This window comes from Arthrobacter sp. ISL-69, assembly GCF_018613775.1.
Lineage (GTDB): Bacteria > Actinomycetota > Actinomycetes > Actinomycetales > Micrococcaceae > Arthrobacter.
This window is the reverse complement of the sequence record NZ_JAGGPO010000018.1, coordinates 341,394-392,746: the sequence shown is the minus strand read 5'-3', so window position 1 is coordinate 392,746 and position 51,353 is coordinate 341,394. Positions and strand designations below refer to the sequence as shown.

General features: G+C 64.4%; 84 protein-coding genes and 1 tRNA gene (2 of these 85 cut by a window edge). 66 read left to right on the top strand and 19 right to left on the bottom strand.

Going from position 1 to position 51,353, the window contains the following annotated elements; translation table 11 throughout:
- The 6 genes from J7I79_RS14245 to rsgA all read right to left on the bottom strand — a co-directional run.
- Positions 1–7: the 5' end (the start) of a pyridoxal phosphate-dependent aminotransferase gene (locus tag J7I79_RS14245; RefSeq protein WP_104172138.1), read on the bottom strand. 1,214 nt of this gene lie to the left of the window's left edge; only the first 7 of its 1,221 coding nucleotides appear in the window; it begins with the start codon at positions 5–7; its stop codon lies beyond the left edge, outside the window.
- A 146-nt stretch (positions 8–153) separates the two neighbouring features.
- A complete protein-coding gene (locus tag J7I79_RS14240; protein WP_214954132.1) occupies positions 154–1,110 on the bottom strand; it encodes an ABC transporter substrate-binding protein in 957 nt (318 codons plus the stop codon).
- Positions 1,107–1,853: an ABC transporter permease gene (locus tag J7I79_RS14235; RefSeq protein WP_214954130.1), complete on the bottom strand. Its 747-nt coding sequence runs from the start codon at positions 1,851–1,853 to the stop codon at positions 1,107–1,109. The genes J7I79_RS14240 and J7I79_RS14235 overlap by 4 nt, the downstream gene beginning before the upstream one ends.
- Positions 1,850–2,560 (bottom strand): ABC transporter permease, encoded by a 711-nt coding sequence (locus J7I79_RS14230; RefSeq protein ID WP_214954128.1) that lies wholly within the window; start codon positions 2,558–2,560, stop codon positions 1,850–1,852. The genes J7I79_RS14235 and J7I79_RS14230 overlap by 4 nt, the downstream gene beginning before the upstream one ends.
- On the bottom strand, positions 2,560–3,660 hold the full coding sequence (locus tag J7I79_RS14225) for an ABC transporter ATP-binding protein (RefSeq protein ID WP_285291455.1): 1,101 nt from the start codon (positions 3,658–3,660) through the stop codon (positions 2,560–2,562). The genes J7I79_RS14230 and J7I79_RS14225 overlap by 1 nt, the downstream gene beginning before the upstream one ends.
- 235 nt (positions 3,661–3,895) lie before the next feature.
- Complete coding sequence (rsgA, locus tag J7I79_RS14220) at positions 3,896–5,098, bottom strand: ribosome small subunit-dependent GTPase A (protein WP_396020199.1); 1,203 nt, start codon at positions 5,096–5,098, stop codon at positions 3,896–3,898.
- Between the two features lie 347 nt (positions 5,099–5,445).
- On the opposite strand from rsgA, the gene J7I79_RS14215 reads away from it, so the two are divergent.
- Positions 5,446–6,486: a pirin family protein gene (locus tag J7I79_RS14215; protein WP_214954125.1), complete on the top strand. Its 1,041-nt coding sequence runs from the start codon at positions 5,446–5,448 to the stop codon at positions 6,484–6,486.
- A 3-nt stretch (positions 6,487–6,489) separates the two neighbouring features.
- Here J7I79_RS14215 and J7I79_RS14210 read toward each other — a convergent pair whose 3' ends face one another.
- Positions 6,490–7,464, bottom strand: a complete 975-nt coding sequence (locus J7I79_RS14210; RefSeq protein WP_396020198.1) for an N-acetylglucosamine kinase — start codon at positions 7,462–7,464, stop codon at positions 6,490–6,492.
- A gap of 36 nt (positions 7,465–7,500) precedes the next feature.
- Between J7I79_RS14210 and J7I79_RS14205 the strand changes: the two genes are divergently transcribed.
- Positions 7,501–8,550, top strand: coding sequence for a nitronate monooxygenase (locus tag J7I79_RS14205; RefSeq protein ID WP_214954123.1), 1,050 nt, complete (start codon positions 7,501–7,503; stop codon positions 8,548–8,550).
- A 14-nt stretch (positions 8,551–8,564) separates the two neighbouring features.
- Here J7I79_RS14205 and J7I79_RS14200 read toward each other — a convergent pair whose 3' ends face one another.
- Positions 8,565–9,548: a LysR family transcriptional regulator gene (locus J7I79_RS14200; protein ID WP_214954121.1), complete on the bottom strand. Its 984-nt coding sequence runs from the start codon at positions 9,546–9,548 to the stop codon at positions 8,565–8,567.
- Positions 9,549–9,638: 90 nt separating this feature from the next.
- On the opposite strand from J7I79_RS14200, the gene J7I79_RS14195 reads away from it, so the two are divergent.
- Entirely contained in the window at positions 9,639–10,916 is a 1,278-nt protein-coding gene (locus J7I79_RS14195; protein ID WP_214954119.1) for an MFS transporter, read from the top strand.
- Here J7I79_RS14195 and J7I79_RS14190 read toward each other — a convergent pair.
- Positions 10,913–12,076, bottom strand: a complete 1,164-nt coding sequence (locus J7I79_RS14190) for a PLP-dependent aspartate aminotransferase family protein (RefSeq protein WP_104172128.1) — start codon at positions 12,074–12,076, stop codon at positions 10,913–10,915. The genes J7I79_RS14195 and J7I79_RS14190 overlap by 4 nt on opposite strands.
- 132 nt (positions 12,077–12,208) lie before the next feature.
- On the opposite strand from J7I79_RS14190, the gene J7I79_RS14185 reads away from it, so the two are divergent.
- Complete coding sequence (locus J7I79_RS14185; RefSeq protein ID WP_104172127.1) at positions 12,209–12,712, top strand: Lrp/AsnC family transcriptional regulator; 504 nt, start codon at positions 12,209–12,211, stop codon at positions 12,710–12,712.
- Between the two features lie 41 nt (positions 12,713–12,753).
- Here J7I79_RS14185 and J7I79_RS14180 read toward each other — a convergent pair whose 3' ends face one another.
- The 3 genes from J7I79_RS14180 to J7I79_RS14170 form a co-directional block, all read right to left on the bottom strand.
- Positions 12,754–12,993 carry a 2-nitropropane dioxygenase gene (locus J7I79_RS14180; protein ID WP_104172126.1) on the bottom strand — a complete coding sequence of 80 codons (240 nt, stop codon included), beginning with the start codon at positions 12,991–12,993 and terminating at the stop codon, positions 12,754–12,756.
- Positions 12,990–13,784, bottom strand: coding sequence for a transcriptional regulator (locus J7I79_RS14175; RefSeq protein WP_251042771.1), 795 nt, complete (start codon positions 13,782–13,784; stop codon positions 12,990–12,992). Before J7I79_RS14175 ends, J7I79_RS14180 begins: the two co-directional genes overlap by 4 nt.
- A gap of 165 nt (positions 13,785–13,949) precedes the next feature.
- Positions 13,950–15,191: an MFS transporter gene (locus J7I79_RS14170; protein WP_214954118.1), complete on the bottom strand. Its 1,242-nt coding sequence runs from the start codon at positions 15,189–15,191 to the stop codon at positions 13,950–13,952.
- Positions 15,192–15,366: 175 nt separating this feature from the next.
- Between J7I79_RS14170 and J7I79_RS14165 the strand changes: the two genes are divergently transcribed.
- From J7I79_RS14165 to J7I79_RS14155, 3 genes are read left to right on the top strand one after another with little or no spacing between them, the layout of a single operon-like run.
- On the top strand, positions 15,367–15,861 hold the full coding sequence (locus tag J7I79_RS14165) for an Lrp/AsnC family transcriptional regulator (protein ID WP_396020197.1): 495 nt from the start codon (positions 15,367–15,369) through the stop codon (positions 15,859–15,861).
- A 15-nt stretch (positions 15,862–15,876) separates the two neighbouring features.
- On the top strand, positions 15,877–16,872 hold the full coding sequence (corA, locus tag J7I79_RS14160) for a magnesium/cobalt transporter CorA (RefSeq protein ID WP_214954115.1): 996 nt from the start codon (positions 15,877–15,879) through the stop codon (positions 16,870–16,872).
- An 11-nt stretch (positions 16,873–16,883) separates the two neighbouring features.
- A complete protein-coding gene (locus tag J7I79_RS14155) occupies positions 16,884–17,354 on the top strand; it encodes a cell division protein ZapE (protein ID WP_214954113.1) in 471 nt (156 codons plus the stop codon).
- Here the strand turns inward: J7I79_RS14155 and J7I79_RS14150 are convergent.
- From J7I79_RS14150 to J7I79_RS14120, 7 genes are all read right to left on the bottom strand, one after another.
- Positions 17,351–20,014, bottom strand: coding sequence for a PEP/pyruvate-binding domain-containing protein (locus J7I79_RS14150; protein WP_214954111.1), 2,664 nt, complete (start codon positions 20,012–20,014; stop codon positions 17,351–17,353). The genes J7I79_RS14155 and J7I79_RS14150 overlap by 4 nt on opposite strands.
- A gap of 486 nt (positions 20,015–20,500) precedes the next feature.
- Entirely contained in the window at positions 20,501–21,340 is an 840-nt protein-coding gene (locus J7I79_RS14145) for a trypsin-like serine protease (RefSeq protein WP_214954109.1), read from the bottom strand.
- 183 nt (positions 21,341–21,523) lie between these two features.
- Positions 21,524–23,116, bottom strand: coding sequence for an ABC-F family ATP-binding cassette domain-containing protein (locus tag J7I79_RS14140; RefSeq protein WP_214954107.1), 1,593 nt, complete (start codon positions 23,114–23,116; stop codon positions 21,524–21,526).
- A 268-nt stretch (positions 23,117–23,384) separates the two neighbouring features.
- Positions 23,385–23,726: a hypothetical protein gene (locus tag J7I79_RS14135; RefSeq protein ID WP_214954105.1), complete on the bottom strand. Its 342-nt coding sequence runs from the start codon at positions 23,724–23,726 to the stop codon at positions 23,385–23,387.
- Positions 23,727–23,746: 20 nt separating this feature from the next.
- Entirely contained in the window at positions 23,747–24,106 is a 360-nt protein-coding gene (locus J7I79_RS14130) for a hypothetical protein (RefSeq protein ID WP_214954103.1), read from the bottom strand.
- Positions 24,107–24,155: 49 nt separating this feature from the next.
- The gene (locus tag J7I79_RS14125; RefSeq protein ID WP_214954100.1) at positions 24,156–24,584 is read right to left on the bottom strand and encodes a hypothetical protein; all 429 of its coding nucleotides are present in this window, start codon (positions 24,582–24,584) and stop codon (positions 24,156–24,158) included.
- Positions 24,585–24,685: 101 nt separating this feature from the next.
- On the bottom strand, positions 24,686–25,213 hold the full coding sequence (locus J7I79_RS14120) for a helix-turn-helix transcriptional regulator (RefSeq protein WP_214954098.1): 528 nt from the start codon (positions 25,211–25,213) through the stop codon (positions 24,686–24,688).
- 208 nt (positions 25,214–25,421) lie between these two features.
- Between J7I79_RS14120 and J7I79_RS14115 the strand changes: the two genes are divergently transcribed.
- From J7I79_RS14115 to J7I79_RS24960, 59 genes are all read left to right on the top strand, one after another.
- The gene (locus J7I79_RS14115; protein WP_214954096.1) at positions 25,422–25,727 is read left to right on the top strand and encodes a hypothetical protein; all 306 of its coding nucleotides are present in this window, start codon (positions 25,422–25,424) and stop codon (positions 25,725–25,727) included.
- Positions 25,728–25,737: 10 nt separating this feature from the next.
- Positions 25,738–26,010, top strand: coding sequence for a hypothetical protein (locus J7I79_RS14110; protein ID WP_214954094.1), 273 nt, complete (start codon positions 25,738–25,740; stop codon positions 26,008–26,010).
- Positions 26,007–26,138, top strand: a complete 132-nt coding sequence (locus J7I79_RS24635; protein WP_285291454.1) for a hypothetical protein — start codon at positions 26,007–26,009, stop codon at positions 26,136–26,138. The genes J7I79_RS14110 and J7I79_RS24635 overlap by 4 nt, the downstream gene beginning before the upstream one ends.
- Entirely contained in the window at positions 26,116–26,334 is a 219-nt protein-coding gene (locus J7I79_RS14105) for a hypothetical protein (protein WP_214954092.1), read from the top strand. Before J7I79_RS24635 ends, J7I79_RS14105 begins: the two co-directional genes overlap by 23 nt.
- Before the next feature lie 226 nt (positions 26,335–26,560).
- Positions 26,561–26,917 (top strand): hypothetical protein, encoded by a 357-nt coding sequence (locus J7I79_RS14100; protein ID WP_214954090.1) that lies wholly within the window; start codon positions 26,561–26,563, stop codon positions 26,915–26,917.
- The gene (locus J7I79_RS14095; RefSeq protein ID WP_214954088.1) at positions 26,914–27,132 is read left to right on the top strand and encodes a hypothetical protein; all 219 of its coding nucleotides are present in this window, start codon (positions 26,914–26,916) and stop codon (positions 27,130–27,132) included. Before J7I79_RS14100 ends, J7I79_RS14095 begins: the two co-directional genes overlap by 4 nt.
- An 8-nt stretch (positions 27,133–27,140) precedes the next feature.
- Positions 27,141–27,524 (top strand): hypothetical protein, encoded by a 384-nt coding sequence (locus J7I79_RS14090; RefSeq protein ID WP_214954086.1) that lies wholly within the window; start codon positions 27,141–27,143, stop codon positions 27,522–27,524.
- Positions 27,521–27,826: a hypothetical protein gene (locus J7I79_RS14085; RefSeq protein WP_214954084.1), complete on the top strand. Its 306-nt coding sequence runs from the start codon at positions 27,521–27,523 to the stop codon at positions 27,824–27,826. Before J7I79_RS14090 ends, J7I79_RS14085 begins: the two co-directional genes overlap by 4 nt.
- Complete coding sequence (locus J7I79_RS14080) at positions 27,823–27,975, top strand: hypothetical protein (protein ID WP_214954083.1); 153 nt, start codon at positions 27,823–27,825, stop codon at positions 27,973–27,975. Before J7I79_RS14085 ends, J7I79_RS14080 begins: the two co-directional genes overlap by 4 nt.
- Positions 27,972–28,097 carry a hypothetical protein gene (locus J7I79_RS24630; protein ID WP_285291453.1) on the top strand — a complete coding sequence of 42 codons (126 nt, stop codon included), beginning with the start codon at positions 27,972–27,974 and terminating at the stop codon, positions 28,095–28,097. Before J7I79_RS14080 ends, J7I79_RS24630 begins: the two co-directional genes overlap by 4 nt.
- Positions 28,094–28,390: a hypothetical protein gene (locus J7I79_RS14075; RefSeq protein WP_214954081.1), complete on the top strand. Its 297-nt coding sequence runs from the start codon at positions 28,094–28,096 to the stop codon at positions 28,388–28,390. The genes J7I79_RS24630 and J7I79_RS14075 overlap by 4 nt, the downstream gene beginning before the upstream one ends.
- Positions 28,387–28,635: a hypothetical protein gene (locus tag J7I79_RS14070; protein ID WP_214954079.1), complete on the top strand. Its 249-nt coding sequence runs from the start codon at positions 28,387–28,389 to the stop codon at positions 28,633–28,635. The genes J7I79_RS14075 and J7I79_RS14070 overlap by 4 nt, the downstream gene beginning before the upstream one ends.
- Positions 28,636–28,784: 149 nt before the next feature.
- On the top strand, positions 28,785–29,018 hold the full coding sequence (locus J7I79_RS14065; RefSeq protein WP_214954077.1) for a hypothetical protein: 234 nt from the start codon (positions 28,785–28,787) through the stop codon (positions 29,016–29,018).
- Entirely contained in the window at positions 29,015–29,188 is a 174-nt protein-coding gene (locus J7I79_RS14060) for a hypothetical protein (RefSeq protein ID WP_214954075.1), read from the top strand. Before J7I79_RS14065 ends, J7I79_RS14060 begins: the two co-directional genes overlap by 4 nt.
- On the top strand, positions 29,185–30,090 hold the full coding sequence (locus J7I79_RS14055) for a lambda-exonuclease family protein (protein WP_214954074.1): 906 nt from the start codon (positions 29,185–29,187) through the stop codon (positions 30,088–30,090). Before J7I79_RS14060 ends, J7I79_RS14055 begins: the two co-directional genes overlap by 4 nt.
- Positions 30,087–30,938, top strand: coding sequence for a recombinase RecT (locus tag J7I79_RS14050; protein ID WP_214954072.1), 852 nt, complete (start codon positions 30,087–30,089; stop codon positions 30,936–30,938). The genes J7I79_RS14055 and J7I79_RS14050 overlap by 4 nt, the downstream gene beginning before the upstream one ends.
- On the top strand, positions 30,938–31,135 hold the full coding sequence (locus J7I79_RS14045) for a hypothetical protein (RefSeq protein WP_214954070.1): 198 nt from the start codon (positions 30,938–30,940) through the stop codon (positions 31,133–31,135). Before J7I79_RS14050 ends, J7I79_RS14045 begins: the two co-directional genes overlap by 1 nt.
- 1 nt (position 31,136) lies before the next feature.
- The gene (gene ssb / locus J7I79_RS14040; RefSeq protein WP_214954068.1) at positions 31,137–31,649 is read left to right on the top strand and encodes a single-stranded DNA-binding protein; all 513 of its coding nucleotides are present in this window, start codon (positions 31,137–31,139) and stop codon (positions 31,647–31,649) included.
- Positions 31,650–31,699: 50 nt separating this feature from the next.
- The gene (locus J7I79_RS14035; RefSeq protein WP_214954066.1) at positions 31,700–32,017 is read left to right on the top strand and encodes a hypothetical protein; all 318 of its coding nucleotides are present in this window, start codon (positions 31,700–31,702) and stop codon (positions 32,015–32,017) included.
- A complete protein-coding gene (locus J7I79_RS14030; protein ID WP_214954064.1) occupies positions 32,014–32,217 on the top strand; it encodes a hypothetical protein in 204 nt (67 codons plus the stop codon). The genes J7I79_RS14035 and J7I79_RS14030 overlap by 4 nt, the downstream gene beginning before the upstream one ends.
- Positions 32,214–32,498 carry a hypothetical protein gene (locus J7I79_RS14025; RefSeq protein WP_214954062.1) on the top strand — a complete coding sequence of 95 codons (285 nt, stop codon included), beginning with the start codon at positions 32,214–32,216 and terminating at the stop codon, positions 32,496–32,498. Before J7I79_RS14030 ends, J7I79_RS14025 begins: the two co-directional genes overlap by 4 nt.
- Positions 32,495–32,725, top strand: coding sequence for a hypothetical protein (locus J7I79_RS14020; protein WP_214954060.1), 231 nt, complete (start codon positions 32,495–32,497; stop codon positions 32,723–32,725). The genes J7I79_RS14025 and J7I79_RS14020 overlap by 4 nt, the downstream gene beginning before the upstream one ends.
- The gene (gene dnaN, locus J7I79_RS14015) at positions 32,722–33,804 is read left to right on the top strand and encodes a DNA polymerase III subunit beta (RefSeq protein WP_214954058.1); all 1,083 of its coding nucleotides are present in this window, start codon (positions 32,722–32,724) and stop codon (positions 33,802–33,804) included. Before J7I79_RS14020 ends, dnaN begins: the two co-directional genes overlap by 4 nt.
- Positions 33,801–34,070, top strand: a complete 270-nt coding sequence (locus tag J7I79_RS14010) for a hypothetical protein (protein WP_214954056.1) — start codon at positions 33,801–33,803, stop codon at positions 34,068–34,070. The genes dnaN and J7I79_RS14010 overlap by 4 nt, the downstream gene beginning before the upstream one ends.
- Positions 34,067–34,294, top strand: coding sequence for a hypothetical protein (locus J7I79_RS14005; protein WP_214954054.1), 228 nt, complete (start codon positions 34,067–34,069; stop codon positions 34,292–34,294). Before J7I79_RS14010 ends, J7I79_RS14005 begins: the two co-directional genes overlap by 4 nt.
- Positions 34,291–35,733: a DNA cytosine methyltransferase gene (locus J7I79_RS14000; RefSeq protein ID WP_251042770.1), complete on the top strand. Its 1,443-nt coding sequence runs from the start codon at positions 34,291–34,293 to the stop codon at positions 35,731–35,733. The genes J7I79_RS14005 and J7I79_RS14000 overlap by 4 nt, the downstream gene beginning before the upstream one ends.
- On the top strand, positions 35,730–38,243 hold the full coding sequence (locus J7I79_RS13995; RefSeq protein WP_214954052.1) for a DNA methyltransferase: 2,514 nt from the start codon (positions 35,730–35,732) through the stop codon (positions 38,241–38,243). The genes J7I79_RS14000 and J7I79_RS13995 overlap by 4 nt, the downstream gene beginning before the upstream one ends.
- Positions 38,243–38,650 (top strand): hypothetical protein, encoded by a 408-nt coding sequence (locus J7I79_RS13990; RefSeq protein ID WP_214954050.1) that lies wholly within the window; start codon positions 38,243–38,245, stop codon positions 38,648–38,650. The genes J7I79_RS13995 and J7I79_RS13990 overlap by 1 nt, the downstream gene beginning before the upstream one ends.
- A gap of 208 nt (positions 38,651–38,858) precedes the next feature.
- Entirely contained in the window at positions 38,859–39,197 is a 339-nt protein-coding gene (locus J7I79_RS13985) for a hypothetical protein (protein ID WP_214954048.1), read from the top strand.
- A gap of 134 nt (positions 39,198–39,331) precedes the next feature.
- Positions 39,332–39,760 carry a restriction endonuclease gene (locus tag J7I79_RS13980; RefSeq protein ID WP_214954046.1) on the top strand — a complete coding sequence of 143 codons (429 nt, stop codon included), beginning with the start codon at positions 39,332–39,334 and terminating at the stop codon, positions 39,758–39,760.
- 135 nt (positions 39,761–39,895) lie between these two features.
- Positions 39,896–40,048 carry a hypothetical protein gene (locus J7I79_RS13975; protein ID WP_214954044.1) on the top strand — a complete coding sequence of 51 codons (153 nt, stop codon included), beginning with the start codon at positions 39,896–39,898 and terminating at the stop codon, positions 40,046–40,048.
- 154 nt (positions 40,049–40,202) lie between these two features.
- Positions 40,203–40,598 carry a hypothetical protein gene (locus J7I79_RS13970; protein WP_214954042.1) on the top strand — a complete coding sequence of 132 codons (396 nt, stop codon included), beginning with the start codon at positions 40,203–40,205 and terminating at the stop codon, positions 40,596–40,598.
- Positions 40,595–40,795: a hypothetical protein gene (locus J7I79_RS13965; protein ID WP_214954040.1), complete on the top strand. Its 201-nt coding sequence runs from the start codon at positions 40,595–40,597 to the stop codon at positions 40,793–40,795. Before J7I79_RS13970 ends, J7I79_RS13965 begins: the two co-directional genes overlap by 4 nt.
- Positions 40,792–41,139, top strand: coding sequence for a hypothetical protein (locus J7I79_RS13960; protein WP_214954038.1), 348 nt, complete (start codon positions 40,792–40,794; stop codon positions 41,137–41,139). Before J7I79_RS13965 ends, J7I79_RS13960 begins: the two co-directional genes overlap by 4 nt.
- Entirely contained in the window at positions 41,136–41,474 is a 339-nt protein-coding gene (locus tag J7I79_RS13955; RefSeq protein ID WP_214954036.1) for a hypothetical protein, read from the top strand. The genes J7I79_RS13960 and J7I79_RS13955 overlap by 4 nt, the downstream gene beginning before the upstream one ends.
- Positions 41,471–41,695 (top strand): hypothetical protein, encoded by a 225-nt coding sequence (locus J7I79_RS13950; protein WP_214954034.1) that lies wholly within the window; start codon positions 41,471–41,473, stop codon positions 41,693–41,695. The genes J7I79_RS13955 and J7I79_RS13950 overlap by 4 nt, the downstream gene beginning before the upstream one ends.
- A complete protein-coding gene (locus tag J7I79_RS13945) occupies positions 41,695–42,066 on the top strand; it encodes a hypothetical protein (RefSeq protein ID WP_214954032.1) in 372 nt (123 codons plus the stop codon). Before J7I79_RS13950 ends, J7I79_RS13945 begins: the two co-directional genes overlap by 1 nt.
- On the top strand, positions 42,063–42,380 hold the full coding sequence (locus J7I79_RS13940; protein ID WP_214954030.1) for a hypothetical protein: 318 nt from the start codon (positions 42,063–42,065) through the stop codon (positions 42,378–42,380). The genes J7I79_RS13945 and J7I79_RS13940 overlap by 4 nt, the downstream gene beginning before the upstream one ends.
- Before the next feature lie 134 nt (positions 42,381–42,514).
- Positions 42,515–42,766, top strand: a complete 252-nt coding sequence (locus J7I79_RS13935; RefSeq protein WP_214954028.1) for a hypothetical protein — start codon at positions 42,515–42,517, stop codon at positions 42,764–42,766.
- Between the two features lie 20 nt (positions 42,767–42,786).
- Positions 42,787–42,915 carry a hypothetical protein gene (locus J7I79_RS24625; protein ID WP_285291452.1) on the top strand — a complete coding sequence of 43 codons (129 nt, stop codon included), beginning with the start codon at positions 42,787–42,789 and terminating at the stop codon, positions 42,913–42,915.
- A complete protein-coding gene (locus tag J7I79_RS13930) occupies positions 42,912–43,154 on the top strand; it encodes a hypothetical protein (protein ID WP_214954027.1) in 243 nt (80 codons plus the stop codon). The genes J7I79_RS24625 and J7I79_RS13930 overlap by 4 nt, the downstream gene beginning before the upstream one ends.
- A 210-nt stretch (positions 43,155–43,364) precedes the next feature.
- Complete coding sequence (locus J7I79_RS13925; RefSeq protein ID WP_214954025.1) at positions 43,365–43,532, top strand: hypothetical protein; 168 nt, start codon at positions 43,365–43,367, stop codon at positions 43,530–43,532.
- Positions 43,529–43,834: a hypothetical protein gene (locus J7I79_RS13920; RefSeq protein ID WP_214954023.1), complete on the top strand. Its 306-nt coding sequence runs from the start codon at positions 43,529–43,531 to the stop codon at positions 43,832–43,834. Before J7I79_RS13925 ends, J7I79_RS13920 begins: the two co-directional genes overlap by 4 nt.
- Positions 43,831–44,718, top strand: a complete 888-nt coding sequence (locus J7I79_RS13915; RefSeq protein ID WP_214954021.1) for a hypothetical protein — start codon at positions 43,831–43,833, stop codon at positions 44,716–44,718. The genes J7I79_RS13920 and J7I79_RS13915 overlap by 4 nt, the downstream gene beginning before the upstream one ends.
- Positions 44,715–45,248 (top strand): HAD domain-containing protein, encoded by a 534-nt coding sequence (locus J7I79_RS13910; RefSeq protein WP_214954019.1) that lies wholly within the window; start codon positions 44,715–44,717, stop codon positions 45,246–45,248. The genes J7I79_RS13915 and J7I79_RS13910 overlap by 4 nt, the downstream gene beginning before the upstream one ends.
- Positions 45,245–45,661 carry a hypothetical protein gene (locus J7I79_RS13905; RefSeq protein WP_214954017.1) on the top strand — a complete coding sequence of 139 codons (417 nt, stop codon included), beginning with the start codon at positions 45,245–45,247 and terminating at the stop codon, positions 45,659–45,661. Before J7I79_RS13910 ends, J7I79_RS13905 begins: the two co-directional genes overlap by 4 nt.
- Positions 45,661–45,846, top strand: a complete 186-nt coding sequence (locus J7I79_RS13900; protein ID WP_214954015.1) for a hypothetical protein — start codon at positions 45,661–45,663, stop codon at positions 45,844–45,846. The genes J7I79_RS13905 and J7I79_RS13900 overlap by 1 nt, the downstream gene beginning before the upstream one ends.
- The gene (locus J7I79_RS13895; protein ID WP_214954013.1) at positions 45,843–46,052 is read left to right on the top strand and encodes a hypothetical protein; all 210 of its coding nucleotides are present in this window, start codon (positions 45,843–45,845) and stop codon (positions 46,050–46,052) included. Before J7I79_RS13900 ends, J7I79_RS13895 begins: the two co-directional genes overlap by 4 nt.
- Before the next feature lie 112 nt (positions 46,053–46,164).
- Positions 46,165–46,668, top strand: coding sequence for an HNH endonuclease (locus J7I79_RS13890; RefSeq protein ID WP_214954011.1), 504 nt, complete (start codon positions 46,165–46,167; stop codon positions 46,666–46,668).
- Complete coding sequence (locus tag J7I79_RS13885) at positions 46,665–46,967, top strand: hypothetical protein (RefSeq protein WP_214954009.1); 303 nt, start codon at positions 46,665–46,667, stop codon at positions 46,965–46,967. Before J7I79_RS13890 ends, J7I79_RS13885 begins: the two co-directional genes overlap by 4 nt.
- Positions 46,964–47,398 carry a hypothetical protein gene (locus J7I79_RS13880; protein ID WP_214954007.1) on the top strand — a complete coding sequence of 145 codons (435 nt, stop codon included), beginning with the start codon at positions 46,964–46,966 and terminating at the stop codon, positions 47,396–47,398. Before J7I79_RS13885 ends, J7I79_RS13880 begins: the two co-directional genes overlap by 4 nt.
- A complete protein-coding gene (locus J7I79_RS13875) occupies positions 47,395–47,790 on the top strand; it encodes a DUF6221 family protein (RefSeq protein ID WP_214954005.1) in 396 nt (131 codons plus the stop codon). The genes J7I79_RS13880 and J7I79_RS13875 overlap by 4 nt, the downstream gene beginning before the upstream one ends.
- Complete coding sequence (locus J7I79_RS13870; protein ID WP_214954003.1) at positions 47,787–47,978, top strand: hypothetical protein; 192 nt, start codon at positions 47,787–47,789, stop codon at positions 47,976–47,978. The genes J7I79_RS13875 and J7I79_RS13870 overlap by 4 nt, the downstream gene beginning before the upstream one ends.
- On the top strand, positions 47,975–48,187 hold the full coding sequence (locus J7I79_RS13865) for a hypothetical protein (RefSeq protein ID WP_214954002.1): 213 nt from the start codon (positions 47,975–47,977) through the stop codon (positions 48,185–48,187). Before J7I79_RS13870 ends, J7I79_RS13865 begins: the two co-directional genes overlap by 4 nt.
- Positions 48,188–48,328: 141 nt before the next feature.
- Positions 48,329–48,928, top strand: coding sequence for a hypothetical protein (locus J7I79_RS13860; RefSeq protein ID WP_214954000.1), 600 nt, complete (start codon positions 48,329–48,331; stop codon positions 48,926–48,928).
- Positions 48,929–49,131: 203 nt separating this feature from the next.
- Positions 49,132–50,445: a hypothetical protein gene (locus tag J7I79_RS13855; protein WP_214953998.1), complete on the top strand. Its 1,314-nt coding sequence runs from the start codon at positions 49,132–49,134 to the stop codon at positions 50,443–50,445.
- Positions 50,446–50,477: 32 nt separating this feature from the next.
- Positions 50,478–50,696 (top strand): hypothetical protein, encoded by a 219-nt coding sequence (locus tag J7I79_RS13850; RefSeq protein WP_214953996.1) that lies wholly within the window; start codon positions 50,478–50,480, stop codon positions 50,694–50,696.
- A 167-nt stretch (positions 50,697–50,863) separates the two neighbouring features.
- Positions 50,864–50,936, top strand: a tRNA-Asn gene (locus J7I79_RS13845).
- A gap of 194 nt (positions 50,937–51,130) precedes the next feature.
- Positions 51,131–51,353: the beginning of an endonuclease VII domain-containing protein gene (locus tag J7I79_RS24960; protein WP_214953994.1), read on the top strand. The gene runs 278 nt beyond the window's last position; only the first 223 of its 501 coding nucleotides appear in the window; it begins with the start codon at positions 51,131–51,133; its stop codon lies beyond the right edge, outside the window.

Genomic DNA, 51,353 nt, shown 5'->3' with positions numbered 1-51,353 from the left:
CTGCCATCCATCAAATATGCCATATGGCGGATGTACTTCAGCTGAGACTTGACTCACACGGGAGCGGCGTGGTGCCGCTTCGGCCAGCAGCCCAGGAAAACGACGACGGCGCCCGCCGGACCGTGAAGTCCGGAAGGCGCCGTCGGGCTTCGGCTACTTAACCAGCCCCTTGTCCTTGAGCCAGGCCGCTGCTGCGTCCTTCGGGTTTTGCTTCTGCGTGCCGCTGACGGCGCGGTTGAGGTCGATCAGGTCTTCCGTGGTGAGGATCTTGGACACGGAGTTGAGCGCTTCCTTGGCCTTGTCCGTCATCTTGGCCTTGTTGTACAGCGGCAGGACCTGCTGGGCGATGAAGTTGTTCTTGGGGTCCTCCAGGACCACCAGGTCATTGTCGGCGATGGCGGGCGTCGTGGTGTAGATGTCCGCGACCTGCACCTGATCCTCGAGCAGCGCCTTCACGGTGATGGGGCCGCCGCCGTCGCTGAACGGTTCCAGCTTCTTGGGCTCGCAGCTGTAGTTCTTCTTCAGGCCGGGCAGGCCGTACGCGCGCTCGGCGAAGGTAGCCGGGGCGCCGACCACCAGCTCGTTGCAGACCTTGGCGAGGTCTTCGATGGACTTGAGCTGGTACTTCTCGGCCGTCGCCTTGGTCACCACCATGGCGTCCTTGTCCTCGGCCTTGGAAGCCTCCAGCACGGCCAGTCCCTCGGGCAGCTTGGCCGGGAGCGCCTTGTAGATGTCGTCCGCCGACACCTCGGTGGCTTCCTTGTCCACATGCAGCAGGAGGTTGCCGCTGTAGTCGGGGATGACGTCCACGGACCCGTCCTGTACAGCCTTGAAGTACACCTCGCGGGACCCGATGTTGGGCTTGGTGCTTGCAGTCACGCCGGCCGCGTTCAGGGCACCCGCGTAGACCTCTGCAATGATCTGGCTTTCCGGGAAGTCGGCGGAACCGATCACCAGCGCCGAACCTGATCCCGAGCCGCCCGTGGCGGGCGCGCTTCCCAGGGGGTCCGACCCTCCGCCGCACGCTGACAGCGTCAGGGCAAGCCCGACGCCGGCGGCCAGACCGCCGAATGCGCGCCGGCCCAGGACTCTAGAGTGGGTTTCCTTCATGACGTACCTCCTTGAAGAACAGGCTCCGCGGACACGGGGTCTGTGAGATCAACCGGTGCCTGCTGGCTCCGGTCTGGCGTGGCAGAAACTCTCCTGGACAGGAACAGCCTCTGGAAAACGGCGAGAATCAGGTCAACGGCAATGGCCAGGCCGGCTATCAGGAGCGAACCGCCCAGCATTTGCGGAAAATCGGACAACACCAGGCCGTCGAAAAGATACCGGCCCAGCCCGCCCAGATTGATATACGCAACTACCGAAACGGTGGCGATCACCTGCAGCACGCCGGTCCGGAATCCGCCGAACATCACCGTCAGGGCATTGGGGACTTCCGCCCGGAACAGCACCTGCAGTTCAGTCATGCCCATGGCGCGGGCGGCGTCCACCACGTTCCGGTCCACGCTGGCAATCCCCGCATAGGTGCCTGCGAGCAGCGGGGGCACCGTGAGAATCACGAGGGCCCAGATCGGAGGCATCAGTCCGATGCCGGCCAGGAGGACGAAGAGAGTCAGCAGGCCAAGGGTGGGCAATGCCCGCAGCGCTCCGGCCAACGCAACAACCGCCACCCGGCCGCGGCCGGTGTGGCCGACATAGAGGCCGATTGGGACGGCGATGGCCGTGGCGATCAGCATCACATGGCCTGTGTACTGGAGGTGCTCTGCCAGCCGGAAGGGAATTCCCGTGCTACCGGCCCAGTTCAGGGGGTCCCCCAGCCAGGCGAAGGTATCCGTAAAGACATTGCTCATGTGGAGGCACCGCCTGCCCGGACATCGGACAACCGCTCCGCCGCCGAGGCGAGACCGGCCTTGTCCGTTCTTGCTGCGGCCCTGGTCCACGGCGTCAGGAGCCGTTCCAGGAGCACGAGCACCGCATCCATCACCAGTGCCAGAACCAGAATGGCGATGATCCCGACCACCACCTCGGTAATGAAGCCCCGTTGGAGGCCGGAGGTGAACAGCATCCCCAGGTTCCCGATGCCCAGCAGGGCGGCCACGCTCACCAGCGAGATGTTGCTGACCGACACCACACGCAACCCGGCGAACAGCACCGGCAGGGACAGCGGAAGATCGATCTGGACGAAACGCGCACCGGGCTTGAAGCCCATGGCAACGGCGGCCTGGCGAAGGTCGTCATCCACCGAGTCGAAAGCGTCGAGGGCGGCCCGCACCAGGAGGGCCACCGCGTAAATCGTGAGTGCCACAATCACGTTGACCGGGTCCAGGACCCTGGTCCCCAGGATTGAGGGAAGGATGATGAACAAGGCGAGGGACGGCACCGTATATAGCAGGGACGTCGCCGTGACCACCACAGAGCGCAGGGTCCTGTTTCGCCGGGCGAACTGGGCGAGCGGAATCGAGAGCAGCAAACCAAAGACCATGGGCAGGATGGCCAGCACCAGGTGCTGGCCGGCGAGTTCGAACACCCGCCCGCTGTTGGCCAGGAACCATTCCATCAGAGGGCACCCTGCCGGACCAGCCGGGCCGATTCAATGACCGCCAGCACCTCATCCGCTTTGAGGACCCCGGCAAGCCGGCCGTCTGCGTCCACGGCAACGCCCAGCCCCGAGGGCGAGGAGAGCGCCGCGTCCAGGGCCCGGCGGAGGGTTTCCCCTTTCCGGAAGAGCGATCCGCCGGGGATGAGCGCTGGTCCCGCGCCCGGGCTGGTCCAGCCCAGCGGGCGGGAATCCGCGTCCACCACGAGCAGCCAGTCGTCCGTGGCAGAACCTGCCGCGACGGCCGCCAGGTCACTATGGCTGACGGTGGGGACCTCGTGGAGGGTGACGGCGTCGGACGGGCTGAACGCGAGGTGGCGGAACCCCCGGTCCTTGCCCACGAAGGACGCTACGAAGTCGTTGGCCGGTGCGCGCAGGATTTCCTCCGGCGTAGCGTACTGCGCCAGCTTGCCGCCGGTGGCGAAGACGGCGACCTTGTCCCCCAGGACCGTGGCTTCGTCGATGTCATGGGTGACGAAAACGATGGTCTTGGCCAGGTCCCGCTGCAGCCTGAGCAACTCCTGCTGCAGTTCGTCGCGAACGACCGGATCCACGGCGCTGAAGGGTTCGTCCATCAGCAGTACGGGCGGATCTGCGGCGAGGGCGCGCGCCACGCCCACGCGCTGCTGCTGGCCGCCGGACAGCTGGGAGGGGTAGCGCTTGCCGAGCACCGAAGCGAGCCCGACGACGTCGAGCAGTTCCTGGGCGCGCTGGCGTGCCTCCGCTTTGGAGACCCCGTTCAGCCGCGGGACGGTGGCGATGTTGTCCAGCACCGAACGGTGCGGCATCAGTCCCGAGGACTGCATGACATACCCCATGGACCGGCGCAGCTGCGCCGCGGGCACGGACGTCACGTCCTTGCCGTCCACAGTGATGGTGCCGGAAGTGGGCTCCACCATGCGGTTGATCATCCGCAGGGAAGTGGTCTTCCCGCATCCGGACGGACCAACAAAAACCGTGATGAAGCCTTTGTCGATGGACATGGTCAGGTTGTCAACGGCCGGCTGCCCGCCCTGGTACTGCTTGGTGACGCTCTGGAATTCGATCATGGCTTCAGCCATTTCCCGGCTTACCTTACTGTTGGCGGCAACATCGGACGGACAAGCCAGAAGATCATAAGCTCACTGATTTTCGGCTGTAAAGCAGGTATTACACAGCGTAACCAGCGGCCCCGCCAAAGTCAGCGGTGCCGCGGTCACCGTAAGCATTCGGTGACCTGCGCCTTTTGGATGGGTGGCGGTGCCGGACGTGTCATCCTGAGCAGTCCGGCACCGCTGCGCCCTCCCCGGTGGCACGTCACCTGCGCTTGCGTTTTCCCCGCTTTCCGTCCCCGCCGGCGCGGTCAGCGGCCGCTTCCTGGCCGTACCGCTCGGCCGCCCGCTGGCTCTTGCCGGCCACCACCACCTTTTGGTGCCATTCCCGCTGGTAGGCCCTCCGGGCTGCCGCGTCATGCCGGCGGTTCAGGGCCGCAAGCTCACGTTGGAGCTTGAGATAGCTCTCCCACCGGCGCATTTCCAGTGTCCCGTCGGCGAGCGCGCCCTGGATAGCGCAGCCGGGTTCCCGGTCGTGCGCACAGTCGGCGAAGCGGCACTGGCCGAACAGCTCCTCCTCCAGGAAGCCGAACATCTCCCCCATCCCGTCGTCCGCGTCGAAGAGCCCGAACCCGCGCACTCCGGGGGTGTCCATGAGCACGGCTCCCCCGGGCAGCGGAACGAGCTCCCGGGACGTGGTGGTGTGCCTGCCCTTGCCGTCGCCCGCCCGGACCGGCCCGACCTCCTGCACGCGGTGCCCCACGAGGGCGTTGATCAGCGTGGACTTCCCGGCGCCGGAGGGCCCCAGCAGGACAAGCGTCGCGCCGGCCGGGACGTGTCCGAGCAGTTCATCAAGGCCATCGCCATGTTCCGCCGACGTGGTGACCACATCCACGCCGGCGGCCTGCAGGATGACCTTTCCGACGACGTCGTCCGCGATATCGGCAAGATCGGCCTTGGTGATGATCACCAGCGGAGTGGCCCCCGAGTCCCACGCCGCCACGAGCGTCCGCTCCAGACGGTTGTGGGTCAGCGGGCGGTCCACCGGGACCACGACCCCGACTACATCCACGTTGGCGCCCAGGACCTGGGCTTCCGAGGACGCCTCAAAGGCCCGCTTGCGGCTCAGCGCCGATTGCCGGGGCAACACGCTGATGACTGCGGGTTCCCCTACGGCGTTGGCACCGAGCCAGACCCAGTCCCCGGTGGCGGGAACCTCGCCGTGGCTCGGATAGGGCAGATGCCAGTGCTCCTCCGCCCCCGCGACCAGGACCCTGTTCCGGTCGACGCGGACCACCCGACCGGGGCTACGGCCGCCCGGCACGGGATGGGCCTCAAACAGCGCTGCCGTTGAGGTGGTGAAGCCGAACTGCACGGGACCTGCCAACGCAGGATGCCCGTGAGGCGAAGTTGAATTGTTGGTTGCTGAAAAATCTGCGGTCATCACGTGACCGGATGTTGTATTCAATGGAGAACCTCTGGTGAGGCCCCGTTGCATGGACTCCGCTGTTTGAGCCGGCCAGTGCGATTTCTGCGCGGCGATTCAGGCCCGGTGATTCAGGTGGATGCGGGTCAGGACATGCGATGGTCCGGGGCAGGATTAATGACTTTGCTGAGGCGCTTGGCGCGCAGGAATATTGCAGTCATCGTCTCCACCTCCCCTGGTTCACGGCCACGACTTCGGTGTGGGGCCGTCCGCTTCACCGACCCTACGGGCCGGCGGCTTTTCAAGGGTAAGCCGTCCGGCCCCGGCTTGGCTAGGGGTCTTGGGCGGGGCCACTGCCGGTAACCGGGCGTTCGGCCTAGAGTTGGTCTGTGACGAACCTTGAAGTGAGCCCCAGGGAAGAACTGTGCCCGCCCGGACAACCCGGAGGGTACGCCGGAAACGGCCCGTGCCTGCAGTTGTGGCCGGCACGGGAGGTCCCGCTGGGAGGAGTCCGTGCCATGAACGTCCTGCGGACGCTTCCGCAACGTGGCCTCCCCACCGTCGGCGCCTGGTGCTTCCTGGACAGCTTTGGTCCGGACCGGGTGGCCATGTCCGTGCTGCCGCATCCGCACACCGGCCTGCAGACAGTGACCTGGCCGCTCGCCGGCAACATCAGGCACCGCGACAGCGTGGGCAGCGACGTGATCGTGCGCCCGGGCGAGCTCAACATCATGACCGCGGGCCGCGGCGTCTCCCACTCCGAGTTCGCCGTGCTTCCGCACCATCAGCACGGTCAGCACGACGGCGGAACGGAGCTTCCACTGCAGCGGGGCCTTCAGCTGTGGGTCGCCCTGCCGGACGGAGAGCGCCACCGGGCCCCGGCATTCGAGCAGCACCTCGACCTTCCGGAAGTTGCCGGAACCGGCTTCACCGCAACGGTCATGGTGGGAAGCTTCGCCGGAACGACTTCACCGGCCACCATGTACTCGCCGATTGTCGGAGCAGACATCAGCTGCAGCGGCCCCGTCTCACTGCCTCTAGACCCGGAGTTTGAGCATGCAGTGCTGGTGCTCGACGGTGCGATTACCATCGACGGCCAGGACGTTCCGCCGGGTCCGCTGGGCTACCTCGGTACGGGCCGCCAACTGCTTGAACTGGACGCGCTTCCGGAGACGCGCTTCATCCTGCTCGGCGGGGAACCGTTCCAGGAAGAGCTCCTGATGTGGTGGAATTTCGTGGGCCGGACCCACGACGAGGTGGCAGAGGCGCGCCAGGACTGGGAAGCCCAGGCCGGCCTTCCGGATCCGGACGCCGAGGCATCGCGCTTTGGCCTGGTCCGGGGCCATGGTCCGGACGCGGAAGCCGAGGCCGGGCGCATCCCTGCTCCGGCGCTGCCCGGCGTCCGGCTCCGCCCGCGCACGCGTTCCTGACCGCTAGCCCTGCTCGGCCACCAGCTGCAGGACGCCGAAGACGGGGTCCTGCTCCAGCACACGCACATCCGCCACGCCTTCGGCGGCAAGGCTTCGCCTGAAGGATTCCTGCAGACGTGGCACGTTCATGCCGAGGCCGCCACCGAGGATCACCGGCCCCTTAATCCCCAGCTTCGTCAATGCCTGGGCGGTCAGGCCCGCCAGGTCCCGGCCCGCCTGCTCAACCAGCGCCCGGCTGGCTTTGTGACCTGCGTCCGCGGCCTCGACCACAAACCGGGCCTGCTGCGCCCAGAAGCGGCGCCCGGTCTCCGGCGAGTGGAACAGGGCAATGAGCTTGTTGGGGTCCTCGACGTTGCAGGACCGGAGCAGCGCCGTGGTGAGTTCGTCCGGTTGCAAACCCTGGTTCATCCGGCGGAGGCTGTGGCGGACAGCTTCGCGCCCCAGCCAATAGCCGCTGCCCTCGTCCCCGAGCAGGTAGCCCCAACCGCCCGCGCGGGCTTCCTCGCCCTCCGCGTTCTTGCCCCAGGCCGCGGAGCCGGTGCCGGCGATAACCGCGACGCCGGTGCTGGCCCCGCCGGCTGCCAGCAAGAGCCGGGAGTCGTGGACCACCGTGATCTTCGCTTCGGGCACATGCGGAGCGATCAGCGCCGCGAGCGCCGCTGCGTCCTCGTCCGTGTCGATTCCGCCGGCTCCGGCGTAGACTTGGGCCACCGCGCCCCCTCCGATCCGGGCAAAGAGCTCGGCCAGGTGTCGGGCTGCCTCCTCGCGGCTGACGTTTTGCACGTTTGAACTGCCGACGCTCTCATCGGCCACGGGCTGCCCGTTCTCGAAGCGGACACCGCGTGTCTTGGTGCCGCCGATGTCCAGGCCGATCACGGCGCCGGCCGGCAGACCCGCCTGCATAGCGGGCGGCGCAGCGTGGTCCCCGCCGGTGGAAGGAACAGAATCCGTTGCCGGCAGGTTGTCAGAATTAGTCACGTGAACAGACTACTGAGTCGCTACAGGGAGCAGGGAATGACAGGCGCCATATTCGGTACAAGAATCATCGCGGCTCCCATGGCCGGGGGCACATCAACATCCCGGTTCGTGCAGGCAGCGCACCACGCTGGCGGCGTGGGTTTCCTTGCCGCGGGCTATAAGGGCGTGGCGGCCATGGAGGCCGAAATCCGCGAGGTCCGCTCCGCCGGTGCCCGGTTCGGCATGAACCTCTTCGTGCCCGACCGGGCCCAGCTGAACCCGCCGGCCCCGGTCCGGGCAGCCTTGGAGGACTACCGGCGGAGCCTTGAGCCGGACGCCCGGCGCTACGGGGTGTCGCTTCCCGAACTGCGGCTCGACGACGATGACGAGTGGCAGGGCAAGGTCGATTCCCTGCTGGCGGACCCGGTGGAATTTGTCAGCTTCACTTTCGGGCTGCCGGAGCAGGACGAAGTGCGTGCGTTCAAGCTGGCCGGGTCCATGGTCATTGCCACAGTCACCAGCAAGGCCGAAGCCCTGCTGGCCGTCGAGCGGGGAGCTGACGTCGTGGCCGTCCAGCACGGGAGCGCAGGCGGACACAGCGGTGCTTTCCTGGCGCCCGGCAGCGCAGCCGCCTCCCCCACCCACCGCACGACGGCGGAACTGGTCGCCGAGGTGCGGGCCGCCGTCGGTGTTCCCCTGGTTGCGGCCGGCGGGATCATGGATTCCGCGGGCCTTGACTCCGTGCTGGCCGCCGGCGCAACGGCAGCCCAGCTGGGCACGGCCTTTGTCCGCAGCGATGAAAGCGGCGCGAGGCAACTGCACAAGGATGCCCTCGCCAGCCCCGTTTTCACGGACACACGCCTGACGCGTGCCTTCACCGGCAGGCAGGCACGGGCCCTGGCCAATTCCTTCGCCAGGGACCATGAGGATGCACCAGAGGGGTACCCGGCAATCCATCACCTCACAGCCCCGATACGCGCAGCCGCCGCCGCGGCCGGCGATGCGGAGCGGTTGAATCTCTGGGCGGGAACCGGGTGGCGGCAGGCGGCAGCAGGACCGGTCTCGGCCATCATGGCCGGGCTGCTGGCCGGTTCCAAACTTTCCTGATCCGCGGGGCGGCGTCAGCCTTCCGAACGGGACCGGACGAGTCCGCCCAGCAGCGCCGGCCCCTCGGTTACCACCAGCTCGCGGAACAGCCTGACCTGGTCCGGCTCGCCCTCGGGGCCGCCGCGGCGCTCCCGCCATGCGAGGCCGATTTCACGGAATGCCAGGTCTGATTCCAGCGGCACCTCCACCCAGCCCAGGTGGCCGGTGAGCGGTGTCACCGCCCGGCCGGGAGCCAGTCCGCCGGGCGGAAGGATGCTGACACCGAGCCCGGCGGACACGAGGCCGCGGACGGTGTGGGAATCCTGGCTTTCAAAGGCGATCCGCGGGCGGAGGCCCGCTTCGCGGAACAGCGCGTCCGTCAGCGAGCGCAGGCCGTATCCGGGTCCCATCGCCACAAACGGATCCTGCCTGATGTCCGCCATCCGTGCGCTCTTCCGGCCGGCCAGGCGATGTTCATGGTGCACCACCAGCCGCAGCGGTTCCCGGTACAGGGCGGCTGAGCCGATGCTCCGGCCCGCCGGTGCCACGGGCGCGGTCAGGGCCAAGTCAGCGGTTCCCGCCGCGAGTTCGGCCAGGCACGCGTCCCGGGCACCCTGGCTGAGGTCGAAGGCGGTCTGCGGATGGCGGCTGCGGAAGACGCCGATCAGCAGCGGCAGCGTCGCCTCGCCAAAGGTGTGCTGGAACGCCACGGCGATCCTCCCGCGCACCACCTCAGATTCGTGCCGCACCAAATCCAGCCCCGTCCGGAACTCGTTGAGCGCCGAGTCGATGTACGGCAACAGCGCCTTGGCCGCCGGAGTCAGCCGGACTCCCCTGCCGTCACGGATCAGAAGGTCAGTGCCCACGACGGCGCTGGCCCGGGCGAGCGCCCGGCTGACAGTGGACTGGGGTATGCCCAGCAATTCCGCTGTCTCCGTTACGTGCTGCGTCCGCCCGAGCTCGGACAGGACGGGAAGCAAGGGCAGCAGCTGCACCAGCTGTTTGTGATCGATGTCCATCGGGCCTCCCGAAGATTGATCCGATACAGACATCTATTCTATGTAAATCATGCATTGGAAGCATGCCTTTCGTCCGTCTACGCTGGCTTCATGCCCCTGCTGTCAACGCACAATCCGCCTAAACTTGAGCCGTGGGACGGCCATCCGAAGGGCTCGGCGGCGTACGGAAGGCTTCTGGCGGGGCTGGCGTTCGCCGGGGTGGCAACGTTCGCGCAGCTCTACTCCACCCAGGCCGTGCTGCCCATCATGGCAACCGACCTGCAGATCACGGCGGCCGAAGCTGCCCTCACCATCTCCCTCGCGACGGTGGGACTCACCGTCACCGTCATCCCGTGGTCCTTCCTCGCAGACAGGATCGGCCGGGTCAGGGCCATGACCCTGGGCATCCTCGCTGCGACCGTCCTGGGCCTTCTGGCGCCCCTGGCCGCCACTTTTCCCATCCTCCTGGGCCTCAGGCTGCTCGAGGGCATGGCGCTGGGCGGGATTCCGGCGATCGCCATTGCCTACCTGAACGAGGAGGTCCACAAGGCGCACGCCGCGCTGGCCGCAGGGACCTATGTCGCGGGCACCACCCTGGGCGGGCTCGCGGGGAGGCTGGTTGCCGGTCCTGTGGGGGAATTATGGGGATGGCGGGCGGCAACTTTGGCCGTTTCGCTGCTGGCCGCCGTTGCCGCCGTCCTTTTCCTGCTCCTGGTACCCAAGGCCCGCGGCTTCACCCCCGCACGGGCCAGCGGATTCCGCGGAGGCGCGAGGACTCTCGCAGACCATCTCCGCAATCCCCGCCTGCTGGCCCTCTATGTGCAGGCGTTCCTGCTCATGGGCGGTTTCGTGGCCGTCTACAACTACCTCGGATTCCGCCTCTCCGGGGACCCGTTCGGGCTTCCAGCCACCCTGATCAGCCTCATCTTCGTGGCCTACCTGTCCGGGACCGTGACCTCCCGGCTGGCCGCCGGACTTACGATGAAGTTCGGGCGGCGGACCATCCTGCTGGCCGGCATCGTGCTGATGGTCCTGGGCCTCGCGCTGACCCTGACGCAGTTGCTGGTGCTGATCCTGGCCGGGCTGCTCGTCTTCACGGGCGGCTTCTTTGCGGCGCACAGCATCGGGGCCGGCTGGACCGGAGGAATCGCCACGACGGGCAGGGCGCAGGCCGCATCCCTGTACAACCTCGCCTACTACCTGGGCTCCAGCGTCATTGGGTGGGCCGGCGGCCTGGTCTTCCAGTCGTTCGGCTGGACGGCGCTTGCCCTGGCGGTCATCGGGCTGGGATGTACGACGGCGGTGATCACCGCCGTCGTACATCCCGCGTCGGGTGACGGCAAACTAAACGTGCCGGCCAAACGCTGCCAGCCTGAGCGGGCCAGCTAGCGGGTACCCTCGATTGCCTGCACCAGGTCCGCCACGATGTCTGCGGCGTCTTCCAGTCCGACAGACAGCCTCAGCAGCCGGGCATGGGGCTTTGCCTCGGCGGCGACAGGCCGGTGGGTCAGCCCCGCCGGGTGCTGGATGAGGGTGTCGATGCCGCCGAGGGAAACGGCGTGCGTGATCATCCTGACCTCGGCCGGAATCCTCTCGGCGTGCTCCGCACTGGACAGTTCAAAGGCCATCAGCGATCCCGGGCCGGACATCTGGGTGCCCACTAGCCCCAGCGGATCGCACTCCGGGAGCCCCGGGTAGTGGACAGCTTTCACCAGCCCGTGGCCGGCGAGCGCGGCGGCGACCTTGTGCGCGGTTGCCTGCTGCGCCCGGACGCGCACCGGGAGCGTGGCCAGGCCGCGGTGGAGCAGGTAGGCCGGCCACGGTGTCAGGATGCCGCCGGTCACGGCACGGACCTGGCGGAGCCTAGTGGCCCACTCCGGTGATGTGGCCACCACCCCGCCCATGGCGTCCCCGTGGCCGCCGAGGAACTTGGTGGCGCTGTGCAGCACCAGCGTGGCGCCATGGCTGAGCGGCTGCTGGAGCACGGGGCTGGCGAACGTGTTGTCGACCAGGAGCGGGACGCCGTCGGCGTCGGCGGCCAGCCGTGTGATGTCCACGAGCTCCAGGCTGGGGTTGGCGGGTGTCTCCACAATCACCAGTCCGGTATCCGGACGCAGCGCGGCGCGAACGCCGTCCGGCGTCGTGAAGGTCACCTCGGTGCCCAGGACGCCCGAGGCGAGGACGTGGTCGCTCCCGCCATACAGCGGACGGACCGCCACCACATGCTTCTTGCCGGCCGCCACCGTTGCGAGCAGGACCGCCGAAAGGGCTGCCATGCCGGTGGCGAACGCGACGGCCTCGGGCGCCCCCTCCAGGACGGCCACCCCTTGCTCGAAGCGGGCAACGGTGGGGTTCCACAGGCGCTGGTAGACGGTGCTCTGGCCTTCCAGATGCACCCCGCCGGTGGCCATTTGTTCGTAGGCCTGGCCGCCGTCATGCACCGACGGAAGCGGCGCCGTGGTGGACAGGTCAATCGGCACGGCATGGACACCCTGCTCGGTGAGGCCGCTCCGGCCTGCGTGGACAGCCAGTGAATCGAGAGATAGCACGGGACTCCTTTGAATTATTCGCCATTGAATCCGGCAAGTATCTGGCAATAATTCGGAGTTTCACAGGCCTTACGAATGGAACTGTCGGAAAGTGGAGCTTATGATGAACTCATAACACTTTGAGGAGGCCCTGTGAGCAGCGGTGCGAAGAATATTCGGCTCGGAGCGGGAACCGAACCGCTGGACGCCATTGATGAGCGGCTGCTGGCCGCCCTGGTGGAAGACGCCAGGATTTCGAACAAGCAGTTGGCCGAGCTCGTGGGCATAGCCCCGTCCACCGCGCTGATGCGCACCCGGGCACTGTCCGAACGCGGGATCATCCAGGGGTTCGAGGCGAAACTGAGCCTGTCCGCCATCGGCCGTTCGGTCCAGGCACTCATCGCGGTCAGGCTCCGCGCCCACGACCGCGAACAGATCGACCGGTTTACGTCCCGGGTGCCCAGGCTTCCGGCCGTGCTTTCCACTTTCCACACGTCGGGCTCGGTGGATTACCTGCTGCACATCGCCGTGGCGACCACCGAGGACCTGCGCGACTGGGTCCTGGACAATCTGGCAACTGATCCCGTGGTGGGCCACACCGAGACCACGCTGGTGTTCGACCACATCCAGGGCAACCACGGGCCGCTGCCCGACTGAGTTTCCTGGGTGCGGCTGGGTTTCCTGGGTGCGGCTGCCCCCTAGTGCCAGATGTAAAGCCCGGAATGCGCGGCGCCCATAATGTCGGTCCGCAGCACGTCCAGCTGCTCGCGGCGGAGCGTTGCGGCGCGTTCACGTTGGGCCCAGTCGGAGAGAATGACACGCCGGCGTTCGGCCCAACGGACCAGGGCGGAGCCCAGTCCGGCCGCAGCCGACTCGACGACGGTCGGGCGGCGGTAAGGGCTGCAGGCTGCCGAACCGGTGGCGGAGACTGTGCTCATGGCACTTTCCTTTCAGGACTTCCGGGTTGTGCATTCTCTGGTTGTACTGTCCGCGATGTGCGGCCCCGGCCGCCCGCCGAAGCGGGAACGCCAAGGATGGGGAAGGCATTCAGGTGGATCTGCACCGGGCGGGCGCCTTCCTGCTCGCCTTCGCTCCTGATGTCCTCCAACAGGCGGTGGCCGTAGGCCTCCAGGGCGTGCGTGTACCTCGCCAACTGGTCCGCAGTCAGGCGTGCATTCGCAGTGCTGATGAGGGCCGCGTGGAGCCATTCGGCGTCAAGGCTTTCGCTGCTGTGCGCCATGAAGTCCGCCAGCACGGCCTGCCTGCTGTGTTCAAACTCGCGGGTGACCAGTCGCGAGGCTTCCTCCGTTGCCGGCGACGTTGCCAGCTCCGGGGACGTGATCTGGATGGCGCCGCGGGGGCGCTCCCACCAGCGCTCCCGCGCGGTGCCCTTGCCTTCCACTTCCCTGACAAAGTCGTGCTTGGCCAGCTGGCGAAGGTGGTAGCTCGTGGAACCGCTGGACTCGTTGAGCAGTTCGCCCAGGCTGCATGCCGTCTGCGCCCCGTAGCGCGAGAGCATCTCGAGGATCTGCACGCGCAGCGGGTGCGCGAGCGCTTTCAGCGACACGGTGTCCACACGGCGGACGGGGAACGGCTGATCCTCCCCCGCCGGGAAGCCGGCGTCAGCTGAACCGGATGCCGCGGCGCGGCCTGCTTCCCCGGCGCCGGCAACTTCCACGGTGTGGGCTGCTTCGGCGGCGTTGGCTGCGGGTGACGCTGAACTGTTCATGCCTCAAAAATACTCTTGCAAAGAAACCTTTGCAAGCATTTCTTTGCAACACTTTGTTTGCAACAGTTTCTTTGCACGCCGACAGCTACTGAGGCCCGAGGGCTCCGGGAGCGCGCCAAGTCCGGCTCGGCTCCCGGTCCCCGGCTTTGGTCCGGACTGCTCCGCTCAGGCCGCCCGGCGGACGGCGGCAGCCAGCGTCACGGCGGCCAGGGCGAACGCAAGGAGTGCGCACAGCACCACAAAGCCGGCTACCGCCGTCTGCAGGCCGTATGCCGCCGTTGCCATGCCCAGGCCGACCACGGGGAGGGCACTGCCGAGGTAGGTGATCACGTAGACCGTGCTGATGATTTGCGCGTGCCTCGAGGCCTCCACTTTTCCTGCCACGTCGTTGAACACGGTCCGGAAGGACACCCCCTGGCCCACGCCCGCGGCCAGGCTTGCCGCGATCAGCAGCCACGGACTGCTCCATGCTGCGGCCGCTGCAATCAGGAGCACCGACACTCCAAGTACGGCTAGGCCGGCCGGCACCACGAACCTCCCGCGGACTGCCAGCAGCTGGCTAAGTGCCGAAGCGCCGAGCGTCAATCCGGCGAGCACGCCGATAAGCGGGCGGGAATCGGCGTCGACGATCTGGGCAAAGTAGCCGGGAGCGAGCGAAAGGCAGAAGCCAAAAACGGTGAAGCTGAGGAATCCGACGGCCGAGGCCAGCCAGAAGGCGCCGCGGGCCTCGCTCGAAACGGACGGACGGCGCGGTGCCAGCACCTTGAGCGGCTGCGGGCCCGCGACGGACGTAATGGCCGGCCGCGCCTTGAGCAGGTAAAGCGGGACGAGCATGGCGATAAGGACCAGCGAGTGAAGGTAGTACGGCGTGGACGTTGGCCCCGGCAGGAGGGACAGGATTCCGCCAATGGCCGGACCGGCGGCCACTCCGCCGGCGGATGCCAGCAGGGTGAACCGTGAGGCCCAGTCGGGACGGGCGGGCAGCAGTTCGCGCAACGCGGCGGAACTGGCCCCGGTGGCCAGTGCCACGGCGACGCCCTGGAGGGCCCGACCCGCGGAAAGCATCGCCAGGCTGTCGGCGTTGGCGAACACCAGGCCGCCCGCCAGTCCCACGACGACGGCCAGGAGCAGCGCCGCCCGGCGGCCGATGTGATCGGACCAGTGCCCGGCAAGCATCAGCGTGGACACGAGCGCAAGCACATACACCGAGAACGCCACCGTGATGCCGAATGACCCGATGCCAAGGTTCGCCTGAAGCAGCGGGTACAGCGGGGTTGCGAGGTTCGCGCCGACGAGCAGCGTGAAGATCACAACGCCCGCCATAACGAGCCGTGCCGTGGTGGAAGCGTCCCATGCCCAGCCTCCGGCGGTGGCCGGACGCATGCGGAGTTCGCTGAAGACAGTCATGTGCGTGCCTTTGCGTGCAGTGCCGGCCTGACCGTTCCTTGTGGGAACAGACGCGGTCCGGGCGAAACATTGATACCTACAGAATGGGACATATCTGATCCTGAATACCAAAATCCATGCCAAAATTGATCAAAACAGTCAATGATGCCTGGCGATGATGAACCGGAGTGATGATTTGAACAGCCTGGACAGTACGGACCTGAAGATCCTGCTGGAACTGATCCGCGATCCGCGGGTCCAGATCGGCGAGCTCAGCGACTCGCTGGGCATCGCCCGCAATACGGCCCAGTCCCGGATCCGCCGGATGCTGCGCTCCGGCCTGCTGCACGACGGCGGACGGGAGATCGACCTTGAGGCGGTGGGGTACGACGTCGTCGCCTTCGTGACGATCGAAGTCAGCCACCGGGAGCTCGACGGCGTGGTGGGCGCCTTGCGCCTGATTCCGCAGGTCCTGGAAGTCCACGAGATTTCCGGGCGGGGCGATGTCTGGTGCCGGGTGGTGGCTACGGATACCCATAACCTGCAGACGGCGCTGCGCTCGATCCTCAGGATCAAGGGCGTAATCCGCACGGAGACTGTCCTCGCGCTGCACACGCACATCCCCTACCGCACGGAACCGCTCATCAGCAGGCTCGCCCAGAGCGCCGCGCCCGCCATGCACGCCAAATGACTGGGATAATGGCGCGTGACCATCATCGACAACGCCGTGTACGTGAACGGCCGCCGCACCGCCGAGCCGCACAATCTTGAGCAGACCTTCGAGACGCTGGCGGACCACGGCGGCATGGCCTGGATCGGCCTGTACCGGCCCACGGAGGCTGAAATGTTCGCCGTGGCCAAGGAATTCGGTCTGCACGGGCTCGCGGTGGAGGATGCCATCTCGGCCCACCAGCGGCCCAAGCTGGAACGCTACGACGACGTACTCTTCACCGTGCTCCGCCCGGCCAGGTATCTCGACGCAACGGAAACCGTCGAGTTCGGCGAACTACACATTTTTACCGGCAAGAACTTCGTGGTCACCGTCCGGCACGCTGAGACCGCCGGCGTGGCCCGCGTACGGCAACGCCTGGAGGAGCGCCCGGAACTCCTGAAGCACGGGCCGGAAGCGGTGCTCTACGCCCTGATGGACCAGGTGGTGGATGACTACGTGCCCGTTGTGGCGGGCCTGGAAAACGACATCGACGAAATCGAGGACCAGCTGTTCAGCGGCGATTCCGCTGTTTCCCGCCGGATCTATGAGCTGGCCCGGGAAGTGATCCAGTTCCAGCGGGCCATCCACCCGCTGCCTGCGATGATGCAGCTGCTCAAACGCGGGTTCGACAAATACGAGGTGGACACCGACCTGCAGCACCACCTCCGCGACGTGGAGGACCACGTGGAGCGGCTGGTCTCCCGGGCGGACTCCTTCCGCGACATCCTGCAGAATGCGCTCACCCTGGACGGCACGCTGACCGCCAACAGGCAGAACGAGGCGAGCGCCGAGCAGAACGAGCAGGTCAAGAAAATCTCCTCGTGGGCGGCAATCTTCTTCGCGCCGTCCTTCGTGGCCGGCGTCTACGGCATGAATTTCGACCATATGCCCGAACTGCACTGGACGCTCGGCTATCCCCTCGCGATCGCCATGATGGCCGGGACGGCTGCGCTGATGTACACCATTTTCAAACGGAAAGGCTGGCTCTAGGAGCCGCCGGCATGACCGATTCATTGGCCGGCAACCCGCAGTCCGCCTTCCGGCCGGGGCGGATCATCATCCCCGGCACCGCCCGGCAGCTGGGCACATTCGGGCTGTTCGTCCCGGCACCCGGCCAGCGCCGCGCCGTGGAGGTGGCTGGCAGGACGTTGGACGTGAAGAGCGCCGAAGGGAGCCTCCTGTGGATCGGCTTCCGCGAACTCACCGGGGCGGCTGCCCGGGACGTGGCATCCCTGGCCTCACGGTACGGGGAGTGGGTGGTGGATGGCATCCCGGCACCGGCAGGTCCCGTTGCCGCTTCGCCGGAGTGGCAGAAGTTCCTGGACATTGTGGACCGGTTGTTTGCTGCGGATGTCACCCTGTTCCTGATCGGCGCGGCGCTGCCGGAGTTCGGCGCTGACAGCCCGTTGTCCCTGCTGCTCCGCGTGGAATCGGACGAGGAACTCCCGGCCGGGCAGTCGTCCGGGAGCTAGGCCGTGCCGGGCTGTACCAATGTAACGGTGCCGGCGTCGCCGTCGACCTCTATCTGCTCGCCGCTCGCGATCCGGCGGGTCGCCACGCCGGTGCCGAGCACCGCGGGGATGCCGTACTCCCTGGCCACGATGGAGCTGTGGCTCAACGGGCCGCCCACATCCGTGACCACCGCCGAGGCCATCGCGAACAGCGGGGTCCACGCCGGAGTGGTGATGCGCGCCACCAGCACCTCCCCCGGCTGCATCCGGGCGAAGTCTTCGGGGCCGGCCAGCACCCTGGCCGGAGCGGTGACCCGGCCCTGGCTGGCACCCACACCGTTGATCGTGTTCCCCTGCTGGTCCTGGGACCCCTCCGGCATCATCCCGGCCAGGGAGCGCTGCAGCCACCGGATTTCGGGCAGCATCTGCGGGGCTGCGGCCTGGCGCTGGCCCCGCCAGCGCATCCGGCGTTCCCCGACCGCCTCCGCCAGCACCGGCCGCAGAGCGCCGGTAATGGCCGCCGGCCCGCTGGGGCCGGCAAGGCCGAATCCGACGGCGCTGCTGACTTCCTGGTATCGGAGCCAGAACACGTCATCAGGTTCCGCGATGAGTCCGGCAGCGACGAGCCGCCGTCCCAGTTCACGCAGCATCCGCCGCATCAGCGGCCAGCCGAGTCCGACGTCGGCGAGCGCATCTTCTCGGATCGGTGCCGACCCCTGCGCCCACCGGAGCAGCCGTACGAAGGCGGCCCGGCGCGCAGGGTGCAGACGGGCCAGTATCCGACTTGTGCTGTCCTCACGGCGGGCAGCCGCGAGCTCCCGTCTCCGGTGCGGATCGTTGCCCTGGCCGCGGAGGTAGAACTTCAGCGTATCCAGCAGCGGGGAGGGGTCATCGGCCGGCACCGGATTGATGAAATCCAGGTTATAGACCGTGTGGCCGAAGCGGTCCAGGTGGAGCTGGAACTTAGGTTCCCACTGCCGCCAGAGACCGGCATCCATCCGGGCCGGAGGTGCCCCGGACAGTTGTGCCGTGGCGAGGGATGTTGTTGGCGTTCCCAGGATGGCGCCTGCGAGCCCCGGGACTCCGCGGGACCACTCGGCGAGGTCGTAGAGGGCCGTTTCAGCCCGGATGGGTTCGCTCTCGTAGCCCAGCAGGAACGTCTGGGCCGGCGGATCGGCGTCCCCGCGGACGAACCTGTCGTAGAACTTCTGGAAGGCGAGTTCGCTGGACGACGCGATGGGAATGATGGACTGGACGGCCGTGTAGTACACCGTCCCGGCATCAAGCAGCGCTGACACGCCCTCCAGCAGCTCCTGCCCGGTGAGCTCCGTGACGGGCTTGGCCGACCGGGATTCCACCACGTGCACGTAGCGCGGATGGGAATAGTCCCGCCAGCCCGGGATCCCCATGTGGGCTTCCCCCCGGATCAGGGCGCGGACGGCGGCCGGCATCTTGCCCATCAGCCGCCACAACCCGGACGTGCGGTAGTAGTAATAGGCGTAGCCGTTGATGGCGGGCAGCCCCAGATCGCCGTCCCGGAGGCTGCTCTTGCCAAACGCTTCGTCCAGCAGCGCATTCAGCGACCGCGAGACTGAGCCGTCAATCAGGTCCGCGAACAACGGCGAAAGCGGATCGGGAAGCTGTTCGACGATGCTCGCGCGGAAGTAGAGCCCCTTCGGGTAGGGCACGCTCCAGTCGGTTGGCGTTTCACCCGCGGGCTCGGGCAGTGCCGTGATGGGCCGGGACTGGAGGATGAAGAATTCGCCGTCCGACCTTGCCCACTCAATGTCCTGCGGGGAACCGAGGTGCTGTGCGATCCGTGTTCCGTAGCCGGCCAGCGCGGACGCGCCGGCGTCGTCCAGCACGGGCTGAAGACGGCGCGACGCCGGCACCGGTTCCTCGCGCGTACCCCGTTCCGCATAGACAGTCATGGTTTCCTTGTCGGCCGTCCGCCGGGACACCACGCGGCCTGTCGGGGCGTCTATGACGATGTCGTCGGTGGACACGGCGCCGCTGACCACGGATTCGCCCAGGCCCCAGGCAGCGCCGATCACTATCTGGTCGCGTCGTCCCGTGGCAGGGTTGGCAGTGAACAGGACTCCAGCCGCGTCTGCAGCCACCATTTGCTGGACCACCACCGCCAGCCGGACGTCCTCCGGCCGGATACCCTCCCGGGCTCGGTAGGCCATCGCCCTGGCGGTCCAGAGGGACGCCCAGCAGCTGATGACCGCCTCGGTGAGGGCATCGCTGCCGCGCACGTTGAGGTACGTATCCTGCTGGCCCGCGAAACTGGCCGAGGCAAGGTCCTCGGCTGTGGCGGAGGACCGGACGGCCACAGCGGCTTCGCCGCCGCCCTCGCCGGCCCCCAGCTGGTGGTAGGCGTCGCGGAGCTCCTCCGCTATCGCCGCCGGCATCACGCCGCCGGCGAAGAGCCCGCGGATGCGCCCGGCGGCCTCCTCATATTCCCGGGTTGTGGCGGAAAGAGGCAAGGCGGCTTCCGCCTGAATGCGCTCGGTCAGCCCGTTGTCCCGGACGTACAGCTCGTAGGCGGCAGTGTTCAACAGGAATCCCCTGGGCACCGGCAGTCCCGCTCGTACGAGTTCGCCCAGTCCGGCACCCTTGCCGCCCGCCACCGCGACGTCGTCGCGGCCAACCACGCTGAAATCATCGATGTAGCCCATGAGCGAGCGGCCTCCTGTCCGGCCGGGGCTGCCCTGTTGCCCCGGATTCACAACATCTTGGCACGAGCGGTGCCAACAGGCCATGGCAGGCAATGCCGATGTTGGTCCTGGTCCGGGGTCTTCCCCTGCCCGGCCCCAGTCCCTAGTGTGGGCCCCATGGCTGATGCTTTTTCCTCCCTCGTGGAGACGTTCAGGAACGTGGGTGTATCGAGGGCTTACGGGGCTCCCGTACAAATCGGCGGCGAGGAACTGGTTCCCGTGGCGCTGGTGTCCTTCGGTTTCGGCGGCGGCGGTGACGCCGGGTCCGACGGCACAGCCGGGGCCGCGGAGGGTGGCGGCGGCGGGGGCTTCGTGCTCCCGCTGGGCGTCTACTCAAGGAACGGGCAGGGCCGGGTGGTGTTCCGGGCCAACACGCTTATGGTCCTGGCGGGACTGGTCCCGGTGGTGTGTGCGGTGGGGATGTCCATCCGGGGGTACTCAAAACCGTCAGCGCAAACCGGCGGTAGCCTTGATCCAGTCCAGCTCGTACGGTACCGAAGCCGACAGGTTCAGGTAGGCGGGGGCCGGCGGCAGTTCAAGGGCGTTCGTAACCCCAATCAGCTTCTGCTCCCCGTGATCGGACCAGATGACGGGTCCGCCGCTGTCGCCGCGGTTCGCTGACGTGTCCGGCGAATACGTGCAGAACTGCCAGGGTCCGGCGATGTCCGGGCATGCCTCCGCGGGGACCGTGGTGAGTTGGGTTTCGATAAGCCGGCGTGCAGCGTCGCAGGGTTCCGCCGCGTTGAATGGATTCCCGGTGCAGCCGTAACCCGCCACCGTGACCTCAGCCCCGACCGGCGCGGGTGCGGATGCCAATTCGATGGCCGGCTCGGAAACGGCCGATTGCAGGAAGAGCAGCGCAATGTCGTCCTTGATCAGTGCCGGATCGTAGTGCGGCATGGGCACGGCCCTTGCAACCCCGACGGTGTACTGGTTGCGTTTTTCGCCATAGTGGAACGTCACGTCGATGGCGGAGGGGCTGCGACCGTTGTTGCGGATGCAGTGTGCCGCCGTGACGACGGTGTCCTCATTGATCAGGGACCCGGTGCAGGATGCAATGCCTTCCGGATAGGCCAGCTGCACCCTGACCGCCCACGCGTAGTCGTCCGAATCCGCACTGCTGCCATTGAACACCGCAAAGGCGGGCGTGGCCGTTGCGGCCGTGAGTGCTGCGGTGATGATCGCCGACAGCAGCTGCGTCACGAAGCGCCAGCGCCGGCGTCCGGGGCGTGCCGGGATCGTGGCGCCGTTGCGGGGCTGGGTCTGGGTGAGGTTGCCGTTGCGCATGAGGTTTGCTCCTCATCATTGCCTGGAGATATATCGCGGATGTGGTGAAGGAACCAACACGAACCTCAGGTTCCCGGAGATCACACATCTGCCCCCAGTCGCAGCATCATTACTCTGCCCCTCCGTTCAGGCAGGCGTCAAGGGTATGAGGACCCGGGCGGGCAGTCTGCCACCCAGGGACGCTTACGCGGCGCGCACCTCGACCTCGCCGGGCAGCCCCGTGTCAGCACCGAACACGAGGTACCGGTTGGCGATCTTCTCGCTGAAGAACCGGTCGTGGCTGACCACCACTACGGCTCCCGGGAAATGCAGCAGCGCCCGCTCCATGACCTGTGTGCTGGACAGGTCCAGGTGGTTGGTGGGCTCATCCAGCAGCAGGACCGAGGCACCGGACAGCAGGCACTGGGCCATCGCGACGCGCGCTTTTTGGCCGCCGGAGAGATTTCCGATCTTCTGTTTGAGGTCCGCCTCGGAGAACTGGAACATCGCCAGGAACCGGTTGACTGATTTCTTGGTGGCGCTGAAGGCCAGGCTGTCCGGCAGCGCGTTGACTGCATGCGAAACAGTGTCGGCGTCGTCGAGTTCCTCGAGCATCCGGTTGTAGGACACGAAGCCGGGTCCCTTGGCCCAGGACACAACGCCGGTGTCCGCCTGTTCCTCGCCGGTCAGCACCTTCAGGAGGGTTGACTTGCCGCTGCCGTTGGAGCCCAGGACCACGATCCGGTTGCCGCGCCTGATCTCGAAGCCCAGGCCGGAGAAGAGCGCCTTGTCGCCGTAGGACTTGCCCAGCCCTTCCACGCGGCAGAGGACGTCCTTGACGTGCAGGCCGCCGTAGATCTCGGTGACGATCTGGTCCACGGGACGGGGTGTGCGGGACTTCTTGATTTTTGCCAGCTGGTTGCCCAGCCCGCGGCTGGCCGCTTTGGCAGCCTCGCGGCGGTCGGCGATGCCCTCAGCCTCGAACGCCAGCAGCTCGGACTCGTGCACAAACTGCTGCTCGAGGGTTTTGAGGCGGAACTGCTTTTGCACGATGTATTCGCCGAAGTTGCCCGGGTACTCGTGCAGGTGGAAGTTTTCCACTTCGACGATCCGGGTGACCACGGCGTCGAGGAACTTCCGGTCGTGCGAGACGATGATCGCCGCGCCCTTGAAGTCACGGAACCAGCCCTCGAGCCATTCAACCCCGGCCACGTCCAGGAAGTTGGTGGGCTCGTCCAACAGCAGGACGTCGGGATCCTCCAGGAGGATCTTCGCCAGGGCCGCACGGTTGCGCCAGCCGCCGGACAACTCGTCGATGGCGCAGAGCCTGTGGGCGTCGCTGAACCCCAGCGTCGTCAGGACCCTGTCGATGCGCCGCGGGTAGTCCCAGCCGTCCAGGCGGTCCATATCCTCGAACAGTTCGGCCTGGCAGGAGATCAGCCGGTCGAGTTCTGCTGCGGCGGGATCGCCGGCGATGGCCGCATCAATGGATGCCAGTTCGGCTTCGATGGCCTTGATCTCCACGAACAGCCCGTCCAGGACGTCGGTAATGGTTGACTCCCCGTTCAGTTCGGAGAACTGCGAAAAGTAACCCACCGTGGTTCCCTGTTCAACGGTGACGGTTCCGGACTCCGGCGTGATCCGGTCAAGGATCAGCTGGAGCATGGTGGTCTTGCCGGAACCGTTCTTACCGATGAGCCCCACCCTGTCACCCGGTTCCAGGCGGAAGTACGCCTCGCGCAGGATCTGGGTGCTGTCGAATCGCACGCTGACGTCGTGCAGCCGGATAAGGCTCATTGCTGTCCTCTCGAGGGGGTGGTGCGTGGGCGCGCAGTGCCGGCCCGGAAAACAGAAAGCTCCCTCACCCAGCGCTGGCGCCGGATGAGGGAGCTTATTCTGTGGAGCTAAGGGGATTCGAACTACTTACAGACCCTTATGATAGCTGGTTTTTGTTACCCGGCCATTGGTCTTTAGTGCTGTCTAGTGTCGTTATCCAACACTATGACAGTCCAGTTTGTTCACGCGGATAACACCCCGAAACGGGCTGATTTTCAAAAAACAGCCGTCAACGTGCACTGCCCTTCGCGACCAGAACCGCCGCGAGAGACGCCAAAACGTTCCGATCCTCAGGCGGCAATCCCCCGGCACCCGGCAACACCAAATCAGTCGTGTTCCCCTCGCCGACATCGAGGCCAACCTGGCGGGCGGCGGCCATCAACACCTCAGTCTCCGGAATATTCAGGCCCCGGGAGAACGCCTTGATCGTTCCAGGATCCGGGAGCAGCTTCCGCTGGTAGCCCGGGTCACCCCACTGCTGCCACGTGGACAGCTTCGACGGGTAGCCCATGCCCGCCGCTTTCTCCATGAGCTCCCGAAACGACCGCTCCCCCTTGACTTCCAACATCATGGCGGCCAACGTCGCGCCCGTCACGAGACAGCCAAGGATCCGCCGAGCTTGTCCTTCAGCTTCGAGAGAGTATCTTCGTCGCCCTGAATAATCCAGCGGGGCCCGGCAAGGTACGTGTCCTTTGAGAAGTCATGGACGGACTTCGCGATATTCAGGTCAGCGTCCTTGTCATAGACAGAGATTGCAAGCTTACTGTTGCACTTCAGGTAGTCCTCGCCGTACTTGTCGTCACGCTTGGACGAGTCGCCCGGGCACTCAACCCCTGACGCAATCACAGCCTCACGCAGCTTGGCTACGTTCTCATACGTGGCGTCCTTCGCCGGCCCGCAACCCGCCAACAGGAGCACCACCAAAGGCGCCCCCCAAAGAATCTTTTTCACATTCCCGCCTTCATCAAATGGGCCGACCCCCAGCGGGCCAGCCCCTACCTCATGCCACCAACACCCCATCCGGGTGGATGGCCGTCGGATTTACCCCAACGCATCTCACAGCGCAGACATCCAGGATGACTCTCTCAAGCGCCGTCAGGGACATCATCCGTGCGTACACCAGCTCAGAATCCACGTTCAGGAACGCGGCTAAAGCCTGCACATCACTGCACGACTGATACGCATCCAATAGTGCCCGAAACGTGATCATATACACGGCTGTCCACGACTCGACTTTTATCTCCCGGGCGATTCGCGCACCGGGTGTGACGCAGGGTCCGTGTTTCAAAAGTTTATGGAACCGTTCATGGACGACCGTGTAATGCCGTTCGCGACGGTCAAGGTCCTCGTCCACATGGATCAGGCCCGTGCCGTGATCGTAGTATCCCAGCGTGTTTTCCGGCAGTTTGCCGACGACGACGGTACTCATAGAACGCCCCATGCACTCTCACGCAGCTCCCCCAGTGAAAGCTCGCATGCCGAGTGTCTGATTAATTCCTCTTAATAGCAAACATCTGGACGCAATGCAAGCTATCGGTTTGATTTTGCATTTCGAGTCTGCTGAGGCTTTTTCACCAGACGTGTCCGCGCTGCCATCCCGTACATGCTTTGAGCATCATCCGGGTTAGTCTTCTGCGAAGCAGATTCTGGCGGGTCATCAGCGGCCGGCGCCTGGAGCGTGACCGGTTTCGGATCGTGTTCTGGAGAGCGTTCATCGACGTGTTCCTTTGCGTTGATCAGCGACCGGATTATCTCGGTCACTGCTTCCTTTTCCCGATGTGAGAGCTTCTCCGTGCCCTTCGGCAGGGTCAGCGGCTCGACCTTCTCACCTGTGGAGAGTTCATAGAGATCGGAGACCGGAACACGTAGCGCTTCCGCGATCTTCTTCATGTTTACTTCACTCAAACCAAGGCCCTTCAGGACGAGCCTGGAGATTGTGGTTGTGTGCACCCCGCTCGATTTACTGAGCTGGTTCAGTGAAGGCGTAACCCGGTCCCTTGGGTCTGTATAGCCGGCCTGTACCAGGAGGTCCGCCCACTTGCTAGGGATCGTGTTCATGTCCAAATATTCCGTTCACTCAAAACACCAAGTCAATACGTATCCGACTCCAACACTAGAGTGACTGTCCACAAAAAACCTGCGTAGCCTCCGGGTGTTCCCAATGGTCCCTAAGGTTTTTTGGAAGAACTTTCACTGAAGGTGTGGACAAATCTGTCCACAGTGTCTAGTGTCGTACTCATACACAAGACAGTGAAGGGAGGAACAAATGGCAACCGCAACCACGCAGAGGCTGGACATCAAGCTCACAAACTCCGAGCTCTTCGCCCAGCTCCTAGAGCACAACGGCTACAGCGTCCGGTCCTTCACGGACGCTGTGGAGAACAAGCTCATCCGGAAACGCTCGAAGGCAACGATCAGCAAGTCAACGATCGGCCACCTCCGATCCGGGGCCCGGAAGTCCTGCAACAAGGACGTCGCCGCAGCCGCAGCCGAACTGCTCGGCTTACCAGTGACGGCGCTCTTCCAGTCCAGCATCGGGCACGTCACCCGCACCGTCCGCACCAACCGTTAGGAGAACCACCATGGCTAAGTCAGCAGTCCTTGAAGACCCGACCGTCGACTGGATCACCCAGGCACTCGCCGCACTCGAAACCGCGGCCCTCACCGGCAAACCGTTCGACGCCCACACGCTCACGCTCGGCGGCCTCCCGAACCCGCCGCACCCGGCCATGTGGGGTCCGCTCTTCAAAGAGGCGGCCCGCGCCAAGATCATCCGCAAGGTAGGCGTTCACGAGTCCGAACGCCCGAGCCGGTCCCGCGGGCTCTGCAGAGTGTGGATGGGTGCAAGCGCATGACCTACATCGAGTCCCTCCGCCACGCCGTCCACGCCATCATCGACGCCGACCTCACCCTCGCCGACACCCGGGCCGCCGTCACCTCTCTCATCCCGAAGGAGTTCCATGTTGCTCACCGCCAGCCCTAAGTCCCGCATTGCCAGCCACTCCGCCGGGTGGCGGGTCATGCAGCTCGTCAAGGACCGCCAAAGCAAAGGCCACATCGAAGGTCCGGAGCAGTGGGGAGCTCACCGCTTCATGAACCACACCGACAAGATCCGGCACATCAACTACCAGTTCGAGCGGCTGACCGACCTGTACAGGTTGCGTGGCCGGCGCCCGTGATCGTGACAGAACATCCACGTACCTACACGGTCACGCAGCTCTCCGAAATCCTCCAGCTCAAACCCGCAACTATTCGCACCAACGCAAGGTCCGGCACCTGGCCGCACCTGACCTTCGGTCCCCGGACCATCCGGTTCACCGAAACCCATCTCGACACGATCCTCACCAAGTCAGAAGCAACACCCCCGCAAGAGCGGCAAACACGCCGCAGAAGAAGGACCGCACCATGAGCAGCGAACTACTCAACAAATTCAACTGGGTCACATCTGAGTACGGCCCGATCAAGGGCACTGGCGACTGGGCCGAAGTCGGAGCGTTGGGCACCAGTGGAGGCTACGACTGGACGGACTTCAACGTCTTTTACTCGCCATCTGCCCGGCGATACTTCTGGCACGGTGACGGCGGATGCTCCTGCAACTCGTGGAGCGACGGACTCACCTCTGACGCCGACTTTGAGAACGGCGACCGGGCCGCGCTGCTGCGGGCATGGGAATCGTTCGCCAAGGAACACGAATACACCATCCGCACCACCGACTACCTGTCCGGCGTCGAAACCATCCGCAACTTCAAGGAACCGAAATGACCACGAACCTCGCGACCTGCTCCATCCTCACCTCGGACCTGAACAGGCTCGACGCCGACAGGAGAGCCGAACGGCTCGAATCCATGAACAAGGCAGTCCGGGCCGCCGCCGACCGGAACCACAAACCCTCACCATGGGACACCTCCACCATCGGAACCAAGGTCGAAGCGGCCGGGCCCGTCACCACCGTCTCAGCATTCATCAGCGACTTCTAGGAGAACCCGTGAGCATCAGAAGAGTCACCGAAGAGCATGCCCGCCAGATCATTCTGAGCCAGTGCCGCCAATTCGTAGAAGACACCCCCGCCCGGGAGCCGGGCCACGAGTGGGATGCCCGCCTCGAGAGCCTCGCCAAGCACCTGACGGCCGAAACCGGTGCCGACATTGAGAACGCCACCGCGGACCTCCGCGAACTGATCACCACATTCGAGGAACTCCAGTCCGTCGACACGGGAACCCATTACCGGATCGTCCTCAACGACGCCCTGACCATTGACAACCGCCCGGACCTCCGCGACGAACTCAACCAGGACCTCTCCGACGAACTCGCCGTGGTCCTCCAAATCTCCGCATTCCGGCCCGCCAAAGAAGCGAGCGTCGCAGCATGAAAGCCGCCGACGAAGTAGCATCCAGCCTCCTCCGCGCCGGCTGTGTCGAAGTGCAGGAGTTCAAGCACCTGACCGTTGGTGCCCGGGTCAGGCTCTGGTCCGAGCAGTGGCCTGAAGCCGACAGGATCGGAACCGGGAACATTGAACGGATCTTCCACAAGCCCAACTCCGCATGGGAGCGGACGTACGGCCGCCCGGATGTGGAGCTCATCGTCAAGCGGGACCGGCCGGGATTGGCCGCCGACGAGACGCACGCGTTCGTAGCCGATTATCACGTCAAGCTCGTGGAGGTGGCAGCATGAACGACCACGACGCCATGGAAGCTGTCAGCGCCGTCCTGGAGCAGTACTACCGGGCGCAACTCAACAGCACTGAAGCCCTCCACCAGATCGCCTACATCATCGGGCAGAACGCCATCGACCACGCCGAAGCGAAGAAGGCCCAGCCGTGAGCGCCCGCCAGCCGATCCGGTTGACCCGGCGTGGGGAGATTGTGTTCGGGATCCTCGGCGCGGTCCTCGCCCTCATCATCACCCCGGCCGCGTGGACCGTGTTCCTGGTCGTGGCCCGGTGAGCACTATGATCACCGCCATGGACCAAGACCTCGCCGAACTCGTCGGCCCAATGGAACCGCTCGCGTGTGAGCACTCCCAGCACGGCGAACACCCGATGCACTCGGACGAACCCGCCAGTCACTACGTCCGCGGCGAATGCGCGGCTTGCACGCCAGCCAGCGTCTACCCGGCATGCCCCGGATATATCGCGTCGGTCAGGAAATACGCCAACATCAAGTGCGGCCGCTGCGGACTCATCGGCCCCATGTCGAACTTCGTCACCATCCTCGGACCCATAGGAGGCACCAAATGAACACCCACCTCGGACGCTGCGGGACCTGCGCATGGACCATGCGACCCTCCCGCACCACACTCGCCCAGCACCCCAACACGCGAACCTACAGGCGCCCCGGCATCTGCACCATCTGCCACGCACACGCCCTCTCCGCCCCGGCCGCCACATTCGACCTCGACCACGCCGTCCTGGCCCTCAACTACTGGCTACAGGACAGGCGCCGGCGAGGGGTCCCAGAACACGGCGTCGACATTGGTGTGTGACCTCCAAAAATTGGTTCAGGTTTAGTGTCGGAAACACTTATTTTTGTCACTACAAACATGTAGAGTAATTCCATCGCCACAAAGAAAAGAGCGGCAGGGCTGGCACCCTACCGCTCACGAACATCGGAACCCATCTGAAAGGAAATCCAATGTCCAGAACCAAGCCTAACCCCAGCAGCCACCCGCAGCGGGTGAAAACCACTCGAGGTATCTGCTTCTGCGGACAGCTGTACACCTGCGACGACTGCGGCGGCGACGTCTGCCAGTGCACCTGCGACATCGACGGCGCACCCCACACCCAAGCCGAAGTCACGTCCGGCTACGTCAACCCCTCACAAGCCAAGCGTGACGCCTGGACCCAACGGCTGGAGGCAAGAAGATGAGCTGGGAACCCCGCGACGACGCACCCTATGCCGAGTGGATCGTCTACGACGAGATGGGCGCCGTCATCGGCACCTACGGCCAGGACGAACACAAAGCCCGGGAAGTCGCCCGATCCTGCGGCGGCCGCGACCTCGGCATCACAGCAACCTACGTGGAGATGACACGATGAGCATCGCATTCACCGACGTATCAGTCCCCGAAGTATCACCCGGCTCCCCGGAATGGTTCACCTACATGACGGCCAGCAAAGTCTCCGCCATCATGAAGCACTCCACCTACGAGTCCTACCTCTCCCTGTGGCTCAAGATGTCCGGCCAGGTCCAGCCGCAGGCTGACACCGACGTCACCCGCCGCGGGCACTACCTTGAACCGGCCGTCCGGGCTTGGTTCCGCGACCAGCACCCGGAATGGCAGGTCACCGAAACCGGCATGTGGGTCCACAAGGAAATCCCGTGGGCGGCTTCCACGCCGGACGGAATCGTGCACAAGCCTGAATCCAACGCCCTCTTCGAAGCGAAATCCTCCACCCTTGACCACGAATGGGGAGAGCCTGGAACGGATCAGGTCCCGCCCGGATACTTCGACCAGGCTCAGTGGCAGATGTTCACCACGGGCATGCGCACCGTGCACCTCGCGGTCATCAAGTCCTACCTCGACTTCGCTGAGTACGTCATCGAGTACGACGCCGAATACGTGGCCCTCATGCTGTCTCAGGTCACGACGTTCATGGACACGCTGGAGAAGGGGCAGCGGCCCAGCATCGACCCCCTCGACGGGCACGCCGCCACCTATGCGGCCATCAAGGAACTCAACCCGGGCATCGCAGACGAGACAGCCGCAATCGGCGACGACATGGCTATCGCCTACCTGACGGCCGTCGCCGAACGCAAAGCCGCCGAGTACCGCGAACAGGCCGCCAAGTCCGTCATCGCAGACTTCGCCGGCGAAGCCCACTACATCGAGTGGAACGGCAAGAAGATCTTCACCCGCCAGTCCCGTAGCGGCGGCACCCCGTACCTTGTGGCATCCAAGAACCTCCCCACCATCCCGGAAGAGAGCGCAGCAGCATGAACACCACAGCCATCAGCCCCATCGACGTAGCCCGCCAGAACATCGGCGCGTACAAAGGCGAACTCCTCGCCGCGCTACCCTCCCACCTGCAGGACAAGGGCGTCGGCTGGCTGACGTCCGCGCTGTCCGCGCTCCGCAAGAACCCTGAGGTTCTCAAGTGCGCCAACCAGGATCCTGGCTCGCTGATCGTGGCCTTGTCGGAGGCTGCCCAGAAGGGCCTCATGCCCGGAACGGATGAGTACTACATCACGCCGAAGGGCGGCAAGATCCTCGGCGTCGTTGGATATCAGGGTGAAGTGGAGCTCATGTACCGGGCCGGCGCCGTGTCGTCCGTGATCGTTGAGAACGTCTACGAGAAAGACAAGTTCCAGTGGAATCCGGGCACCATGACCAAGCCCATCCACGACGTCGACTGGTTCGGCGGCGACCGCGGCAAGATCATCGGCTCCTACGCGTACGCCATCATGAAGGACGGAGCCGTGTCCAAGGTCGTCATCGTCAACCAGGAACGCATCGACCGGGCCAAGAAGGCCTCCGCCACGGCGGGCAAGTCGTTCTCCCCGTGGACCTCGGACGAGGCCGCGATGATCCTCAAGACCGCCGCGCACGACCTCGCCAAGTGGGTCCCCACGTCAGCCGAGTACATCCGGGAACAGGTCCGGGCTATCCGCGACGTCGCCAACGAACCGGTGAAGCCCGCACCCGAGCCGACGCCGGAGGCTGTCGTGTCCCCGCGACAGCACCACCCCGCACCCGAGCCGGCGGCCGACACCGTGACCGGTGAGCTCGTGGACGAAGGCGAGCAGACCGACGCCGACGCCGCATGGTTCGCCCAGCAGGACGCCTAGTGGGCGACGAAGTCGGTTACGTCGTCATCGAGTTCAACCAGGCATCACGCCAGCCGAGCATCGCCTTCGAGGCTCCGTACCTGTTCGATGACGCCGACGACGCCAGCGCCAAAGCATCACAGCTCCAAGCCCAAACCAACCTAACCGGCCGGCGCGAACGATTCGACGTCGGCACCATCTACATCGAGGAAGACTGACATGGCGAATGAAACCTACGTGACCATCATCGGCAGACTCACCGGAGACGCAGAGTTGCGCTACACGCCCAGCGGTGCCGGCGTGGCGAACTTCACCGTCGCTTCCAATGCCCGCATGTTCGACAAGAACAGCAACGAGTGGAAGAACAAGCCGACAACGTTCTGGCGCTGCGCCGCATGGAACCAGGGCGAGAAGCAGCGCCTCGCCGAGAACGTGTGTGACGCGTTGAAGAAGGGTGACTCGGTCATTGTTCGCGGCGAAATCGAGTCCCGCGAATACACGACCAAGGAAGGCGCAAAGCGCACCGTCATGGAGCTCCGCGTCGAAACCATCGGCAAGGACCTCCGGAGGCACCAGCCCGCCGCCAACAACGTGCAGGGCCAGAACGCGAGCCAGGGCGGCGGCTGGGGCGGCAACCCGCCCGCCGCGCAGGAAGACCCGTGGGGAGCCCCCGCGACGTCGAACACGGGCGGCGGGTGGGGCAACGGCCCCGGCAACGAACCGCCGTTCTAACCCCCTTTTTTGATCACATGCGTTGCGCGTTCCACTCAACAAGGAGACACATGAGACACCGTTCGAGCCCCGGGAAATGGACGATCGCCGCGTCCACCGACTTCACCACCGGCGAACCCAAATGGACGACCACACCCCCGCGCTGGGTCTACCGCCCACACGCCGAAGGCAAACGCTCCCACGACACCTACGACGAAGCCCTCGCCCACGTCCGCCAATCCAGCCAAAGAAGACCCCTCTACTTCGAATCCAAGACCCGGCCCGGCGAATGGTTCTGGAACCACCCTGGCGGGGAACGCGGATGGGCCCCAGACCGGACAACCGCGCACCTGAAAGCAACCGGCGGACACGTGGAGATGAACCTGTGACAACCCTGGCCATCTACCCCAACTGCGGCGAACCCGCCGGATACCGCCGGCACCTCCGCAACGGCACCGAAACCTGCCCCGGCTGCAAACGGGCCATCGCCGACTACATGCAGAAATGGCGCCACGACCGCGGCATCAGCAAAGGCCGCCTCATCCCCGACGCGGTGATCAAGGAACACGGAATCCGGGTGAAGGCATGAGCGTCACACCAATTCGGATCCGCCGGGCACCTGTCACCGAAGTCGAAATCCTCAAAGCCCGCTACGACGAAGCCCGGCAGATCAAAGACGCCTGGGACCACCGGTACAAGCGGGCGCTCTACGAGCACTCAAGCACCATCCGGAGCGGCGGGGACTTCGCAGACACCAGAAGAAACCTCGACGCCGTAGAAATCCAAGTCGCCGACGCCGCCGGCGAACTCAAAGTCGCACTCAACGCATGGATGCACGCCACCACCCAGCACGAAAGGAGAGCCTCATGACCAGCCAAGCCGAGCTACGGGCAGCCTTCGAGGAACGGCTCAAAAAGGCCGGAGAGCTACTCAAGGACGGGGCCTCCATCAAAGAGGCCAGCCGGTCAACCGGGGTAGACCGCGGCGTCCTGCACAAGTACTTCCCTGGCATGGGCTGGACCTCCCGCCAGGCAGGCGAATTCCGGGCGCTCACCCGCTACACGCAACCCGCAACGCAAATCAGGAGAACCACATGAAATTCACCCTCACAGCCGACGCACTCGCCGACGCGACCACATTCGCATCCAAAGGCCTCAACCCCAGACCCGCCATCCCCATCCTCGCCGGCCTCTTGATCGAGGCACAGACCGGTGGGCTCCGCATCAGCGGCTTCGACTACGAGAAGTCCGCCCGCACACAGGTAGCCGCCGACGTCACCGAACCGGGCAAGGTCCTGTTGCAGGGCAAAATGTTCACCGACATCATCCGTAAGTTCGGCAAAAAAACCGTGACCGTTTCCGTCGACGACCGCAAAGCGACGATCACGGCAGGGTCCGCCGTGTTCACCATGCACCCCATGCCGGCCGCCGAGTTCCCGCCCATGCCGGACCTGCCCGCGTCCGCGGGAACGATCGACGGTGACGTGTTCGCCGCGGCCGTCGCCCAGGTCATCGGCGCCGCATCAACGGACGCCTCCGTCCCGGTGCTGATGGGCGTCAAGATCCTCTCTGAGGGCAACGACCTGATCATGCTCACCACCGACCGTTACCGCCTCGCTGAGGTAGTCATCCCGTGGCAGCCGACCGGGGAAGACATCGACATCCTTGTCCGGGCCTCATGGTTGCAGGACGTCGTGAAGACCCTCGCCGGTGACGCGACACTCCTCGCAGACGGGAACCTTGTCGGCATCCGCACAGGGAACCGGGCAACGACGCAGATCACCATGGACGGCGACTACCCGAAAATCAAGGCGCTCTTCCCGAACACGACCGCCACCCAGGTCAGTGTGGACCGCGACGAGTTCGCGGATGTCCTGTCCCGTGTCGCCCTCGTCGCCGAACGCAACACGCCCGTCCGGCTGACCACCGCTGACGGTGTCATGACCGTCGAAGCTGGCACCGGCGAAGACGCCCAAGGACAGGAAACCCTGCCCTGCGAAGTGGACGGCGACGACGTCACAGCGGCGTTCAACCCCGGATACCTCGCATGGTCCCTCGCCGTCACCCCCGCCGCCGCAATCACCATCGGCTTCCAAGAGAACCTCGGCAAGCCTGCCCTCGTGTACGGCGCTGACGGCCTGAGGCATCTGCTGATGCCCGTCAGGCTCCCCGCATGAGCGCCATGACCCTCATGGGCGAGCAGACCGGCGTCGAATCCTACGAAGTGACGGCCACCCCGGACTACGGGAACCGCATCCGGCTCAAGGTAGCCAAAGGCGCCTACAGTGCCGGGTACTCCAACCGCACAGGCTACATCGTCATGACCGCGAACGGCGGGACCATTAGCGCCCACCGAACCTTCGAACGGGCCGTAAGCGAAGCTATCACCCGGGCCAAACGCTACGTCGCCGCATACTCCAAGCCAAGGGGACGGGCAGCATGACCGCCGAAAACATGACCGTCTACATCGAAGAAGACGGCGTCTGCGAGTGCCAGTGGTGCATCCACGGCGCAACCTCCGGCGAGTACCTCGAAGTCATAGACGCGGTCGACAACATCAAACGGCTGTCTGACTGGCACGACCACGCGCACGGGCTCACCCTCTGGAGCCACTGCGCCTACGCGCCGTGCAACATACTCACCGACGAATTTAGGAGAACCCCTTGAGCCTGACCATGACCGACATGTTTTGCGGCGCCGGCGGATCCAGCACCGGGGCGACGTCGCTCCCGGGCATCACCGTGAAGACCGCGCTGAACCACTGGGACAAGGCCCTCGAGTCCCACAACGCGAACCACCCGGACACGATCCACGTCCAGGCTGACATCAAGGAAACCGACCCTCGTTACATCGGGAACTCCGACATCCTCTGGGCATCGCCTGAGTGCACGAACCACTCGGTAGCCAAGGGCAAGAAGCGCGTCACCAACCAGGCTGACCTGTTCGGCGACACCCTCCCGGACGAAGCCGCCGACCGGTCCCGCGCCACCATGTGGGACGTGCCCCGATTCGCCGAAGTCCACCACTACCGGGCCATCATCACCGAGAACGTCGTTGATGCCGCGAAGTGGATCATGTTCGACGCCTGGCTGATGGCCATGAAGTCCCTCGGCTACGAGCACCGCATCCAGTACCTGAACAGCATGCACGCCCAGCACGGCGGCCTGCCAGCACCGCAGTCCCGTGACCGCATGTACGTGCTGTTCTGGAAGAAAGGCAACAAGGCGCCCGACGTCGAAAAGTACTTCCGGCCCAAGGCGTACTGCTCCAGCTGCGACGAGGTGGTGGACGCGCTGCAGGTCTTCAAGAAGGCTGAGCAGTGGGGCCGCTACCGGGCGCAGTACAACTGGAGGTGCCCGAAGGTGGCCTGCAAGAACGCCATCATCGAACCAGGCTGGCTGCCCGCGTCCCACGCGATCGACTGGTCGTTGAAGGGCCAGCGCATCGGGGACCGGAAGAAGGACCTTTCGCCCAAGACGATCGCCCGGATCGAAGCTGGACTGCTGAAGTACGGCGCCGAGCCTGTATCTATCGACTCCGTCCGCGGATCGCAGATCATCAGCCCGGTCAACACCGAACCGTTCCAGACCCAGACGACCGCCTACACGCGGTCACTGCTGGTGCCGGTGGAAGGCCGCATCGGGAAGGACGCTGCCCGCGTAACTGACGCCATGCGGACCCAGACAACCCGCAACGAAACCGGGCTGCTCACGCCGCCCCGCGAGCACCTGCTCATGGAGTACTACGGCAACGGGCAGATGCACAAGGTATCCAAGGCGATCCCGACGATCACCACGCACGACCGGTTCGCGATGATTACCACCCTCCGCGGGCAGAACGCGCCCAAGGACGTCGGACAGCCGCTCGACACATTCGCAGCGAACGGGCTCCACCATGGCCTGGCCGAATGGAAAGTCCCCTCAGTGGAGGACTGCGAATTCCGGATGCTCGAGCCGCACGAGATCAAAGCTGGCATGGCTTTCCCGAAGGAATACATCATGCTCGGAAACAAACGCGAACAGGTCAAAATGGCTGGGAACGCCGTCACCCCGCCAGCCGCACGCGACCTTGTCGCCTGCATGGCCGAAACGCTGGTGGGGGCATGAGCACCTACACGGATTTCCTGAAGGCGAAAGCTGACTTCGAGAAGACCTACGGGCAGCCGGTGAGCGCGGATGAAGTTAACCCGATGCTACTGCCCCACCAGGCTGACGTCGTTAGGTGGGCGGTGGAAGGTGGCCGCCGCGCCCTCTTCGAATCCTTTGGCCTAGGCAAGACCTTCCAGCAGCTGGAGATTCTGCGGCTGACCCTGTCGCGTGTCGGCGGCCGGGGCCTGATCATCGCACCCCTTGGCGTCCGCGGCGAGTTTATCAAGGACGGCCGGAAGCTTGGCATCGACGTGACCTTCATCCGCAGCGTCAAAGACGTAGCCTTCCATGGCTCCGGGATCTACGTCACGAACTACGATTCTGTCCGCGACGGGAACCTCGACGTCGACGGATTCACGGCCGTCTCACTCGACGAGGCAGGCGTGCTCCGCAGCTTCGGATCGAAGACGTACCAGACGTTCCTAACCCTGTTCCAGAAAGTCCCTTACCGGTTCGTTGCCACCGCCACGCCGTCACCGAACAAGTACAAGGAGCTCATCCACTACGCGGGCTTCCTTGGCGTCATGGACACCGGCCAGGCTCTCACCCGATTCTTCCAGCGCGACTCCACGCAGGCGAATAACCTGACCATCTACGAGCACAAACGCGAAGAGTTCTTCATGTGGCTGAACTCGTGGTCGATATTCCTGCAGAAGCCGTCCGACCTCGGATACTCCGACGAGGGGTACGACCTGCCGCCGCTGTCCGTGGAATGGCACGAGGTCCCCGTCGATCACTCGACCGCCGAAGTGGACCGCGACGGGCAGGCGCGGCTCTTCCGGGGCGGCGCGAAGGACCTCGCAGCCACGGCGAGGGAGAAGCGTGACAGCCTCGCCGCCCGCGTCGAAAAGCTCATGACCATCGTCGCCGAACACAAGGAACGCGACGGCTCACAGATCATCCTCTGGTGCGACCTGAACGACGAACAATCCGAGATCGAGAAAGCCCTCAAAGCGGCCGGGCTCACGTACTCCAGCGTCCACGGATCACTCGACCCCGACGAAGCCGAACGGCGCATCGACGCTTGGCGGGACAAAGAAACGTGGGCGCTCATCGGCAAACCCATCCAGCTCGGCCAAGGCATGAACTTCCAACAGTGCTACACGGCCGTGTTCGTCGGCATCACCTACAAATTCAACGACATCTACCAGGCATGGCACCGCATCCAACGCTTCGGGCAGACCCGCGAATGCACCGTGCACATGATCTACGCCGAATCGGAAACCGAAGTGCGCGCCTCCTTCCTGGAGAAACTCGCACGAGACAAGGAACTGACCTCCACCATGACCGACATCATCAAAAAGTACGGGCTGTCCCGGAACTCCATCACCGAAGCGCTCACCAGATCCATGGGACTCGAACGCATCGAAGCGTCCGGCGACGGCTGGACCCTCGCCAACAACGACTGCGTTGACGAAACCACCAACCACATGGACGAGAACAGCGTCGACATGATCGTCACGTCCATCCCCTTCAGCAACCACTACGAGTACACGCCCAGCTACAACGACTTCGGTCACACCGACGACAACGACCACTTCTGGGCCCAGATGGACTACCTCACCCCGCAGCTGCTCCGGGTCCTCAAGCCTGGCCGGATCTACGCCTGCCACGTGAAGGACCGCATAAACTTCGGCAACGTCACCGGCGCCGGAATCCCAACCGTGAGCCCCTTCCACGCGGAAGCGCTCTTCCATGGTGTGAAGCACGGCTTCGACTACATGGGAATGATCACCGTCGTCACCGACGTCGTCCGAGAGAACAACCAGACCTACCGCCTCGGGTACACCGAGATGCGCAAGGACGGGACGAAGATGGGCGTCGGCTCCCCCGAGTACATTCTGCTCTTCCACAAGCCCCAGACGGACCGGTCCAAGGGCTACGCCGACGACCGGGTCACGAAGGAAAAGGAAGACTACTCCCTCGCCCGCTGGCAGGTCGATGCCCACGCGAACTGGCGCTCCAGCGGCGACCGGCACCTCACCCCGGACGAGCTCGCCGGACTGCCTGTCGAACAGAGGTCACGGCTGTTCACCGAACAGACCCTCCGCGAAGTGTACGACTACGAATCCCACATCAAGGTAGGCGAAGCGCTGCAGGGCAAGGGTGCGCTGCCGGCCACGTTCATGTCCCTCATGCCAGGGTCATGGGCGCCCGACGTCTGGCACGACGTGAACCGCATGCTCACGTTGAACGGCGAGCAGAAACGGCGCAACGTACAGATGCACGTTTGCCCGCTCCAGTTCGACATCGTCGACCGGCTCATCGAGCGGTACACCAACCCCGGCGACACCGTATTTGACCCCTTCGGCGGCCTCGGAACCGTCCCGCTCCGGGCGCTGAAGCTGGGCCGGAAGGGCCGGTCCAGCGAACTGAACTCCGGGTACTTCCTCGACTCCGTCAAGTACCTGGAAGCGGAGGAACGCAAGCAGGACATGCCCACCCTGTTTGACGCCATCGGCGCCTGATGTCCGGCGAGAAAGACCCGCGCATATACATCACGCTCACCAACGAGTATCCGCGGCACAAGAAGATACGTGGGCTGTCCGACGCCGCGTTCCGCCTGCACGTCACTCTGATCACCATCGCAAATGAGGATCGGAGTGACGGCGTGGTGGAACCCGTAGACCTGCTCTCCAAAGGCCCGAAGCCGAAGAAAGAGCTGCTCGATGCCGGCCTCGTGGAAGACCACGGCGGCGGCCGGTACGTGCTGCACGACTACCTGAAGCATCAGCCGTCCGCGAAGGAAATTGAGGAGCGCATCGAGGCGAAGCGAAGATCGGGTGCTGTCGGCGGCTTGAAGTCGGCGCACAAGCGGCATCACCTGGACAAGGGTGTCAGGAATCCGGACTGCGAACTGTGCCAAAAATCCTAAGCAGACCTCTAAGCACTTTCTAAGCACGTGCTTACGTTTTGCTTAGAAAAAAGCTAAGCACTTCCTAAGCGAAATCTAAGCACCATACACCATTAACCACTCTCTACTCACCTAAAGCTTTTATCTTCAGAAAGCTTTTGCTTTTCAACCGATAAGACATTTTCTCTATCTCACCTACCTAAACGTGAGCGCAGAAAGGAGCAGAACGATGGCAACCTTCAACCAGGAACAAGCCTCGGCTATCGCCTACGTCATCCGGACGCTCCGCCCGGGCTGGGCTTACCCGGCAGTGATGAAGACCCTTGAGGGTTTCGCTGTTGCTGACCGGCCTGTCGCTGATGTTGTCCTGGCGGCCATGCGGGCGGCAACGGATCCGAAGGCCACGGCGCCGACGGCGATCGGTTTCGAGCAGTACTGGGCCAAGACCGCCACGGGCAAACCGGACAACGGTGTGAGGTTGTGCAGCGAATGCCTGACCCGGAAACCCCTCGGGGCCATGGCGTCGGTTCAGCCGCCGTTCATCTGCCAAACATGCTCGGACCGCTAGGCGGGCTTCTAAGCCCCGCAAAACACCTGACCCGTCCAACCACCCGCACGACCCGTCCGGAACGATTCTGGACGGTCAGCAGCACCGAAACAGAAGATGCCACGAGCATCGCCAAAGACCACTGGAGACACCACATGACCCGATCACGACGAACAGCCAAGCAAGCCGGCACCGCATTCGAACAGCTCGTAGCCGACGGACTCGCCAACGAACTCGGCAACCCAGACATCGACCGGGCACCCCGCAAAGGCTCAAAAGACATCGGCGACATCGCCAACGTCCGACACGCCAACGGGGCGAGGATCGCGATTGAGGCGAAAGACTTCGGCGGCAAACTCATTCCGACCCAGTGGGTCCGCGAGGCTGCAGCGGAGGCCGCGAATTACAAGGCGATCTGCGGCGTGGTCATTGCCAAGCGAAGGGGCACCAGGAGATTTGAGGATCAATGGGTTTTGCTAACTGGAGCGGACCTGATCGCACTGCTCACCGGCGAGCAGTCAACCGCAGTGTCCACGATCGTCGAATCAGCCACCGCAGAGCTAACTGACCGTCCAGTCAGTTAGGTGTGGTTGGACCTCATGCGGGACGGCGACACGAAAAGTCAAACCGTCCCGCGGGAAATGCTTCACATTCGTCTGTCGTAGTGCGATACTAGACAGACCATCAGTTCACTCTTTCAAACATTATTCGGGGGAATCATGAGCACCAACACAGCATCGCCGGCCAGGAGAGTCACCGCGGCCCAGCTCCTCGCCAGTATCGAAGCTATTCCGGAGACTCCGGAGAATTACCGGGCGTTGCGTGACGCTATCCGCGACGCCAGGGCCCTTGTTGCCGGGGAATTGGCATGAGCGCCGACACGGCTACCCGCCCGCTCGGAAGCGGCCGGACCTCGAGCGCTGATTGCACGTGCCCGAAGGGGCCGAATGGTTACCGGCGCGGCATCAACCTGGACTGCGCATGGGACGGCGTGAAGCCGGCAGTGTTCGTGAACGGGGCGGACCAGTGAGCGACTTCGCGACGACCAAGGCGGTCAAGGCCCGCAAGCCCCACACCTGCGAAGAATGCTGGCGCATCATTGAGCCGGACGAGACCTACCACCGCACCGCGGGCAGCTGGGAAGGCGACTTCTTTACGATCAAGGCATGCGGGCATTGCGATCGCTTCCGCAAGCACATCAACGAAGCCGATGACTACTACCACGAGGGCTACTACGGTGGCGCGGGCGCATGGGTCGAAAACGGTTACTACTCGGCGGGTGACCTGCCCGGTCTGACCTTCGCACAGCGCCTGGCCCTGTTCCGCATGGCCCGGCACTTCGAGGGCCGATGGCGCGACAGCAGCGGGCGACTTAGGCCCCTGCCCGACGATCTGGTACTGGGCATGGCGGTGGCGGCATGATCCTCCGCACAACAACCCGTCCCATCAACCTCCCGGCCCCGTTGGACCCGAACTACCGCCATCCGTACATCTCCCGTGAGGATGCGGACATAGCCCACGCGGCAGGCATCACCCTCCCCGAGTGGGAAGCCATGACCGACACTGAACGCGCCGACGTCCGCTACCGGATGGGCGCAATGAGAGGAACGACAGCATGAGTGAACGCGACGAACTGATTGAGATCCTTTGGCAGACCGCGACTGACGATAGGGTGCGTTCAGGCGTTGATCTGCATAAAACACCCGTTGTCAGGGCAAAGGCCGAGGTAACCGCCGAAGCGATCCTCGCCGCTGGCTACTCGAAGCCCCGCACGGTCACGACGGTTGAGGAACTGGACGCGCTGCCGGTGGGCTCCGTGCTGATTGACGGTGACGGCGATATTTGCCAGCGGTTGCGTACCGGATGGCGCGCCGTGATCGATGAACGTTGCGGTAATCCATGGCTCACTGACACGCTGGAAGTAGACCTCCCCGCGACGGTCCTGCATGAGGCCCGCCCGTGAGCGCCCTGGACGATATGCGGGAACGGCTCGCAGCGGCAACGGAGCTTGGTGAGTGGGAAGTGCGCGGCAAGGACGTCGTAATCTACGACCCGAACGGATTCGGTGCGCACAGGGTTGTAGCGCGGGTTGACCACGCAGAGTACACCGCGCCAATCGCCAACGCCCCCACGGACATGGGCAAGCTGCTCGCCGCCGTGGAGGGGGTGCTGGCTCTGCATAGCCCGAATGATCCAACGCCATCCCAGCCGTGGGTGACTTGCAGCGGTTGCACTAATGGCTGCTCGTACCCCTGCCCAACGGTAGTCGCACTCACCGAAGCATTGGAGGAGCTGTGAGCTTCAAGTTGAGCGAACGAATCGAGATTGGATACGTCTGCCGTCAAGGTCACTTCCAGTTCAAGGATGACCCAGCCGGGGACTCATGCGGGACCAAGCGGGTAGCGACGATCTACGCCAAGGCCGATCCGGGAGTGTCCCACGAAACGCTGACCGAATCCGTGTACGACGCACTGGAAAGCCACCACCGCAAGATGACCGAATGGAGGGAGGGGCTGTGATGGACACCGACTGGGCTAAGGAATTCGAGCAGGCCACCGCGCTGACTCGGGCTGTGGCTATCGGGCTCGCTGGCGGATACCCGGACGAGGGCAAGTACTACGTGACCGAAGCCAAGTCCGCCCTCGCCGCCGCTGATGCGGTGATGTTCAGCGAGGCCAGTATCTGGAAAGCTGCCGAGGTTGCCGCCCTCGTGGATGACTACGACGGATGCTTCGAACGGGTCCGCGAGTACGAGGCCATGGAGGAATATGAGCAAGAGGCGCACGGCTACCCCGGCCACGACTACGAGGACCGTGACTACTGGCTCAAACGGACCCGCGCTGTGATCGCCGCGCTCCGTGCCCCCGCCGACGACAAGGAGGGGCAGTGATCACGCAGGAGATGTTCCCGCCCATCGGTCTCGACCCGGATGATGACGAGTACGGCGATTCGCGCTTGTTCTCGATCTGGGTTGTCTGGAAGGGCAGAGGTAAGTACGCCGTGCAGAAGTTCCCCAACGACAAATACGGATCGCAACTTTCGCGGGCGGGCAACTGGTCTGATTGGGCGCCCGAACCGTTCCGCCGGCACCAGTACCGGTTCACTTACGACGAAGCCTGCACGTGGGCAGAGAAGTTGCGCGGCACGCTCAACGTCAACGGCAAGACCTACGCGCAAGTGCAGGAATGGAGGGCAGGGAAATGACCGTGAACCAGGAACAAGTAGCCGGGGTGCTGGTTGGGCACTGGTCCGCATCGACTCACACCGACCGCAAACCATTCGTGGATAAGTGCGATGGATGCGGCGCGGTGATCCTGACATGGGGAACGGGGGGCAACGTGGAAGATGCACTCGCCGCCCACCAAGCCGCCATGCTCGCCCCGTTGTTCGCCGCCGCCAAAGCCGAAGCGCTCAGGGAAGCAGCGGACGAGCATGACGCCCGTTCGGACACGCTATTCAAGACCATGCAGAACATGGCGGACACCCGCGAATACGAGCTTGCGGACATAGTTCGATACGGCGCCTACTCGGCAGAAGCGAAGTCAACTGCCGCCCGGCTCCGGAACCGCGCCGACCAACTCACCACCTAACCCGATCGAAAGGGGCAATGATGCCTGAAACAGAAGCCCAAAGAGCCATCAAACAAGCGCTCTACGAACTGAAAATCCAGCACGGCAACGGAGTGTTCAACCTCCCCGCGCTCAGACGAATCCTAGAAGAGGGACTGGTAGAAGCATGAGTGAACTTGACGACCTCCGCGCCGAGAATGAGCGCCTGACCACACTGAACGACGGACTCGCCCGGCAGGTAGCAACCGCAGCTGACCGGCTCGAAGAAGGCCGCCGCGAACTGCTCGCCATCGGGTGGGACGCGTGCGCCGACTCGCCAACACGGCCAGCGAAGGCGGACAACCCATACCGGCAGCCGGTCCTGGACTTCACCGGGGCCATGATTTGCAGGATGGGAGACGACGCCTGATGTGTAACCAGATGGAACACGCCGCCAGATCGACCAGGGCCCTTGAGGCGTCGAAGAACCCGGACTGCCGCGACGGGAAACACGGATCCTGCACCGGTAACGGGTGGGACCTCGAACTGGATGACCTGATCGACTGCCCCTGCTACTGCCATGCCCAGCAATAATGTTTGAAACACGCCGAATGCGCATTACAGGCATTAGACTAGAAGCATGATAAGAGCCGTCCCCGAGTCGCGCATGTGCAAGCGCGGCTGCTGCTGGAACAACTTCGGCACCTGCGGCCGCACCTACACGTGCCGGTGCCACGCGTCGAAAGACTCCAGCGCCGCCGCCCGCGCCCGACTTGAGGACTACCTCGACAGCCTGGGGGACGAATGAGGACCGGTCAGCGGATCGCCCTTGCGGCCATAGCGGTGGCTGCCACGGTCGCGCTGGAGTGGCCCCGGCGGAAACCCGCACCCGCACCCGCACCGGTGGCCCGCACGTTCGTTGAGCATGACCTGTCCGAACTGCACGTCACCCCGGCCGTGATTGAGCCGTCCGCGTACTTCACGCAACTCGCCACGCACAACGCCGGCCTGTACGTCGCGTACCTGCGGACGGGCGCGTTCACCCGGAAGCAGGCGTTCGAAGCGTTCCAAATGCACTTGGACGCGTCCCTGAATCAGGGGCGCCGATGAGTTGCCCTGTTGACGGGAAGCCGCTGCACAACAACGCGGTCATCTGCGGCGACTGCGAGCAGACCATGGACAGGGCGTTGGGTGACCTTGGCTCGCTGCTGGAGGACCTCGACACGGCCCTCTCACGCCAGTCCCGGAAGCGCCCGGCCCGCGGGAACCACGAACGCGACGACAAACCCCTCCCGTACGAGCTTGGGGCCTCCAACGCGGCGTCGAACCTGAAGGCCGTGCTCGTGGCATGGGCGCGTCTCGTGAGTGATGAGCGGCCGTCCACGTATGAGCGGGTCATCATCGTCGACGACGAAACCACGGAGGTGCGGACCTTCCACCTCGACCACACCCCGCTCACGTGCAAGGACACGTCGGAGTCGATCAGCTCATGGCTCATGCACCACGTGACCTGGCTGGCACACCATGAGGCAGCAGCGGACGCGTACTCCGAGATAGTCGGCGCCGTCAACAACATCCGCCGCACCATTGATATCGCACCCGACACCCGCTACGTCGGACCCTGCGGGAGCGTCCTTGATGGCATCGAGTGCACCGAAACCCTGTACGCCCTCGAAGGTTCGGACGACGCCACCTGCCGGACCTGCGGCACCCGTTGGGACACCAGGGCGCGGACCCTCCAAACCCTGTCACGGGCACTCACCGTCGCCCAAGACGCCACCACGCTCTCCCGATCCTTCGCCCTCCGCGGTATCGCCCTCGACACCAAACGGATCCGCAACTGGGCCGACCGCAAATACCTGGCCGGCGCAGGCACCTCCCACCGCGGCCACCGAACCTACATCATCGCCCACGTCGCCCGCCTCATCCAGCTCTACGAGACAGGGCAGAAACTCACCCCATGGCCCGCAGAACAGAAAGCAGCCGCTGTATGAGCACCACGATTTACCTCGACGTTGACGGTGTGCTCAACGCCGTCAACCACAAGTCACCGTCCCTGACGGCCGCGGGCTGGGACCGGTGGGACCACTGGAAGACGGCACCCGTGAACGGCTGGCCGATCCTCTGGGCCCCGGCCCTGATCGAAGCCTTCAACGAACTCGCCGCCCGGGACGATGTCACGTTCAAGTGGCTCACCACCTGGGAGGACGACGCCGCGAAGGTCCTCTCTCCCGCTATTGGGATCAACGGGCAGGACTGGGAAGTCCTCCACGGCGAGCAGCATAGCTGGCGCGGCAGTGACTGGTGGAAGCTCCAAGCCATCCGCGCCGACGTCGAAACCACGAATCCGGAGCGGTTCGTGTGGATCGACGACGACCTGTCCGCGGAACGCGTCGCCCTCGAATGGCTCGGCACCCGCCCGGAAGGACTCGGCGTCTCCCCGTCCGTCGGTCAAGGCCTCACCCGAACCAGCTTCGACACCATCACCGACTTCATCAACCAGACCGAAGAGGCAGCAGCATGAGCACACCCCGCAAGTCCCGCAAGAAGTCAGCCGTCGTTGTCGTCACCGCATTGGCGGCGGCCGCCCTACTGGCAGGGTGCGCCCCGGCCGCCAAAACGGCATCGGACAACCTGTCCACGGCGGCAGACAACTTCGAAATCAACCGCCGCATCGTGTTCTTCAACGGCATCACCGACAAGTACCTGCTGACCATCGAGGGCCGGTGCTCCATCGAGCCCGACGGGGGAAAGCTGAACGTTACCTGCAAGATCGGCCCCGACCAGTACAAGAAGCACTTCCTTGGACTGAGCGACAACGTCTCCTACTTTGTCGAACAGCTGGAGAGCGTGGACGTCAGCGTGTACCACACTCGGATCCTGTTCAAGCCGGAGAGCATCGTGCCGGACATCAACCTCGAGACGGGGAAGCAGTAATGGCGAAGCCCGGACCCCTCCGGATCACCGTCAAGGTCGAATCCGCAACGCAGCGGCAAGCCGAGATTGACGCTGCCAAGCACGAGGCGTGGCTCGAAGGCCTGAACCACGCCCTGACCTGGCTCGGACTCAAGCACTACGGTGACGCCATGGCGAAGGACAACCCGCACGGGAGGGGTCAGTGAGTGTCGTGGATCGGCGGAACACCACGACCGTCCGCCACGAATACCTCGTGCCCCAGCCGGCAGCGTACGGCGACGTGCAGGAGGCCATCATGTTCGCCAAGCGGGACGCGTCCGACGCTGGCAAGGACACCAGCTACGACGACGCAATGCACGTCACGCACGACGATGACAACATCATCGTCTACTGGGAAGAGGTCAAGCGATGACGGACGAACGGGCGAAAGTGAAGGAACCTCCGAAGAGTTGCCCTACGCGTTTGCTTGACGGTAGGAATGAGATCCGATGCTGGCTCACAGCCGGACACGAAGGGCCATGCAAATGAAGGTTGCTCTGAAGGCGATGCCATTGGAATTCTCAGGCAAGGATCACAGCCGGTTCTGGGCCAAAGTGGACAAATCTGAAGGCTGCTGGGACTGGACAGCATGCACTGACAGGCACGGATACGGTCGCTTCACGATCAAGCACAGCGCATACGTGGCGCATCGAGTCGCCTACGCCATGATGGCGGGACCAATACCTGACAGCATGGAAATCGACCACGCCTGCCACAACCGGGCGTGCGTCAGGCCGGATCACCTTCGACTAGCAACCCGAAAGCAGAACGCAGAAAACCCAGCAGGGCTTGTCTCAAAGAATAAATCCGGCGTTCACGGCGTGCATTGGGACCCCCGGACCCGGAAGTGGAAGGCCCAAGTTAGTCACCATAACCAGAAGATCGCCATCGGGTATTTCGCAACTCTGACCGCCGCGGAAGCCGCCGTCGTAGCGAAGCGCATGGCGCTCTTTACCCACAACGAGCTCGACCGGAGGGTTGCGATTTGAGGTATTCAGAACTCCGTAAGCACGTGTGGATGCTGTGGCGTGAAGCCAGGTACTTGGACCCGATCGACGGCCCGTACCGGCGGTGGATCACGGAGCGCACGCTGGACCGGGTGTTCGAGGCCGCCCTCGTCGCGGACAATGCACCCGATGAGCTCGCCAAACACCTCGCCCACGACTACCGGTTCGACAATTTGGAACACTCCCGGTTCATGTTCTGGTGGAACCACGTCATGGAAAAAGGCTTCAACTCGGATAACCCCCTCAGTCATTTGCACAAGAAAGTCCCGGTGAAGGCATGAGCGAGCCAACCCCGGAAGAATCCGCGATCTACCTGACCCTCCGCAAGACAAAGTACACGGCCCCGGCGGACGCCTACATCCTGGCCGAATACGCCAAAGCCGTCGACGCAGCGTTCGTCGTGATCCCCCGCGACGAGCTTCCGGAGGTGGAGGAATTCAACCCCGACGAGTATCGCGTGGACGGCCAGCATATCGTCTTCAAAAACGCCAAGAACGCCCGCGCATGGGTGATGCAGGACGTCGCCCTCTGGCAGTACCTCGAAGCAAAGGAAACCGAGAGCAAGGCCGTCTCGGCTCAGCGAGCGAAGCGGCGGCATGAACTGGCGCGGGACCTCGCTGGGGAGGGATTCAGTAGCACGACGTACGACTCCGTTTCGGCCGTCGCTAAGAACGCCATCGACAGGATCATCGAACTGGAGGGGGTCAAATGACCATCACCGAGTTCCTGCTCGCCCGGATCGCGGAAGATGAGGCGGCGGCGCTGCCATTCCGCAACGACTTGGGCGAAACGAAGCAGTGGCAGTGCGACGAGATTGGCGGTGCCGTGCGCTACGTCGGCCCGCGCCCATTCGGACTGCCGGACCTGCTAGCTACGTGCGGCATCCATGCAGAGGCCGCACACATCGCCCGCCACGACCCTGCCCGCGTCCTGGCTGAATGCGCGGCGAAACGTGCGATCATCGCCAACAGCGCGGATGCCCAGCCCGGCTACATGGACGACCGCAGCTGGAATGGCTTCAGCAGCTGCCACGACGACGCGTTGTACGCCCTCGCCGCCGTCTACGCCGATCACCCGGAGTACCGGCAGGAGTGGGCGGTATGAGCGGGATGGAAGGGTTGGAGGCTCGACTCAAGGCGGCGCGAGAATGGGCCGCTGCTGAGCGTGAGGAAACCGGCTGGCTCTCCGAGGCGTGCAACGATGAGTTGAATCTCGCCACGTACCTCTATGAGCAGCGCCACGATGAGCTGGACGAACACACGCGGCAAGCCCGGGAAGCAGTGGAGCAGTGAGTGACGGTCAGCTGAAGGCGACGATCACCCGCAACCAGTACGGCAACTTTCAGGTAGTGGTGGCGCTCCACCGGGGCAGCTACGTGCCGTCCCCCAAAGCCTGTGCCGTCACCTACACGCTGAAGGGTGCCCGCAAGAAAGCCTCGAAGCTGATCGCCAAGGTTGAGCGTGAAATGGAGATGGAGAAGTTCATCGAGGTGGTCACGTGAAGGGTCACTACATGTCCGCGATGCCGTTCCTGTGCGGGGCACGGTACATCACCTGCGCCGTGCCAGGCTGCAGCAGGGTCAAGCGGAACGACCTTGTCTGGCCGCCCATGCCACCCCTGATCCACAAGGGAGGCAAGCCCCGTGGATGACGTCTGCGATAAGTGCGGGGAAGTCCATGGGCTGTGCGCTGCGCACCGTAAGCAGAAAGGCGGCGGCCCCTGTCAGTCCGATGAGGTGTTGCCCGGCGGGAAAGTTTGTAAAGCCCACGGGGGTCACTCCCCCCAAGCGATCAGGGCAGCGCAGGAACGCGAGAACCGGCGCATCGTCACCGAACTCTACGAAGCGGACCCGCAAGCCGCTATCGCAGCCTACGGTGTCGAAGCCGTGCAGGACCCGCTCGATATGCTCTCCCGGGTCACGGCCGGTGTGCTGCACACCATGGACGCCCTCGGGCAACGCGTCAACTCCCTCGAACGCATCCGGTACGAATCCGAAGCCGGCGGCGAACAGATCCGGGCCGAACTGAAGCTGTACATGCAGGCGCAGGCGCAGGCGGGCAAGTTTCTGGACATGCTGATCAAGTCCGGTTTTGAGGAGCGGCGCATCAAGCTCGATGAGCAGACGGCCGCCATGTTCGTGACCGCGATGCAGAGGGTGCTGGCCCGTTTGGAGCTCACCCCCGAACAAACCGTGCTTGTTGGGACTGTTGTTCCGGAAGAGCTCCGGGCACTCAATGCTTGAAATGTGAATTGATAGTGCTTGAAATATTGACAAATGTTTTTTTGAGTCCTAAGATTTTTACAGCTTGAAGTGGCGAAAGCCACTGATCGCCCCATAACTGAATAAGTGCCGGAACATGAGCCGGTACCGAGAAGCCGTTCACCATCCCCCCAAAGGTGAGCGGCTTCTCTCATGCCCGGACAAGAGGAAAGCAGGGACCCCGCATGACCTGCAAGTACGTGTCCGCCGCCGGAACATCACTCAGTGCATGGGATAAACTGCCCTCCCGTGAAGCCGCCACGCTCGCCGGCGTCGGCAAATCAACGGTGAACAACCACCGGGCCGGGGAATGCGCCTGCACCGACGACACCCCCACCGCGAAGACGCCCGCGGGTGAATCGGAAACCCACCGCCCCGACGGGACCGCCGACTACGTCCGCTATTCCGAACGGCCCTGGGGGTACGAGGACTACCGCAAGTTCATCGCCTCCACCGGGCAAGACCCCGACACCGTCACCTTCACCTGGGGATGGACGTCCAACCCGTCCGGCGGGTGCTGGAACAAACTCAACAACGTCCGGCCCATCATGGCCGGGGCCGAGACTGGTCCGGCGTGGCCCGTCATCCAACCGGCCGAACCTGTCGCCATCACGGTCCCTGACAGACCATCCGGACCTGCCCGGGGCATGCGGCTCGCCATCAAAGGCGCTGACACGCAGATCGGCTACCGGCTCCACCCAGACGGGACCATGGACCCGTTCCACGATGACGCCGCCATGGACGTGTTCGTCACCGTCTGCCGCCAATACCAGCCGGACAAGATTCAGATCCTTGGCGACTTCCTCGACCTCGCCTCACAAGGCAGGTTCGCGCAGGAAGCAGCGTTCGCGCAAACCACCCAGCATGCACTGAACGCCGGCCACGTGTTCCTCGCCAAGCTGAGAGCGTCCTGCCCTGACGCTGAGATTGTTGTCATCGAGGGCAACCACGACAAGCGCATGCAGAACTTCATTGAGACGAACGCTGTCGCCGCGTTCGGCCTGAAACGCGCCGGACTCCCCGAGTCTTGGCCTGTCATGTCACTGCCGTACCTGCTGAGACTGGACGAACTGAACATCCAGTACGTGGACGCCTACCCGGCCGCCACCGACTGGGACAACGACACGACCCGCAACATCCACGGCACCAAAGCCAACAGTCGCGGCTCCACCACCGCACAATACGTCACCGAACTCCCGCACCTGAACACATGGGCCGGGCACACGCACCGCGTCGAAGTGACCTATCGCTCCGTCACCGGGGCGCGTGGACAGGCCGTTGAATCCTACTCGGCCAACCCTGGATGCCTATGCCGCGTAGATGGTGCCGTTCCCTCCGTGAATGGCGCCATCGGCGCTGACGGTTCCGCCGCTCATGTTGTGGAGAACTGGCAGCAGGGATTCGGTTTCGCCTACTACAACGACACCGAATCGTGGCCGCACGTCTACCGGATCCGCGACGGCCGTGCCCTGATCAACGGCACCGAATACACAGTCTGACTCACTCACCTATCCCCCTTGGAGTCTCCCGCATGTCCAACATCACCGCAGTACTGAAATGCCAGAAGCAAGCACCGACCGATTACGGCACCAACGTCAGCTTCTACCCCTCCTACGGTCCGGAGGAAAACAAGGCGTGGGCTGCTGCTACCCCCAGCGCCATGATCATGCTGACCGTCAGGAACGATGTCGCTGACAATTTCGAGGCAGGCGCCGAGTACCTGCTCACTTTCGAGAAGCGCGACTGCTAGACTCCCGCGCCGAAGCGGGCTAAGACTTCGGCAACGCTGGACCCGGGCGAGGCGCGCCAAGCCCGGGCCTGGCACAAAGATGTACCTTGCTGACCGTCACCCGGAGGTAAGGGAACGGCGGCCAAGAATGCATGCCAGCAAACCGCGAGGCTGGACGCAACCGCCAATGATGTGTAGCTCAGTCGGCAGAGCGAGGGTTTGTTAAACCCCAGGTCGCAGGTTCGAGTCCTGCCGCATCAGCGACGTGCCGGGTAGCCACGTCTCGCCTTCACTGGTGATAAAAGGCCCACATTGGCGCAGGTGTCCGGACGGTCACTGAGCGCCACGGTTCGCGCCCGTAACAGCGCGTGTATTCCTCGCTACGGAGCGGGGCGGAGTCGGCAAACCTCCGAGACAAAAGGCCAGATTTACCCGATACCAGCAACGGAGTGTCCATGGAGGCAGCCGCCACCTGCCGCGACTGCAATGAGACACTGCCGCTCAGCGCATTCACGAAAAACGTGCGTATGAGCAACGGTCACCAATCCCGCTGCCGCGACTGCTACAACGCCGTCCAACGGATCAGGCAGAGCGCGTATCCGCCCCGCACCCGGCCCGGCAAGAAGCGTTATCCCCAAGATTCCCAAGGGGCCCGCAGGTCGGCCCTGCGCTTCAAAT

Bases quoted from the DNA above. Each gene is read 5' to 3' on its own strand.
- J7I79_RS14070 (WP_214954079.1), top strand. From the start codon at position 28,387: ATGAACACCCACCTCGGACGCTGCGGGACCTGCGCATGGACCATGCGA.
- ssb (WP_214954068.1), top strand. From the start codon at position 31,137: ATGGCGAATGAAACCTACGTGACCATCATCGGCAGACTCACCGGAGAC.
- J7I79_RS14025 (WP_214954062.1), top strand. From the start codon at position 32,214: ATGAGCGTCACACCAATTCGGATCCGCCGGGCACCTGTCACCGAAGTC.
- J7I79_RS14205 (WP_214954123.1), top strand. From the start codon at position 7,501: ATGACAGGCGCCATATTCGGTACAAGAATCATCGCGGCTCCCATGGCC.
- J7I79_RS14005 (WP_214954054.1), top strand. From the start codon at position 34,067: ATGACCGCCGAAAACATGACCGTCTACATCGAAGAAGACGGCGTCTGC.
- J7I79_RS14010 (WP_214954056.1), top strand. From the start codon at position 33,801: ATGAGCGCCATGACCCTCATGGGCGAGCAGACCGGCGTCGAATCCTAC.
- J7I79_RS14135 (WP_214954105.1), bottom strand. From the start codon at position 23,726: ATGATGTTGGAAGTCAAGGGGGAGCGGTCGTTTCGGGAGCTCATGGAG.
- J7I79_RS14195 (WP_214954119.1), top strand. From the start codon at position 9,639: ATGCCCCTGCTGTCAACGCACAATCCGCCTAAACTTGAGCCGTGGGAC.
- J7I79_RS13925 (WP_214954025.1), top strand. From the start codon at position 43,365: ATGATAAGAGCCGTCCCCGAGTCGCGCATGTGCAAGCGCGGCTGCTGC.
- J7I79_RS14115 (WP_214954096.1), top strand. From the start codon at position 25,422: ATGGCAACCGCAACCACGCAGAGGCTGGACATCAAGCTCACAAACTCC.
- J7I79_RS14225 (WP_285291455.1), bottom strand. From the start codon at position 3,660: ATGGCTGAAGCCATGATCGAATTCCAGAGCGTCACCAAGCAGTACCAG.
- J7I79_RS14150 (WP_214954111.1), bottom strand. From the start codon at position 20,014: ATGGGCTACATCGATGATTTCAGCGTGGTTGGCCGCGACGACGTCGCG.
- J7I79_RS13930 (WP_214954027.1), top strand. From the start codon at position 42,912: ATGAGTGAACTTGACGACCTCCGCGCCGAGAATGAGCGCCTGACCACA.
- J7I79_RS13920 (WP_214954023.1), top strand. From the start codon at position 43,529: ATGAGGACCGGTCAGCGGATCGCCCTTGCGGCCATAGCGGTGGCTGCC.
- J7I79_RS14085 (WP_214954084.1), top strand. From the start codon at position 27,521: ATGAAAGCCGCCGACGAAGTAGCATCCAGCCTCCTCCGCGCCGGCTGT.
- J7I79_RS13975 (WP_214954044.1), top strand. From the start codon at position 39,896: ATGAGCACCAACACAGCATCGCCGGCCAGGAGAGTCACCGCGGCCCAG.
- J7I79_RS14200 (WP_214954121.1), bottom strand. From the start codon at position 9,548: ATGGACATCGATCACAAACAGCTGGTGCAGCTGCTGCCCTTGCTTCCC.
- J7I79_RS14080 (WP_214954083.1), top strand. From the start codon at position 27,823: ATGAACGACCACGACGCCATGGAAGCTGTCAGCGCCGTCCTGGAGCAG.
- J7I79_RS13985 (WP_214954048.1), top strand. From the start codon at position 38,859: ATGGCAACCTTCAACCAGGAACAAGCCTCGGCTATCGCCTACGTCATC.
- J7I79_RS14050 (WP_214954072.1), top strand. From the start codon at position 30,087: ATGAACACCACAGCCATCAGCCCCATCGACGTAGCCCGCCAGAACATC.
- J7I79_RS13855 (WP_214953998.1), top strand. From the start codon at position 49,132: ATGACCTGCAAGTACGTGTCCGCCGCCGGAACATCACTCAGTGCATGG.
- J7I79_RS14240 (WP_214954132.1), bottom strand. From the start codon at position 1,110: ATGAAGGAAACCCACTCTAGAGTCCTGGGCCGGCGCGCATTCGGCGGT.
- J7I79_RS14095 (WP_214954088.1), top strand. From the start codon at position 26,914: ATGACCACGAACCTCGCGACCTGCTCCATCCTCACCTCGGACCTGAAC.
- J7I79_RS13915 (WP_214954021.1), top strand. From the start codon at position 43,831: ATGAGTTGCCCTGTTGACGGGAAGCCGCTGCACAACAACGCGGTCATC.
- J7I79_RS24625 (WP_285291452.1), top strand. From the start codon at position 42,787: ATGCCTGAAACAGAAGCCCAAAGAGCCATCAAACAAGCGCTCTACGAA.
- dnaN (WP_214954058.1), top strand. From the start codon at position 32,722: ATGAAATTCACCCTCACAGCCGACGCACTCGCCGACGCGACCACATTC.
- J7I79_RS14035 (WP_214954066.1), top strand. From the start codon at position 31,700: ATGAGACACCGTTCGAGCCCCGGGAAATGGACGATCGCCGCGTCCACC.
- J7I79_RS13990 (WP_214954050.1), top strand. From the start codon at position 38,243: ATGTCCGGCGAGAAAGACCCGCGCATATACATCACGCTCACCAACGAG.
- J7I79_RS14060 (WP_214954075.1), top strand. From the start codon at position 29,015: ATGAGCTGGGAACCCCGCGACGACGCACCCTATGCCGAGTGGATCGTC.
- J7I79_RS13960 (WP_214954038.1), top strand. From the start codon at position 40,792: ATGAGTGAACGCGACGAACTGATTGAGATCCTTTGGCAGACCGCGACT.
- J7I79_RS14155 (WP_214954113.1), top strand. From the start codon at position 16,884: ATGACCGATTCATTGGCCGGCAACCCGCAGTCCGCCTTCCGGCCGGGG.
- J7I79_RS14125 (WP_214954100.1), bottom strand. From the start codon at position 24,584: ATGAGTACCGTCGTCGTCGGCAAACTGCCGGAAAACACGCTGGGATAC.
- J7I79_RS13900 (WP_214954015.1), top strand. From the start codon at position 45,661: ATGGCGAAGCCCGGACCCCTCCGGATCACCGTCAAGGTCGAATCCGCA.
- J7I79_RS14230 (WP_214954128.1), bottom strand. From the start codon at position 2,560: ATGGAATGGTTCCTGGCCAACAGCGGGCGGGTGTTCGAACTCGCCGGC.
- J7I79_RS13890 (WP_214954011.1), top strand. From the start codon at position 46,165: ATGAAGGTTGCTCTGAAGGCGATGCCATTGGAATTCTCAGGCAAGGAT.
- J7I79_RS14105 (WP_214954092.1), top strand. From the start codon at position 26,116: ATGTTGCTCACCGCCAGCCCTAAGTCCCGCATTGCCAGCCACTCCGCC.
- J7I79_RS14110 (WP_214954094.1), top strand. From the start codon at position 25,738: ATGGCTAAGTCAGCAGTCCTTGAAGACCCGACCGTCGACTGGATCACC.
- J7I79_RS14065 (WP_214954077.1), top strand. From the start codon at position 28,785: ATGTCCAGAACCAAGCCTAACCCCAGCAGCCACCCGCAGCGGGTGAAA.
- J7I79_RS14175 (WP_251042771.1), bottom strand. From the start codon at position 13,784: ATGAACAGTTCAGCGTCACCCGCAGCCAACGCCGCCGAAGCAGCCCAC.
- J7I79_RS14140 (WP_214954107.1), bottom strand. From the start codon at position 23,116: ATGAGCCTTATCCGGCTGCACGACGTCAGCGTGCGATTCGACAGCACC.
- J7I79_RS13965 (WP_214954040.1), top strand. From the start codon at position 40,595: ATGATCCTCCGCACAACAACCCGTCCCATCAACCTCCCGGCCCCGTTG.
- J7I79_RS24635 (WP_285291454.1), top strand. From the start codon at position 26,007: ATGACCTACATCGAGTCCCTCCGCCACGCCGTCCACGCCATCATCGAC.
- J7I79_RS14170 (WP_214954118.1), bottom strand. From the start codon at position 15,191: ATGACTGTCTTCAGCGAACTCCGCATGCGTCCGGCCACCGCCGGAGGC.
- J7I79_RS14145 (WP_214954109.1), bottom strand. From the start codon at position 21,340: ATGCGCAACGGCAACCTCACCCAGACCCAGCCCCGCAACGGCGCCACG.
- J7I79_RS13945 (WP_214954032.1), top strand. From the start codon at position 41,695: ATGGACACCGACTGGGCTAAGGAATTCGAGCAGGCCACCGCGCTGACT.
- J7I79_RS13880 (WP_214954007.1), top strand. From the start codon at position 46,964: ATGAGCGAGCCAACCCCGGAAGAATCCGCGATCTACCTGACCCTCCGC.
- J7I79_RS14020 (WP_214954060.1), top strand. From the start codon at position 32,495: ATGACCAGCCAAGCCGAGCTACGGGCAGCCTTCGAGGAACGGCTCAAA.
- J7I79_RS14120 (WP_214954098.1), bottom strand. From the start codon at position 25,213: ATGAACACGATCCCTAGCAAGTGGGCGGACCTCCTGGTACAGGCCGGC.
- J7I79_RS14100 (WP_214954090.1), top strand. From the start codon at position 26,561: ATGAGCAGCGAACTACTCAACAAATTCAACTGGGTCACATCTGAGTAC.
- J7I79_RS14055 (WP_214954074.1), top strand. From the start codon at position 29,185: ATGAGCATCGCATTCACCGACGTATCAGTCCCCGAAGTATCACCCGGC.
- J7I79_RS13875 (WP_214954005.1), top strand. From the start codon at position 47,395: ATGACCATCACCGAGTTCCTGCTCGCCCGGATCGCGGAAGATGAGGCG.
- J7I79_RS14235 (WP_214954130.1), bottom strand. From the start codon at position 1,853: ATGAGCAATGTCTTTACGGATACCTTCGCCTGGCTGGGGGACCCCCTG.
- J7I79_RS13850 (WP_214953996.1), top strand. From the start codon at position 50,478: ATGTCCAACATCACCGCAGTACTGAAATGCCAGAAGCAAGCACCGACC.
- J7I79_RS13980 (WP_214954046.1), top strand. From the start codon at position 39,332: ATGACCCGATCACGACGAACAGCCAAGCAAGCCGGCACCGCATTCGAA.
- J7I79_RS14180 (WP_104172126.1), bottom strand. From the start codon at position 12,993: ATGAGCACAGTCTCCGCCACCGGTTCGGCAGCCTGCAGCCCTTACCGC.
- J7I79_RS13995 (WP_214954052.1), top strand. From the start codon at position 35,730: ATGAGCACCTACACGGATTTCCTGAAGGCGAAAGCTGACTTCGAGAAG.
- J7I79_RS13910 (WP_214954019.1), top strand. From the start codon at position 44,715: ATGAGCACCACGATTTACCTCGACGTTGACGGTGTGCTCAACGCCGTC.
- J7I79_RS13905 (WP_214954017.1), top strand. From the start codon at position 45,245: ATGAGCACACCCCGCAAGTCCCGCAAGAAGTCAGCCGTCGTTGTCGTC.
- J7I79_RS13870 (WP_214954003.1), top strand. From the start codon at position 47,787: ATGAGCGGGATGGAAGGGTTGGAGGCTCGACTCAAGGCGGCGCGAGAA.